Annotated in this window: 48 protein-coding genes (2 of these 48 only partly in view); 20 read left to right on the forward strand and 28 right to left on the reverse strand. The window is 53.2% G+C overall.

Going from position 1 to position 57,671, the window contains the following annotated elements; all coding sequences use genetic code 11:
- On the forward strand, positions 1 to 907 hold the 3' portion of the coding sequence (locus tag CCY01nite_RS03060; RefSeq protein ID WP_146857825.1) for a TIGR01777 family oxidoreductase. The gene continues 38 nt to the left of window position 1, outside the view; 907 of the gene's 945 nt are visible here — the last part of the coding sequence; the start codon falls outside the window, past its left edge; the stop codon is at positions 905 to 907.
- Here CCY01nite_RS03060 and CCY01nite_RS03065 read toward each other — a convergent pair.
- Positions 895 to 1,818, reverse strand: a complete 924-nt coding sequence (locus CCY01nite_RS03065) for a glycoside hydrolase family 43 protein (protein ID WP_146857826.1) — start codon at positions 1,816 to 1,818, stop codon at positions 895 to 897. The genes CCY01nite_RS03060 and CCY01nite_RS03065 overlap by 13 nt on opposite strands.
- Before the next feature lie 28 nt (positions 1,819 to 1,846).
- On the opposite strand from CCY01nite_RS03065, the gene CCY01nite_RS03070 reads away from it, so the two are divergent.
- Positions 1,847 to 2,215: a CoA-binding protein gene (locus tag CCY01nite_RS03070; protein WP_146857827.1), complete on the forward strand. Its 369-nt coding sequence runs from the start codon at positions 1,847 to 1,849 to the stop codon at positions 2,213 to 2,215.
- Positions 2,216 to 2,430: 215 nt separating this feature from the next.
- The gene (locus CCY01nite_RS03075) at positions 2,431 to 2,904 is read left to right on the forward strand and encodes a ribonuclease H-like YkuK family protein (protein ID WP_146857828.1); all 474 of its coding nucleotides are present in this window, start codon (positions 2,431 to 2,433) and stop codon (positions 2,902 to 2,904) included.
- A 149-nt stretch (positions 2,905 to 3,053) separates the two neighbouring features.
- On the opposite strand, the gene yihA is transcribed toward CCY01nite_RS03075, so the two are convergent.
- Positions 3,054 to 3,662 carry a ribosome biogenesis GTP-binding protein YihA/YsxC gene (gene yihA / locus CCY01nite_RS03080; protein WP_146857829.1) on the reverse strand — a complete coding sequence of 203 codons (609 nt, stop codon included), beginning with the start codon at positions 3,660 to 3,662 and terminating at the stop codon, positions 3,054 to 3,056.
- Positions 3,663 to 3,712: 50 nt separating this feature from the next.
- Between yihA and ubiE the strand changes: the two genes are divergently transcribed.
- The 5 genes from ubiE (at position 3,713) to CCY01nite_RS03105 (ending at position 9,426) form a co-directional block, all read left to right on the forward strand.
- Positions 3,713 to 4,453, forward strand: a complete 741-nt coding sequence (gene ubiE, locus CCY01nite_RS03085) for a bifunctional demethylmenaquinone methyltransferase/2-methoxy-6-polyprenyl-1,4-benzoquinol methylase UbiE (RefSeq protein ID WP_146857830.1) — start codon at positions 3,713 to 3,715, stop codon at positions 4,451 to 4,453.
- Positions 4,426 to 5,124: a type IX secretion/gliding motility protein PorT/SprT gene (gene porT / locus CCY01nite_RS03090; protein ID WP_246129838.1), complete on the forward strand. Its 699-nt coding sequence runs from the start codon at positions 4,426 to 4,428 to the stop codon at positions 5,122 to 5,124. Before ubiE ends, porT begins: the two co-directional genes overlap by 28 nt.
- A gap of 24 nt (positions 5,125 to 5,148) precedes the next feature.
- The gene (locus CCY01nite_RS03095; RefSeq protein ID WP_146857831.1) at positions 5,149 to 6,486 is read left to right on the forward strand and encodes a dihydroorotase; all 1,338 of its coding nucleotides are present in this window, start codon (positions 5,149 to 5,151) and stop codon (positions 6,484 to 6,486) included.
- 75 nt (positions 6,487 to 6,561) lie between these two features.
- Complete coding sequence (locus CCY01nite_RS03100) at positions 6,562 to 7,890, forward strand: MutS-related protein (RefSeq protein ID WP_146857832.1); 1,329 nt, start codon at positions 6,562 to 6,564, stop codon at positions 7,888 to 7,890.
- Between the two features lie 42 nt (positions 7,891 to 7,932).
- Positions 7,933 to 9,426 carry a YifB family Mg chelatase-like AAA ATPase gene (locus CCY01nite_RS03105; RefSeq protein WP_146857833.1) on the forward strand — a complete coding sequence of 498 codons (1,494 nt, stop codon included), beginning with the start codon at positions 7,933 to 7,935 and terminating at the stop codon, positions 9,424 to 9,426.
- Here the strand turns inward: CCY01nite_RS03105 and CCY01nite_RS03110 are convergent.
- A complete protein-coding gene (locus CCY01nite_RS03110; RefSeq protein WP_146857834.1) occupies positions 9,417 to 11,543 on the reverse strand; it encodes an elongation factor G in 2,127 nt (708 codons plus the stop codon). The two genes, CCY01nite_RS03105 and CCY01nite_RS03110, sit on opposite strands and share 10 nt — an antisense overlap.
- A 242-nt stretch (positions 11,544 to 11,785) precedes the next feature.
- Between CCY01nite_RS03110 and CCY01nite_RS03115 the strand changes: the two genes are divergently transcribed.
- From CCY01nite_RS03115 to CCY01nite_RS03125, 3 genes are all read left to right on the forward strand, one after another.
- Complete coding sequence (locus tag CCY01nite_RS03115; RefSeq protein ID WP_146857835.1) at positions 11,786 to 13,582, forward strand: ABC transporter ATP-binding protein; 1,797 nt, start codon at positions 11,786 to 11,788, stop codon at positions 13,580 to 13,582.
- Positions 13,583 to 13,769: 187 nt separating this feature from the next.
- The gene (locus tag CCY01nite_RS03120) at positions 13,770 to 14,114 is read left to right on the forward strand and encodes a DUF983 domain-containing protein (protein ID WP_246129839.1); all 345 of its coding nucleotides are present in this window, start codon (positions 13,770 to 13,772) and stop codon (positions 14,112 to 14,114) included.
- 340 nt (positions 14,115 to 14,454) lie between these two features.
- Complete coding sequence (locus CCY01nite_RS03125; RefSeq protein ID WP_146857836.1) at positions 14,455 to 15,660, forward strand: hypothetical protein; 1,206 nt, start codon at positions 14,455 to 14,457, stop codon at positions 15,658 to 15,660.
- 196 nt (positions 15,661 to 15,856) lie between these two features.
- On the opposite strand, the gene CCY01nite_RS03130 is transcribed toward CCY01nite_RS03125, so the two are convergent.
- From CCY01nite_RS03130 to CCY01nite_RS03220, 19 genes are all read right to left on the reverse strand, one after another.
- Positions 15,857 to 16,345, reverse strand: coding sequence for a hypothetical protein (locus CCY01nite_RS03130; protein WP_146857837.1), 489 nt, complete (start codon positions 16,343 to 16,345; stop codon positions 15,857 to 15,859).
- 3 nt (positions 16,346 to 16,348) lie between these two features.
- Positions 16,349 to 17,050, reverse strand: a complete 702-nt coding sequence (locus CCY01nite_RS03135; protein WP_146857838.1) for a DUF3800 domain-containing protein — start codon at positions 17,048 to 17,050, stop codon at positions 16,349 to 16,351.
- A 126-nt stretch (positions 17,051 to 17,176) separates the two neighbouring features.
- On the reverse strand, positions 17,177 to 17,752 hold the full coding sequence (locus CCY01nite_RS03140) for a hypothetical protein (RefSeq protein ID WP_146857839.1): 576 nt from the start codon (positions 17,750 to 17,752) through the stop codon (positions 17,177 to 17,179).
- A gap of 21 nt (positions 17,753 to 17,773) precedes the next feature.
- A complete protein-coding gene (locus CCY01nite_RS03145) occupies positions 17,774 to 20,128 on the reverse strand; it encodes a TonB-dependent receptor (protein WP_146857840.1) in 2,355 nt (784 codons plus the stop codon).
- A 41-nt stretch (positions 20,129 to 20,169) separates the two neighbouring features.
- A complete protein-coding gene (locus tag CCY01nite_RS03150) occupies positions 20,170 to 20,508 on the reverse strand; it encodes a hypothetical protein (RefSeq protein ID WP_146857841.1) in 339 nt (112 codons plus the stop codon).
- An 83-nt stretch (positions 20,509 to 20,591) separates the two neighbouring features.
- Positions 20,592 to 22,172 carry a DUF1501 domain-containing protein gene (locus tag CCY01nite_RS03155; RefSeq protein WP_146857842.1) on the reverse strand — a complete coding sequence of 527 codons (1,581 nt, stop codon included), beginning with the start codon at positions 22,170 to 22,172 and terminating at the stop codon, positions 20,592 to 20,594.
- 19 nt (positions 22,173 to 22,191) lie between these two features.
- Complete coding sequence (locus CCY01nite_RS03160) at positions 22,192 to 23,847, reverse strand: DUF1800 domain-containing protein (RefSeq protein WP_146857843.1); 1,656 nt, start codon at positions 23,845 to 23,847, stop codon at positions 22,192 to 22,194.
- A 246-nt stretch (positions 23,848 to 24,093) separates the two neighbouring features.
- A complete protein-coding gene (locus CCY01nite_RS03165) occupies positions 24,094 to 25,674 on the reverse strand; it encodes a calcineurin-like phosphoesterase C-terminal domain-containing protein (protein ID WP_146857844.1) in 1,581 nt (526 codons plus the stop codon).
- Positions 25,675 to 25,685: 11 nt separating this feature from the next.
- Positions 25,686 to 26,348, reverse strand: coding sequence for a DUF4998 domain-containing protein (locus tag CCY01nite_RS03170; protein ID WP_146857845.1), 663 nt, complete (start codon positions 26,346 to 26,348; stop codon positions 25,686 to 25,688).
- Between the two features lie 11 nt (positions 26,349 to 26,359).
- Positions 26,360 to 27,538, reverse strand: coding sequence for a DUF5000 domain-containing lipoprotein (locus CCY01nite_RS03175; protein WP_146857846.1), 1,179 nt, complete (start codon positions 27,536 to 27,538; stop codon positions 26,360 to 26,362).
- Between the two features lie 21 nt (positions 27,539 to 27,559).
- A complete protein-coding gene (locus tag CCY01nite_RS03180; protein ID WP_146857847.1) occupies positions 27,560 to 29,482 on the reverse strand; it encodes a RagB/SusD family nutrient uptake outer membrane protein in 1,923 nt (640 codons plus the stop codon).
- A 25-nt stretch (positions 29,483 to 29,507) separates the two neighbouring features.
- The gene (locus CCY01nite_RS03185) at positions 29,508 to 32,888 is read right to left on the reverse strand and encodes a TonB-dependent receptor (protein WP_186830876.1); all 3,381 of its coding nucleotides are present in this window, start codon (positions 32,886 to 32,888) and stop codon (positions 29,508 to 29,510) included.
- Positions 32,889 to 32,956: 68 nt separating this feature from the next.
- Positions 32,957 to 34,051 carry a FecR family protein gene (locus CCY01nite_RS03190; RefSeq protein ID WP_146857849.1) on the reverse strand — a complete coding sequence of 365 codons (1,095 nt, stop codon included), beginning with the start codon at positions 34,049 to 34,051 and terminating at the stop codon, positions 32,957 to 32,959.
- A gap of 82 nt (positions 34,052 to 34,133) precedes the next feature.
- Positions 34,134 to 34,685: an RNA polymerase sigma factor gene (locus CCY01nite_RS03195; RefSeq protein ID WP_146857850.1), complete on the reverse strand. Its 552-nt coding sequence runs from the start codon at positions 34,683 to 34,685 to the stop codon at positions 34,134 to 34,136.
- Between the two features lie 176 nt (positions 34,686 to 34,861).
- Positions 34,862 to 36,040 carry a thiolase family protein gene (locus tag CCY01nite_RS03200; RefSeq protein ID WP_146857851.1) on the reverse strand — a complete coding sequence of 393 codons (1,179 nt, stop codon included), beginning with the start codon at positions 36,038 to 36,040 and terminating at the stop codon, positions 34,862 to 34,864.
- A gap of 42 nt (positions 36,041 to 36,082) precedes the next feature.
- Entirely contained in the window at positions 36,083 to 36,916 is an 834-nt protein-coding gene (locus CCY01nite_RS03205; RefSeq protein WP_146857852.1) for a DUF4249 domain-containing protein, read from the reverse strand.
- A 4-nt stretch (positions 36,917 to 36,920) separates the two neighbouring features.
- Positions 36,921 to 39,554 (reverse strand): carboxypeptidase-like regulatory domain-containing protein, encoded by a 2,634-nt coding sequence (locus CCY01nite_RS03210; protein WP_146857853.1) that lies wholly within the window; start codon positions 39,552 to 39,554, stop codon positions 36,921 to 36,923.
- 23 nt (positions 39,555 to 39,577) lie between these two features.
- On the reverse strand, positions 39,578 to 40,681 hold the full coding sequence (locus CCY01nite_RS03215) for a FecR family protein (protein ID WP_186830877.1): 1,104 nt from the start codon (positions 40,679 to 40,681) through the stop codon (positions 39,578 to 39,580).
- Between the two features lie 73 nt (positions 40,682 to 40,754).
- Entirely contained in the window at positions 40,755 to 41,264 is a 510-nt protein-coding gene (locus CCY01nite_RS03220; RefSeq protein ID WP_146857855.1) for an RNA polymerase sigma-70 factor, read from the reverse strand.
- Positions 41,265 to 41,339: 75 nt separating this feature from the next.
- On the opposite strand from CCY01nite_RS03220, the gene CCY01nite_RS03225 reads away from it, so the two are divergent.
- Positions 41,340 to 42,371: a quinone-dependent dihydroorotate dehydrogenase gene (locus CCY01nite_RS03225; protein ID WP_146857856.1), complete on the forward strand. Its 1,032-nt coding sequence runs from the start codon at positions 41,340 to 41,342 to the stop codon at positions 42,369 to 42,371.
- Between the two features lie 8 nt (positions 42,372 to 42,379).
- Complete coding sequence (locus CCY01nite_RS03230) at positions 42,380 to 43,144, forward strand: TerC family protein (RefSeq protein WP_146857857.1); 765 nt, start codon at positions 42,380 to 42,382, stop codon at positions 43,142 to 43,144.
- A 119-nt stretch (positions 43,145 to 43,263) separates the two neighbouring features.
- On the opposite strand, the gene CCY01nite_RS03235 is transcribed toward CCY01nite_RS03230, so the two are convergent.
- From CCY01nite_RS03235 to dnaB, 3 genes are all read right to left on the reverse strand, one after another.
- Entirely contained in the window at positions 43,264 to 43,977 is a 714-nt protein-coding gene (locus CCY01nite_RS03235) for an RsmE family RNA methyltransferase (RefSeq protein ID WP_146857858.1), read from the reverse strand.
- A 9-nt stretch (positions 43,978 to 43,986) separates the two neighbouring features.
- The gene (locus CCY01nite_RS03240) at positions 43,987 to 45,348 is read right to left on the reverse strand and encodes an MATE family efflux transporter (protein WP_146857859.1); all 1,362 of its coding nucleotides are present in this window, start codon (positions 45,346 to 45,348) and stop codon (positions 43,987 to 43,989) included.
- Positions 45,349 to 45,416: 68 nt separating this feature from the next.
- The gene (gene dnaB, locus CCY01nite_RS03245; protein WP_146857860.1) at positions 45,417 to 46,994 is read right to left on the reverse strand and encodes a replicative DNA helicase; all 1,578 of its coding nucleotides are present in this window, start codon (positions 46,992 to 46,994) and stop codon (positions 45,417 to 45,419) included.
- 434 nt (positions 46,995 to 47,428) lie between these two features.
- Between dnaB and pheT the strand changes: the two genes are divergently transcribed.
- Together pheT and CCY01nite_RS03255 are read left to right on the forward strand one after the other, a co-directional pair.
- A complete protein-coding gene (gene pheT / locus CCY01nite_RS03250; protein WP_146857861.1) occupies positions 47,429 to 49,861 on the forward strand; it encodes a phenylalanine--tRNA ligase subunit beta in 2,433 nt (810 codons plus the stop codon).
- Positions 49,861 to 50,166: a hypothetical protein gene (locus CCY01nite_RS03255; protein ID WP_146857862.1), complete on the forward strand. Its 306-nt coding sequence runs from the start codon at positions 49,861 to 49,863 to the stop codon at positions 50,164 to 50,166. The genes pheT and CCY01nite_RS03255 overlap by 1 nt, the downstream gene beginning before the upstream one ends.
- 6 nt (positions 50,167 to 50,172) lie before the next feature.
- Here CCY01nite_RS03255 and CCY01nite_RS03260 read toward each other — a convergent pair whose 3' ends face one another.
- Together CCY01nite_RS03260 and CCY01nite_RS03265 are read right to left on the reverse strand one after the other, a co-directional pair.
- Entirely contained in the window at positions 50,173 to 50,613 is a 441-nt protein-coding gene (locus CCY01nite_RS03260; RefSeq protein WP_146857863.1) for an RES family NAD+ phosphorylase, read from the reverse strand.
- A 13-nt stretch (positions 50,614 to 50,626) separates the two neighbouring features.
- A complete protein-coding gene (locus CCY01nite_RS03265; protein ID WP_146857864.1) occupies positions 50,627 to 51,103 on the reverse strand; it encodes an Xre family toxin-antitoxin system antitoxin in 477 nt (158 codons plus the stop codon).
- Between the two features lie 250 nt (positions 51,104 to 51,353).
- Between CCY01nite_RS03265 and CCY01nite_RS03270 the strand changes: the two genes are divergently transcribed.
- The 4 genes from CCY01nite_RS03270 to CCY01nite_RS03285 all read left to right on the forward strand — a co-directional run bounded on the left by CCY01nite_RS03270 (position 51,354) and on the right by CCY01nite_RS03285 (position 54,933).
- A complete protein-coding gene (locus CCY01nite_RS03270; RefSeq protein WP_146857865.1) occupies positions 51,354 to 51,647 on the forward strand; it encodes a cell division protein ZapA in 294 nt (97 codons plus the stop codon).
- 149 nt (positions 51,648 to 51,796) lie between these two features.
- Complete coding sequence (gene rny / locus CCY01nite_RS03275; RefSeq protein ID WP_146857866.1) at positions 51,797 to 53,353, forward strand: ribonuclease Y; 1,557 nt, start codon at positions 51,797 to 51,799, stop codon at positions 53,351 to 53,353.
- Between the two features lie 98 nt (positions 53,354 to 53,451).
- A complete protein-coding gene (locus CCY01nite_RS03280; protein ID WP_146857867.1) occupies positions 53,452 to 54,054 on the forward strand; it encodes a 3-keto-disaccharide hydrolase in 603 nt (200 codons plus the stop codon).
- Between the two features lie 54 nt (positions 54,055 to 54,108).
- Entirely contained in the window at positions 54,109 to 54,933 is an 825-nt protein-coding gene (locus tag CCY01nite_RS03285; RefSeq protein ID WP_146857868.1) for a purine-nucleoside phosphorylase, read from the forward strand.
- Positions 54,934 to 55,001: 68 nt separating this feature from the next.
- Here the strand turns inward: CCY01nite_RS03285 and CCY01nite_RS03290 are convergent, their stop codons facing one another.
- Entirely contained in the window at positions 55,002 to 56,015 is a 1,014-nt protein-coding gene (locus tag CCY01nite_RS03290; protein WP_146857869.1) for a LacI family DNA-binding transcriptional regulator, read from the reverse strand.
- A gap of 264 nt (positions 56,016 to 56,279) precedes the next feature.
- Here CCY01nite_RS03290 and CCY01nite_RS03295 point away from each other — a divergent pair, with 264 nt between their 5' ends.
- Positions 56,280 to 57,671 carry the beginning of a SusC/RagA family TonB-linked outer membrane protein gene (locus tag CCY01nite_RS03295; RefSeq protein WP_222614299.1) on the forward strand. 1,749 nt of this gene lie beyond the right edge of the window, so only the first 1,392 of its 3,141 coding nucleotides appear in the window; the start codon lies at positions 56,280 to 56,282; its stop codon lies beyond the right edge, outside the window.

Genomic DNA, 57,671 nt, shown 5'->3' on the forward strand with positions numbered 1-57,671 from the left:
ATTTATAGGTGAAGGACTGATCGATTATTTCAGCGAAAACAACCAGCTGATCATCCTCTCCCGCCAGCCTCAAACAGACCGCCCGAATGTAACTTACCGATACTGGGACGGCCGCAGCCTGGGCGAATGGGCGGCATCCCTCGAAGGGGCGGACCTGCTCATCAACCTCGCCGGCAAAAGCGTGAACTGCCGCTATACCGAAGCCAACAAGGCCGCGATCTTCGCCAGCCGCACAAACAGTACTGCCATCCTCGGTGAAGCCGTGCGGCAAGCTAAAAACCCGCCCGCCCTGTGGATCAATTCCGCCTCCGCCACCATCTACCGCCATGCGGAAGACCGCCCGATGGACGAAGCTAACGGCGAAATGGAAAATGACTTCTCCGTACAGGTCTGCAAAAAATGGGAAAAGACATTCAACGATATCACCCTGCCGCATACACGAAAAATTGTGCTGCGCATCGCGGTGACGCTCGGCAAACAGGGCGGCGTGATGACGCCTTATCTGAACCTCGTGAAATTCGGGCTGGGCGGCCACCAGGGCAGCGGCCGCCAGATGTTCAGCTGGGTGCACATCGAAGACGTGGCCCGCATGATGGAATGGTTGTACGAACACCCCGAATGCAGCGGCACCTACAATTGCAGCGCCCCGAACCCTGTCACCAACAAAATCTTCATGCAAACGCTGCGGAAAGCCGCAGGCCACGCTTTCGGGCTTCCCGCATTTGAATGGATGTTACAGATAGGCGCCGCATTGATCGGCACGGAAACGGAACTGCTGCTGAAAAGCCGCTGGGTATTGCCCGCGCGTATTACGCAGGCCGGGTTTACGTTCAGATACCCGCATTTGCAGGGCGCTTTTGAAAATATCATCGGTGCATTGCCGAGGCGGCGGTATCATTTGTTCTGATCCACCGAAAGCCATTTGAACGTGCCGGGCAGCACTTCAGGCAATGTTCCCTTCCAGTTCATTTCCATGATCACCGTCTTCCGCGGCCCTACTTTCTGCGCATTGAAATGCGTATGGAAAACATAATACCATTTGCCTTTAACAGCGAGCACATCCCCGTGCCCGGAGCCGTTCGCGCCGGTGTTATGCCGGCTGATCACCGGGTTGTTAGGGATACGGGTGAAGGGGCCAAGCGGGGAATCGGCCACAGCCACGCCTACCGCATAATCGATATTCCTGAAATCGTTGCAGGAAAAGAACAGATAATAGCGGCCGTTCTTTTTGATCATCGTAGGCCCTTCGGCAACAGGCCACGGCGCATGCTGCGTGTTCTCCCAACCGGTATCCGCATGAATGCATTCCCGCAAAGTGCCGGGTATGACGGCGGACAGGTCATCTTTCATCTCTCCCACGAAAATGCGGTTGCCTTTGTCCAGCCGCACATGATAGAGGTAGATCTTTCCGCCATCAAAAAAGACGAACGGATCGATCTGCTTGCCGGATGCGGGCAGCGGTTCGCGGAGCTGCTGGCGGAAAGGCCCCTCCGGCCGGTCGCTCACCGCTATGGCGATGGATTCATTGGCCGTATAAGCCATGTAGAATTTTTTTCCGTAGCGGAACACCTGCGGCGCCCAGAAGCCGTGGTCGCCGAAAGCATCGCCCTTTTTCAGGGCAAACCCTCTGTCCGTCCAGTTTACGAGGTCGCCAGACGTATATACCGGAATGCCAAGGTTCGCGTTGGCACCATTTGTGCCGTAAGCATAATACTTCCCTTTGTAAGTAAAGACCGTAGGGTCCGCCAGCAACAGCGGCGTACTGTCTTTTACCGGCAGCAGCGAAGGAAGCAGCAGGAGCAATGTGATCAGATTCATACCATAAAAATATCCTTATTTTTACATTATGAGTACACCAAAACTTACCGTAGTCATCGGCGCGTCGCCTAACCCGCAGCGATACAGCTTCCTGGCCGTGAACCGCCTCCGCGCCAACGGGCACCCCGTAGTGGCGATCGGCAAAAGGGCCGGTGTAATTGGCGATACGCCTGTGCTCGCGGAACACCCCGCGCTGGAAAACGTAGATACGGTAACGTTATACCTCAACCCCACGCGCCAGCAGGAGTATTACGACTACATCTTCAGCCTGCACCCCAAACGCATCATCTTCAACCCCGGCACGGAAAACACCGAACTGATCAGCATGGCGAAGGAAAAAGGCATTGAAACCCTCGAAGCCTGTACGCTGGTAATGCTGAGCACGGGGCAATATTGATAAGGCGGCAGCTTCCGATACCCGCCACGAGCTCCTGTGACGGTTCATCCGTCACCTGCTTTACAAAAACTTCATTTCAACCCCACCCCTACTGCCGTTATTTTTCGTATATTCGGATAATATATCATGCATTTTGTTACCCCTTTTCGGCCAAAGACCCATCAGACCGGCATATAGTTATAACCGTTAGTACTCATCTTTAAAACTGCTGATCCATGAAATGGAGAAGATTCAATGGCGATCCCATCAATCTGCCCGTCAAGGAGGAGGTGCGTCAGGCCATCGTCCGCGAGACCGCGGCCGGCCACCGTTTAAAGGTTTGCATCGGCACCGACTCCCAGGTGAAAGGGCCGGATACGGAATTTGCCACCGTTATTGTGTTCCTGCGTGAAGGCCACGGCGGGTTCATGTTCATTCACAACGAAAGAACGAAAGACGTTTATTCGATCAAGGAAAGGATGTTGGTGGAAGTCGCCAAAAGCATCGAGATCGCTTATGAGCTGTGCGACCTGTTCACGGAATATGACGTGGATATGGAAGTACATGCGGACATCAACACCAATCCCCAGTTCAAAAGCAACCTGGCGCTGCGCGAGGCCATGGGTTACATCCTGGGTATGGGCTTTGCATTCAAGGCCAAGCCCGAAGCCTTTGCCAGCAGCAGCTGCGCGAACAAGATCGTGAACTAGCCCCGCGGCATTCTCTGAAAAGTCAAATGCCGCTCTCCCGGCATAATGTTATCACTATCCATAAAAGTGCCGCCTGCCCGGCATAACGCCATTATCATCCTCTTTAATACCAAAGTGCTCCGTCTGCATAACGCTATCATCACCCCCTCTTACGCGATTCCGCGGAAGCGCATGTTCATCTCATCTATAAATTCCAGTATTTTATCCCGCCCCATTTTCTTCACGGTAGACGTAACATAATTCGCCGGCAGGAACTCCCAGTTCTCCCGCAGCTTGTTGAGGAAAGCCTTTACATTCCGGCTCGTATCCAGCTGGCTGTTTTTATCCGCCTTCGTAAACACCAGCTGGAAAGGCACCTGCCATTCACCCAGCTGGTTGATGAACTCGATATCGATCTTCTGCGGCGTTAACCGGCTGTCTATCAGCACAAAAACATTCACCAGGTTGGGGCGCTTGCGCAGGTAGTTTTCGATCATCTGCTCCCAGGAACGGCGCTGGCTCTGGGATACCTTCGCAAAGCCGTAGCCCGGCAAATCCACGATATACCACTCATTATTGATGAGGAAATGGTTGATCAGCTGCGTTTTACCCGGCGTGCCGGAAGTTTTGGCCAGCTTCTCGCGGCCCGTCAGCATATTGATCAGCGACGACTTCCCCACATTGGAGCGGCCGATGAAAGCGTACTCCGGCTTGTCGGGATTCGGGCATTTCTGCCAGTCCACATTACTGATCAGGTATTCAGCGGTTTTGATCACCATATATTTTCCATTTGCGGCCCCTCGCTTAATTCCATTAACTTTGCGCCACTATGGCGAAAGATGTACAGAAAGTGGTTCCTTTTGAAGGGTCAAAATTAAGCAAGAAGGAGCAGATAGCCCACATGTTCGATGATATTGCGGGGAGATACGACTTCCTGAACCGTTTCATGAGCCTGGGGATAGACGTGGGATGGCGCAAAAAGGCCCTGAAACTGCTGGAACCGCTGCAACCCAAGGTCATGCTGGACGTGGCCACCGGCACCGGCGACGTGGCCATTATGGCGGCGTACCGGCTGCGGCCCGAAAAGATCATCGGGATAGACATCTCCGAAGGCATGCTGGCGCTGGGCCGGGAAAAGGTGGCGAAGGCCGGCCTGAGCGATAAAATTACCCTTCAGGCGGGCGACAGCGAAACAATAAGTTTCCCGGATGAGACGTTTGATGCCATAACGGTCGCCTTTGGCGTAAGGAACTTCGAGCATCTGGAAAAGGGATTATCAGAGATGAGGCGGGTGCTCAAACCCGGTGGAAAAGCCGTGATCCTGGAATTTTCCAATCCCGTCAAAACGCCCGTTAAGCAATTGTATAATTTTTATTTTCGCTACATTACGCCCTGGATCGGAAAATGGATCGCCAAAAACAAAGCAGCCTATTCCTATCTGCCGGATTCCGTGAAAGCGTTCCCGCAGGGTCAGGCCATGTGCGATATTTTACACAAAACCGGGTTCCAGGCAGTTACATGCAAAACTTTAAGCTTCGGTATATGTTCCATCTACTCCGCTACCCGTTAATAGCGGCTATCCTTCTGCTGACCGGCAGCATGACCGCCAGTGCGCAGATGAACATGGAAGAACATGACCGCAAACCCTATTATTTCGGCATCACCCTCGCCGTCAATCAATCCAACTTCAAACTTTCCCATTCAGACCTTTTCCTGAAAGGGGATTCCATCATGGTGGCGGAACCGTTGAAAACCATCGGCTTCAACCTGGGCCTGCTCGCCAACCTGCGGCTGAACCACCGCTTCGACCTGCGCGTGAACCCGCAGCTGGTATTCGCCAACAAAAACCTCTTCTACAAGGAAAATTATCCCGAACGCGATACGGAAAAGAAGATCGAGTCCATCCTCCTCACCTTTCCTTTCCAGTTCAAATTCAAATCAGACCGCATCAACAATATGCGCGTATACACCATCGCCGGGCTGAAATTCGATTACGACCTTTCTTCCAATGCCCGCGCCCGCCGCGCGGAAGACCTCGTGAAGATCGGCAAGATGGATTACGGTTATGAAATCGGAGCGGGATTTGAATTTTATATGCCGAGCTTCATCTTCACACCTGAATTCAAGATCAGCAACGGCATCGGCAATGTACACGTGAAAGACCCCAACCTCCGCTATTCCAACGTGATCGACCAGCTTAAATCCCGCACGATCGTATTTTCCATTCACCTGCAGGGTTAAAACGGAAAACGGTAACTTTGCGGCATGCAAAATACCATCATCAAAAATATATCGGTCGTAAATGAAGGCGCCACCAGGGTGCAGGACGTGCTTTTCCGTAACGGGCGCATTGAAAAGATCGCCGCGCAGATCAGCGAAACCGGCACAGAGATCAACGGGGAAGGCAAATACCTGCTGCCGGGGGTGATCGACGACCAGGTGCACTTCCGCGAGCCCGGCCTGACGCACAAGGCCAACATCCATTCAGAAGCCCGCGCGGCCGTTGCCGGCGGCACCACCAGCTTCATGGAAATGCCCAACACCAATCCCCCCGCCGTGACACAGGAAAAGCTGGAAGAGAAATACGCCATCGCCGCGCAAGGCTCCCTCGCCAACTATTCCTTTTTCATGGGCGTGGCGAACGACAATGCCGAAGAAGTGCTGAAGGCCAATGCCAAAAAAGACCGCATATGCGGGGTGAAGATATTCATGGGCTCTTCCACCGGCAACATGCTGGTAGACAACTATCTTACGCTGGAAAAGATCTTCTCCGAAACCGAGCTGCTGATCGCCACCCACTGCGAAGATGAGAAGATCATCCGCGCCAATATGGAAAAGTACAAACAGGAAAAAGGCGATGCCCTCACCGCCGCCGATCATCCGCTGATCCGCAACGAAGAAGCCTGTTTTGAATCTTCCCTCGTAGCCATCCAGTTCGCCAAGAAACATAACTCCCGCCTGCATATCCTGCATATTTCCACCGAAAAGGAATTGCAGCTCTTCGGCAACCTGCTGCCGCTGACCGAAAAAAGGATCACCGCGGAAGTTTGCGTACACCACCTCTGGTTTACCGCTGACGACTACACGCAATATGGCAACCTCATCAAATGCAATCCCGCCATCAAAGCGCCGCACCACCGTGAAGCGCTCTGGAACGGGCTGCTGGACGACCGGCTGGACATCATCGCCACCGACCACGCGCCGCACACCTGGGACGAAAAGCAGCAAGCCTATCTGCAGGCGCCCTCCGGCGTGCCACTGGTGCAGCACAGCCTGCTCATGATGCTGGAATCCGTGAAAGCCGGCCGCTTCTCCATCGAAAAAATGGTGGAAAAGATGAGCCACGCCCCGGCACAGTGCTTCCGGATCAAAGAAAGAGGCTACCTGCGCGAAGGGTATCATGCGGACGCGGTGATCGTGGACATGGAGCAATCCACCACCGTATCGAAAGACAATATTCACTACCATTGCGGATGGAGCCCCTTCCAGGGATATACCTTCCCCGCGGCAGTGACGCATACCTTCGTCAACGGCCACCTCGCATACGAGAACGGCACCTTCAATGAGAACCAGCGAGGACAACGGTTGCTGTTCAATGTGTAATTTTTATGGAAATTTCCAGGTCTGGCATCTACCTCCGTAACACGATACACTGTAAATTCACTAAAAAGTCTGCGAATGGAGCTGGATAAAACAACCTACCTTGATCTCTCTATTTTTAACCGGGAAGATGAATATTCCCTGTTCCACAAACTCGATTTCACCACCACCAGCGGCGGCCGGGAATACCTGCGCAAGCTGTTCAGCTCGCCACTGCAGGACCTTCCCTCCATTCACAACCGCCAGCAGATGCTCAAATACCTGCTGGAAAAGGAAGCCGAATGGCCGCCGATGATCTCCAACGGCTCCATCGTGGTGGTGGAGAACTACCTGAATGCCGAAATAGAGCCGATATCCAGCTCCGATGGCATTTCGCTGTATCTCAATGCGGTCGTGACCAAAACGATCTACGCGCCGGATTACGGCTTCATCAAGTTTTCGTTCGACCAGTTGCTGAACCTGATCAACGGGTTCCGATACCTTGAAACGCATTTCAACTCCGACGCGGCGCCCTCCACTCTTAAAATATTGCTGGACAGGGCGCGCACGCTCATTGCACAGCCGGAATTCGACGATATCGTGCGGCTGCATGAAAGCGGCCGCTTCAACTTTGTGCAGATATTGCGGTACGACCGCCTCATCCGCCGCAAGCATAAAAAAGTACTCTGGGAACTGACAGAGCTGTACACCCGCCTGGACGCCTATCACAGCATGGCCATGGCCATCCGCCACTTCGGACTGAAATTCCCCGAGTTCACGGAAGACAACAAGCCGCACATCGCCATTCAGCAATTGTATCACATGATACTGCCGCAGCCGGTAGCATATGATATATCGATGGAACCGCACAAACATTTCATCTTCCTGACCGGCGCCAACATGGCGGGCAAGACCACCTTCATCAAGGCGGTAGGCATCGCCGTGTTCCTCGCGCACCTCGGCATGGGCGTGCCCGCGCAGGCGATGCGGCTCACGTTCTTCCACGGCATCCTCAGCAACATCGATGTAAAAGACAACATCTTCAAAGGCGAAAGCTACTTCTACAGCGAAGTGCAGCGCATCAAAAACACTATCATCAAGATCAGCGACGGCAAAAACTGGCTCATCCTCATCGATGAAATGTTCAAAGGCACCAACGTGGAAGACGCCAAGAACTGCTCCCTGGCGGTGATCAACGGCCTGCTGCATAATCATAACTGCCTGTACATCCTGTCCACACACCTTTACGAGATCGCGGACGAACTGCGCGGCGAAAACCAGATCATCTTCAAATATTTCCAGTCGCAGGTGATCGACGACAACCTTCAGTTCACCTATGAATTGAAAGACGGCATTGCAAAAGAAAAGATCGGATTTCTGATCCTGAAAAAAGAAAAAGTAATTGAGCTGCTAGAAAAGATGAAATAGAAATTCCCTTATCTTCGGAGGAAATAAACCATTGTTTGACCCATGCTCGTAAAAATTTTCGGAAGCGCCGTTCATGGCGTAGAAGCCATCACCATTACCATTGAAGTGAATGTTGGGCAAGGCACCAAATTCTATATTGTGGGCCTGCCGGACAATGCCGTAAAGGAAAGCGGGTACCGCATTGAAACGGTCATCAAAAACGCCGGTTACAAAATGCCGCGCCTCCGCACGATCGTGAACATGGCCCCCGCCGACATCCGCAAAGCCGGCGCCGCATACGACCTGCCCATCGCCGTAGGTATCCTTGCCGCATCAAAACAACTCGTTTTCTCCATACCACCGGAACAATTCGTGATCATGGGCGAGCTGTCGCTGGACGGTACCCTGCGCCCGATACGCGGCGCTTTGCCCATGGCCCTGCAGGCAAAGAAAGAAGGGTTCCGGGGAATGATACTTCCCTTGCAGAATGCCCGCGAAGCCGCGATGGTGGAAGGGATTGAGGTGTATGGGGTGGAGCATGTTGGGGAGGTGCTGGGGTTTCTGCGGGGGGAGATCGCGCTGCAAAAGATGCTTTTTGAAAAGTATAACGAGCGGTTTTGTTTTGATGTTGACTTTGCAGACGTAAAGGGACAAAACATTGGCAAACGCGCGATGGAAATAGCAGCTGCGGGAGGGCACAATCTCATTCTGATCGGACCGCCCGGTGCGGGAAAAACGATGCTCGCCAAACGGCTGCCCACCATATTACCACCGCTTTCACTGGAAGAAGCGCTGGAAACCACCAGGGTCTATTCTGCCGCGGGGAAATTCAATGGCATTCTTTCCGGCCGCCCCTTTCGCGCACCACATCACACTATCAGCGACATTGCATTGGCAGGCGGCGGAAATCCACCGGTGCCCGGAGAACTTTCTCTCGCGCATAATGGCGTGCTCTTCCTGGATGAGCTGCCGGAATATAAACGCGGCGCGCTGGAAGTTTTACGGCAGCCGATGGAAGACAGGAAAGTAACGGTTTCCCGCGCACGCAACACCTTCGATTTTCCTACGAGCTTCATGCTGGTGGCCGCCATGAACCCCTGCCCCTGCGGCTACTTCAATCATCCTGAAAAAAACTGCACCTGCATGCCCGGCATGGTGCAAAAATATCTTAACAAAATATCCGGCCCGCTGCTGGACAGGATAGATCTGCATGTGGAAGTAACGCCCGTATCGCCGGGAACTGCGGAAACGGGGGAACGCAGTGATGTGATCAGGGAAAGAGTGATCGCCGCCCGGAACAAACAATGGGAACGGAACGGGCACTACAATGCACAAATGAACATCAGCAATTGTATGCCGGAACCCGCCGCCCTGCAACTCCTCGAATCCGCCATGAAACGCCTTCAGCTCTCCGCCCGCGCGTACGACCGTATCCTGAAAGTAAGCCGCACGATCGCGGACCTCGCGGGCAGCGAACATATCACCACCTCCCACCTCGCCGAGGCGATCCGCTTCAGAACGCTGGACAGAGGGCAGTGGGGAGCCTATCAATGCTGACCATTCTCATGCTCCGCCTTCCGGTATTCCTCGCTCAATTTCTTCTGCACGTCCGCCGGCACCGGCGCATACTCCGCGAACACCGCCCTTACCTTCGCCTTCCCCTGCGTTACATTGCGCAGGGAGGCGTACAGCCTGTCCAGCTCCGCCTGCGGCGTGCGCGCCTTGATCACATGCGTGTCCATACCCGTGATAATGCTGCGGTGGCTTTGCAATTCGCTCATGATATCGCCCATCATCACATCCGGCGCTGAAGCTTCCAGGTCGTACACCGGTTCCAGCAGCTGGGGCGCCGCCTGGTGAAAGGCGTCCCTGAAAGCCATCATCCCCGCGATCTTGAAAGAGATGTCGTTGCTGTCCACCGGGTGCATCTTGCCGTCGTATACGCTTACCCGAACATCCCGTACATACGATCCCGTTAGCGGGCCTTCCTGCATTTTTTCCATCACGCCCTTCAATATGGAAGGCAGGAATCGTGTATCGATCGCACCGCCGACGATGCAGTTGTTGAACACCAGCTTGCCGCCCCAGTTCAGCGCGATCTCTTCCGTATCGCGCACGGTATATTCTTTATACGGTGGCATGCCTTCGTAATACGGCTCTATCTTCATGAACACTTCCCCGAATTGTCCCGCTCCGCCCGATTGTTTCTTGTGACGGTAAGAGGCTTCCGCCGGCTTCTGGATGGTTTCGCGATAGGGGATGCGCGCCGGCAGGTATTCCACCTGCATGTTGTAAATATGTTCCAGCCGCCACCTGGTAACGGCAAGATGAAGGTCACCCTGTCCGTGCAGGATCACCTGCTTCAATTCGCGGTTGTATTCCACTTCCAGCGTAGGGTCTTCCATATGGATCTCGCTCAGCACTTCGCCGAGCTTTTCATCATCTGTTTTGTTTTTCGCTTCGATGGCCACGCGCACTTTCGGCGGTGGGAAATGAATGGGGTCGATCTGCGCGGAGAAACCTTTTTCATTGAGGATATGATTGGTGAAGGTATTTTTCAGTTTCAATGTGCAGCCGATGTCGCCGGAGCGCAGTTTGTCCACCGGCTGCCGGTTCCGGCCGTCCGCGATGAACAGCTGGTTGAGGCGTTCGGTCGTATTTCCCTTTTCATTTTGCAGCTCCTGCCCCGTACGCAGTTCCCCGCTCATGACCTTGAAGAACGACAGCTTTCCGATATGCGGTTCCAGCAAGGTCTTGAATACGAACAGGCAGGTGGGGCCGGCGGGATCGCAGGGCACTTCCCTGCCGTCTTCCGTCTGCTCCGGCGGCATTTCCACGGCGGAGGGCGCCACGTTGTCGATATACCCCATCAGGCGCCCGCTGCCCATGTTATTGCGGGCGGAAAGGCAGAATACGGGGAATACCTGGTGCTTCATCATCCCGATCTTCAGGCCCTGCCGCATTTCATCCTCATCCAGGCTGCCCTTTTCAAAGAAAAGTTCCATCAGCGCATCATCATTTTCCGCCGCTTTCTCCACCAGTTCGTTATGCAGGCGGTCCGCCTGCTCCTGCTCCTCCGGCGGGATGGGCAGCTTTTCCGGCTTGCCGCCCCCGGCGGGAAAGCGGTACATGGTCATTTTCAGCAGGTCGATGATGGCGTTGAATCCCGGCCCCTGGTTCACCGGGTATTGCATGACGGTCACCGCGTGACCGAAAAACTGTTTCGCCTGTTCCAGCACCAGGCTGTAGTTGGCGTTCTCATGGTCCAGGTGATTGATAGCCAGTATGGTAGGCTTGTTATAACGATCGACGTAATCCCATATCAGTTCCGTTCCCACTTCCACCCCGTTATACGCATGCAGCAGCAGCACCGCCGTGTCGCATACCCGGATGGAAGAGGCGACCTCCCCCGAGAAGTCCTCCAGCCCCGGGGTGTCCATGATATTGATCTTGTAATCTCTCCATTCCGTGTGCATGGTGGTGGCGTAGACGGAGTTGCCGCGCTCATGCTCCACTTCGTGGTAATCCGAGACCGTGTTGCGCTCTTCCACGGTACCGCGTTTACTGATGATGCCGGCCTCGAACAGCATGTCCTCGGCCAGCGTCGTTTTGCCGCTCTTGGCTGCGCCAATGAGCACCACATTCTTGATGTGTTTTTCATCATACATTTTCATCTGTTTGCTTTTTGGATCGGCAGTCAGATGGAACGCCGGGGGCGTTTCATGCGGAAAGCGTCAGGGTGATGATGATACGCCGGGTTGTGCGTAAGGCCATTCGTGGAACAAGATCAGTTTTCAGACTATGGTACAAGCGGACAGGTTTACCTCCGGCTACTCCATTAAATTACGGAAAAATACCGTGATAAGTACAGCAGAAACCGATGTTTCAACATCTTTTATTCCCCTACCTTTGCTCCATGAAATTGTTGCTTTCGTACCTCAGGAACTATAAGTGGCTGATAGCACTGGCTTTACTGCTCGCCACCATTAACCAGGTATTCTCGCTGATGGACCCGTGGATCTTCGGTAAGATCGTTGACCAGTTCGCCTCACATCCGCAATCATTCAATAAACAGGGAGAACCCGTTATTCCCCGGTCGCAGGACCAGTACCTCTACGGCGTGATGCTGCTGTTGCTCGCCGCCATTGGCGTAGCCATGGTGTCGCGCATTGCAAAGGCTTTCCAGGATTATTTTGTGAACGTGGTGATCCAGAAGTTCGGCGCGCAGGTGTATACGGACGGGCTGCGGCATTCCATGCGGCTGCCTTTCCAGGAGTTTGAAGACCAGCGCTCCGGCGAAACCCTGGCGGTGTTGCAGAAGGTGCGGCTGGACAGCGAGAAGTTCATTTCGCAATTCGTCAATATTCTTTTCACCACCCTGATAGGTGTGGTATTCGTGATGATCTTTGCGTATAGTGTGCACTGGTCGCTTGTGTTCGTATATTTCGGTGGATGTATCCTGCTCGGATGGCTGATGAACGTGCTGAGTAAAAAGATCAAGTTCATCCAGAAGAACATCGTGAAAGAAACCACCATGCTGGCCGGCGCCACCACGGAATCGCTGCGCAACATCGAGCTGGTGAAGAGCCTCGGGCTCACCAACCAGGAGGTGCGCCGCCTTAACGCCAACACCATGAAGATCCTGCTGCTGGAACTGAAAAAGGTACGCAGCGTGCGTACCATCGCTTTCGTGCAGGGTACGTTCGTGAACCTGCTGCGGTCCAGCATCCTGTTCCTGCTGCTGTACCTCGTGTATAAGGATACGGCTACACTCGGGCAGATATTCACCCTGCAGCTGTACTCCTTCTTCCTCTTCGGCCCGTTGCAGGAACTTGGCAATATCATCCTCGCTTACCGCGAAGTACAGGTATCGCTCGCCAATTTTAAAAGGATACTGGACACGCCTGTTGAGCCCACCCCGCTGAACCCGCCGCAACTGTCCGACGTACGCGAGCTGACGTTCAGGGATGTGGGATTCAGGCATCTTACCGCGTTGAACAAAGCGCTTGAAGAAATCAATTTTTCTGTAAAGACCGGCGAAACTGTAGCCTTTGTGGGACCTTCCGGCAGCGGAAAGACCACGCTGGTGAAGCTGCTGGTAGGATTGTACAAACCCGGCGAAGGGCACATCCTGTATAACGGGCTGGACGCATCGGAGATAGACATCGAAGAACTGCGCATGCAGATCGGTTTCGTAACGCAGGATACCCAGCTGTTCTCCGGCACCATCCGGGAGAACCTGCTTTTCGTGAACCCGCGCGCCACGGACGAAGAGCTGATGCGCGCCCTGGAACGCGCCGCCTGCTACAACCTGCTGGCCCGCGCGGAAAACGGCATAGACACCGTGATCGGGGAAGGCGGCATCAAGATCTCCGGCGGGGAAAAACAACGCCTCTCCATCGCCCGCGCATTGCTGCGGCAGCCGCGCCTGCTGGTGTTCGATGAAGCCACCTCCGCGCTCGATTCCATTACGGAAGAAGCCATCACCCAGACCGTACGGGAGGTGACATCCACCAAAGAACACATCACCGTGATGATCGCGCACCGCCTTTCCACTATTATGCATGCTGACCGCATCTACGTGCTGGAAAAAGGACGCATCGTGGAAACAGGTACGCACCGCGCACTGCTGGAAGAGAAAGGGTTATATTACGCCATGTGGCGGCAGCAGATCGGGGAAAGAAAAACAATGGAGCCCGCCACCGCAGGCTGACAGGCGAGGCTGCAAGATTGATTTATATCAACGTTTCGGCCGCAAGGTTTCTGTATTTTCGCCGATCATGAAGAAAAAACCGAATTACTTTCTCAGCGTACTTGGCATGAAATGCCCCAAGTGCAGGAGAGGCAATATGTTCCGTACCAAAAATCCCTTTTACTGGCGGCTTTCCAAAATACTTGACATGCCTGAGAAATGTCCTGTATGCGGACAACATTACGAGCTGGAAACCGGTTTCTGGTTCGGCACCGGTTATGTCAGTTACGCGCTCGGCGTAGCCTTGTCCGTCTTCAACCTGATCTGGTACTGGTTATTGTTCGGTCTTTCGTGGAAAGATGACAGCCTATTATACTGGCTGGCGGTGAACGGGGTTATACTCGTGCTCGTGCAACCCTGGATGATGCGCATTTCACGCGCTATCTACCTGTATTTCTTTGTTTATTACGATGAAGAAACGGCGCACCTGCCGGATACGGTTCATAAGCATGGTGAACACTCCCATCCGCATCCGGCAGGGCATTCACATTAAAATTACCTAAAGTTGTTCCCTCGTTCATTAAGGGCCGTGAAAACGGCCCTTTTTTGCTTTTCATCCAAAATCTGAGCAGTTGTCAGATCATCTTTAGTGCATTTCAATATGTTCTAAAACGGTCGCCCGTTATCGTCAACGTAATTAACTTATAACTAACAAATATACCGCATCCCCCGCATAGTTTAATGACATTTTTATGTGACCGGCAAAGCCCTCTTCCCGATACCCGTCTTTTGAAATCCCCGCCCACAAAAGAAAATAAACCATCTATACAATTGCATCTATGTTGCATTTTATTATATTTGCAACCTTGTTGCACACTATAAACTTGTATAAAATGAAGAAACTACTGATGCCCGTCCTCCTGCTCGGGCTGTTCATCGCAGGTTGTAAAAAGGATGATGCGCCGGCGCCGGAACCCCAGCAGCCACAGGAAGCCGAATATCTCCGCCTCGTGATCACCGACGTGGAAAAAGCGCAGATCACCGTGCTGGAACCACTCACCAAAAAGACAACGGTGTACCCCGTAAAAGCCGCCCAGCCTACATTGTACGCCACCAGCAGCGGCCAGTTCGCCACCATCATTAGCCGGGCGGACAATACCGTGCAGTTCTTCAACACCGGCATTGAAGCGCACGGCGGCCACCTGCATGTGCATGACCCCGAAATGGCTACACAGACATTTACCGAAGCGGGTCCCACCCACTATTTCTCGCATGAAGGGCTTAGCGCCATCTTCAACGACGGCGCCGGCAGCCTGAGCCTCTTCAAAGACGCGGAGCTGGAAAGCGGCGAGGGACGGGTATTACCGGTGGCCGCGCCCCATCATGGCGCCATGGTCATCTTTGATGACCATACCATCGCCGTTACACAAAAAGACGGCTCCGTCAGCGGAACACTGCCGGAAAAAGTCAGGATAATTGACCGTTTCGGCACTGTACTGCATGAAGGCACCATCGCCACACAAGGGATGCACGGCGATGCCGGCAACGGCAAACTCGCGGCCTTTGGCGCACCGGACGGCGTGCTCATCGTGCAACAAAACGGCGAACAATACCTGGTGAATTATCCCGCTGATTTCGGTACCGCCTGGCTGAGCACCATTCTCGGCAACAAGGCGCTGCCCCACTTCTTCGGATATGCCGCCGCGCTCGGCCTGTACAAGATCGATCCCGTTGCGAAGCAGATCACCCTGGTGCAGAAAAATGAAAGCAACATCCATCAGTACATGCTGGACACACAAGGCAAAAACCTTTACGTGCTGCTAAACGACGGTACGCTGAAGATCTTCGACGCCAATACCGCACAACTGAAAAAAGAAGGAAAGATCAGCGCCGCTATCCCGGCGGGAGCCGCCGCGGATGAAAAGCCTTACTTCGGGGTATCTAAAAAATGTGTGTACATCACAGAACCTGCAGCAGGCGTTGTGAAGATGTATAGTCTGGAAACATTGCAGCTGGTCAGCAGCATACCGGTTGAAGGCAAACCGCTGAAAGTGCTGGTAGTGGGGGATCAGGAGGGATTGGAAGTGGACAATCATTAAGTAGGTACTGGCCGGGAAACCGGGTTCACATCAGGATTTCCGGCCACCCCTTTCGCTTGTTTAAAGGCATTTTAACTTTCCTTTTCCGAAAAAAGATAGTATCTTTGTACCTCATTACTCAAAGAGTAAAGGAACTGGTTGCCCACAATACCGTAATTGTGGAATGCACTCATCGAAGTGCATTTTTTATTTTATATCATCTTCTGAAGGCATTGTATCTTTTTCTATATCTCTGTTTTTCAAATTCGTCGATACAAAAAGCAGTTACTACCAGCAAATCAGGTTGCACTGGTTTCAAAATTACTATAAAGCTCCCTTCTTCATACCAGAAATGGTACTTCAATACCCCTTTCTCATCGGCATATTCGAAATATTTAACTTTTGGAGAAGTATGATTAACCAGAATTTGCTTCACCCAATGTATCCTGTTTGCCCTTTCATGATCGAATTCACGCCTTCCTGTATACTTGCTCTCTCTTGTAATAAGGTGCACAAAAGTTTCTGGCATGCCCCGAAAATTCTTATGCCATGATTGCTCCATAATCACCTTTACATTGCAGTCTTTAATTTTAAAAGGACTATGCACAAAGTCATCCATAAAACAGCCCAGCATCTCCTGTAGCTGTTCTTCGGTAGGCATCAATCCCAGATCATCAAATAATACTTCCAGATTATCCAATGCCATGGGTTATGAGGATTGTTTGGGCTGATGATCAAAAATGTTAAACTTGGTTTCCCAGGGCTCTGTCCCCTCATTTAGTGAATAACCTGATTTAGCTTCCAAATATTCCACTAGTTGCACCTTTGCTTTGTTTGCACCTTCTTTACTATGCAGTCCCCTGTTTTTAAATGTAACTGCGCCGATAAACAAATCTGTCAATTGCAACAAAACATTCTCATCGGAATGAATATGCTGGAAAGAAACAAAAGGAGAATTCCCTTTATATTTGTTGGCCAAAACTTCTTCGATCTTTTTTAGCTTCTCCTTTCCTCTTGTGTCTTTTATATCCAAATAAACCTTGTATTGGCTATCCGGATGATTTGTAGCAGAGTGTAACAGAAAATAAATAAGCTTATAATAAAAGTTATCGTGACTTCCCTGGTTGAATTCATCATGCCGGAGTCTTTTCTTGTATTTGACAAGAATACACCTGAAGTCGATCTCCCCCGCAAAGAAATAGTCAATTAATGCTTTATACAGCGGCATGCGGGAGAAAGAAACACTATTCCACTTGATCTCAGTCGGGTTTTTGAAATCCAGCTTTATTTGTTTGATTCTTTCCTTCATCGCATGATAATGCTCCGCGTTTATTTTGACATAACCGATGCACATTACAGGCATTCCATCATGCTCCAGGTGGCAGCTTTCGTCTATGTAAAGATTGTACATTGTGTTCCTGATATCGGTGCTAACAATACGTTCAAATGTAATTACTTCTATTCAAATTTCAATATGCCCCAAAAAACAGAAAAGCTACCATAATGGCAGCTTTTCCAGATATGCTTAACTATCCTCCTACTTTATCTCCAACGGAAACTCCGTCAACACATCCGTACTGCCCGGCGCATAAGTACCGTCCTTGTTACCCGGTTGATGCCTTACCACTACCCGCAGAAAACCCGTGAATGCGGTTTTGGTAGCCATCGTAATGTCCAGACCCACCGGCAGGTTATTCTCATCCTTATCCTGCGGCGTCACCGTTGCTACGTTCGTCAGGGAATCCGCTACAGAAGCACCGGGATTGGTGAAAAAGAGATGGAAGACGCGATGTTCCGCACCTTCTTCTTCAATCTCGTTGGTAACAGTGTCCGCCGGGTTCTTGCGTTCGTCGAACAGCTCGGTGGTAACGTTGTAGGTGGTATTTGCTTTCAGGCTGACGGGATCGATCACGGGATTGGTACCGCCGGCGCCGTCCATGTCTTTCCAGTTGGCCACCACTTTGTCTGCCGCATTGGCGGCGTTGGTGAAGGTGAGCTTCAGCGTGGTGATCTCCTCATTGGCGTTTTCTGTAGGCGTTTCGTTCTTCTCTTTTTTGCAGGCGGCAAACAACAGCGTCATACCAGCGGCAAATACAAAAAATTTAGTTGTCATGTTAGTTCGATTGTTGAGTGTTTAAGATTTGGTTTTCCCGAATTGCAGCGGCAGCTTCAATTTCAGGTACACATTGGTTCCCGGCTCGTCCGCGAAGTAGCGGAAGAAATTCATGTAATCGCGGTAACGTGTGTTCAGGAGGTTACCGGCGCCGATGATCACAGACAGCGGCTGTTGGCCGATCTGCAAGGTGGAGCCGGCTTCCAGGTTCAGCAGGTTGTAGCCCGCGGGCGGCGCCATGAGATCCTGGCCGCGGGGGTCCGACTTATCCGTCAGGTTCGCGGGCGTGCGCGTTTGTTTCAGTACATTACTAACGCTAACGGATATATAATTTTCCTTCAGCCGTTTTGTATTCCCCGGGAAAAATGTCAGCTCGTGCTCAAAGCGGTCAGACGGCATAGCGATGAGCCAGTCGTTGTCCGATTCGTTCCAGGCGCGCAGGATCGAAGCTTTTGTGCTGAGCTGCCATTTGGGAAGAAAGTGCCAGCGCAACTGTGCATCCATTCCCTTCATGCTTACGTCCGATTGCCGGTAGTACGTGTAAGGGAAAGCGCCGCGGATCGTGGTCACGATGCTGTCCGTCGGCTGCTGGAAGATGAAGTTGCGGATGTAGTTGTAATACAGGTTCACGTCTGCTTCCAGGCGGTCGCTGATATCGTAGTGCAGGGAGGCGTTGAATTTGGAAGCGACCTCCGGATCAAGGTACGGATCGCCGTCCACATACACCGCCGCGCCATGGTGCAGGCCGGAAGCGTACAGCTCATTCACCGCGGCGGCGCGCCATGCGCGCGCTGCGTTCAGGGATACATGAAAATGATCGAGGATGCGGTATTGCGCGCCGATGGAACCCGAGAAACTGGAAAAATCCTGCTCCGGATAGTGCACTTCGCCAAGGTTGTCACCAAGATTGTAATAATCCTTGTGATCATACCGGATGCCGCCTTCCACCAGCCATTTATTATCCGCGCTTTCCCATTTCTCCGTCCAGAAAGCGCCCCATTGCAGGCTTTCATAGTTGGGGATGAAAAGACGGCGTTTGTAGCTGTTCTCCTGGTACATGCCCGTAACGCCCACCGTTCCGCGGAAACCTTTCCAGGTATGATGGTCCCACACCAGCTCACCATTGTACGTGGTGAGGTTCAGGTTCATCTGGTTAACGGAGAGCGCGGAGCTGCGGTCCAGCTCATCGCGGTAGTTAAACTGCCGGGCCAGCACGAGGTTGAGCCGGCCGGCTTTGCCGGTGTTCAGAAAACTTTTGATCTTGAACAGCTCGTGCTCGATGTGCTGGTAGGGCCGGTCGATCTTGTAGCTGAACCCTTCGGTATATTCCGGTAACGGTCTTTGCTGTTTGATGACCTCTTCGAGGTCGCCGCGGTTGCCGATATGCGAGCCTTCAAATACGCCGAGGCTGGTATTGAACTGGCTGTAGAACAGCTCCACACCGTAGTTGGGCCGTTTCCATCCGACGGCTGCGGAGAAATTGAATTCTTCCACGCCGGTATTGTCCAGCCAGTAATCCGGCGTACGGGTGTTGCCGCCCTTGCGCAACGTTCCCTGCAGGCGCCAGCTCAGGCCGGGCACCTTCGGCACTTGCTGTTCGAGGATGGCGGACAGCGCGCCGAGGCGGTTATTGGAAAAGCCGGCGATGTTCACCTCCCCGCCGAGGCCCGGTTCTACGGGCAGCGGCTTCGGCTCCGCCAGCACTACGCCGCCGATGGCATCACCGCCGTAGCGGAGCGAGCCCGCGCCTTTTATCACCACCAGCTTATTGGCAAGAAAAGGATCTACTTCGGGCGCATGCTCACTGCCCCACTGCTGGCCTTCCTGGCGGATGCCGTTGTTGAGGATGAGCACGCGGTTGCTGTGGAGGCCGTTGATCACGGGTTTGGAAACATTCGGCCCGGTGGTCATGGTGGTAACGCCGTTCACCCGCTTGAGCGATTCGCCGAGGGTGAGGCCGCGCGTTTTGTCCAGCTCCCGGCCACTCAGCGTTTCCACGGGCGCGGTGGTCACTTCCTTGGCGGCGTGCCCCGTCACTGCTACTTCCTGCAATTGCGTGATGCTATGCGGCAGGGCAATATTGCGGCGCTCGTCCGCGCTTACCTGCCAGGCGATCTCTACGGGCACGCAGCCCACGTGGCTGATGCGGACCGTATATGCACCGGGACAAAGCCCTTCCAGCGAATAAGCGCCTTTCGCATCGCTTTCCACGGCCAGCCCGGTTTCCTTTACCGTAATGCTGGCGCCGGAGAGCGGCTGCTTCGTGTCTGTATCTGTAATGGTACCACTTAAACGAATGGTACATTGTGCACTGGCGGATGCTACCAGCAATAGCTGCAGCAACGCCCCTGTCAGCGCAATTTTCCTGATCATCATGATGTATGCGAATGAATAAGATAAATGTATCCTGTAGAAAGTCAGACGGATACGTGCGGGGGAGCGCGGAGGGAAAAGTAATACGGCGGGTATTGATAAGTGTGCGCCGGCAGTTCCTGCATCAGCGTTTCGTAAACATACGGTGCGGAGGGAAGACCGGTCACAGGTGCATCTACATAAGCCTCAACGGCCCAGTGCAGCCATTCACAGTGCTGGTGTTGGGTGGAAAGGGTGAGCCCGCTGGTGGCTGCGGTCCGGCAGGTTTCATCCTGCGTGTCCTCATGCCCCACGAAATGGTGCAGGTAATCCCTGGGCGTAATGTAGATACAGAACACGCCCAGCAGGATGACAGCCCCTATTTTCTGAAAAAGCTTCTTCACCAGCGAGAGTTGTAGCGGCAAAGATACGCAAAATACGCGAATGCAACGGAGTTGCACTGTTTTTAAGGCGCTTTTAAGGCGTTTTAGCGCACTTTCAGCATCGTCCGCACCTGTTGCGTAACGCCGTTCTGGAAACGGCAGTAATACACCCCGTTCGGCAGTATTTCCGCGTCGAAGGGAACGGTGTAAGTGCCGGCGGCATGATCGCTGTCCGCCAGCGTACGCATGAGGCGGCCCATGGTGTCGAATACCTGTATCAGGGTGTGACCGCCGCGGGTGGTGTAGGATACCACCGTTTTGGTAGTGAATGGATTGGGGTAGTTGGTGATGAGGTTGACGCCTTCGTCTACCCCGGGAACATTGGTCACCACCCCGCAGGCCAGCCCGTTCACCAGCGGCAGGCTCTGGTAATTGTTGAGCAGGATGGAGTTCAGGTCCGCCGAGGGCACGCAGAACCACTGCTCTAACAGTGAGGCATATACGGAGCGGAAGTCGTATTGCATGGGAATGTTGTCATTCACGGAAGCGGCGTCCGGCATGGTGGGCGTAGCGCCGAGCACCTGCTGGTTCACATAGTCGCCGAACACGATCATCGGGGCGGAAGCGCCATGGTCCGTGCCCATACTGCCGTTGGATTTGATACGGCGGCCAAATTCGGAGAAGGTCATCCCTACCACGCGCTGCGATTTCTTCAATCCTTTCAGATCGTCCATGAACGCTTTTACGGCGGAAGACACACGGCCCAGCAGGTTCGCGTGATCGCCGGTGGTGGTATCGCCGCTATTGGTCTGGTTCGCATGCGTATCGAAACCGCCGATGCTCACCATGTACAGGCGTGTTTTCAGTCCACCTGCCACCAGGCGTGCTACGATCTTCAGCTGTTCGGCAAGACTGTTGTTCGCGGGATAAGGTCCCTGGTTGGTCACGCGCGCTGCGGCTACTTTGATGGCGTCCGCGAATTTATTGGTCTGTTGCTGGATGAGGCGGATGTATTTCAGCTCCTTGCCCGCGCGGGTGTTGGGCACGGGATCTTCCACGCCGTTGAGCAGGTTGTAAAAATCCGTGGCGCTGGTCACGGCCATACCCATGTTGGTTGCGGGGCCCTGGAAAGCCGGTGAAACGATGGAGCCGATCTGGATGGCGAGCGGATCGGGCATGTCCGCATTCGGATAATTGACCGGGTAGTTGGGATATTCGTAATTCAGGTAACGCCCGCCCCAGCCCGTAGGCAGCACCTGGTTGGCGTCGGAGCCGGTGAGCCAGATATCCGTGGCGCGGAAATGCGAATAGTTGGGAGAAGGATAACCGACGCTGTGCAGGACGGTCACATGGCCTTCGTCGTACATCTGCTGGATGCCGGTCATAGAAGGATGCAGGCCGGTCTTTGTCTGACCCGCGAGACGCAGCACCCGTCCTTCCGGAATGGCGATATTGCTGCGGGCGGCCTGGTAGTTAGCGTACTGGTCCAGCGGAATGACCATGTTCAGGCCGTCATTGCCACCGTTCAACTGGATCATCACCAGCACATGATCATTGTCCGTCGCCGCGCCTTCCAATGCGGCGAGCAGCGGGGACGCACCGAATGCCTTCACCGAGAAGCCGTTGATGAAAGACGGCAGGATGGCGGCCGGAGCAGTATATTTGAGGAAATCTCTACGTTTCATAAATAGGTTTTCAATATGATCAGGCTAAATGATATTCAGAGAGGTTCATGATGTATTTGTACATTTCCCGCAGATGCGTCAGCACAATGTTCCTGTTCATCATGTTCGACGTATCCGCCTTGTAGGCGTTCCAGGCATTGGTCCAGTAATAATCCTGCTCCTGCCCCTGCAGCAATATCTTGTCTTTCAGGAAAGTCTTTGTAGTATCTGAAACATCCATCCGGTAGAGTATGTCCAGCGAATCGCTCACGAGCGCCACGGGGTCCTGGGGCGCGGGCAGCTGATCGGCGAACAGGATCGGATCGATGAGCAGCGTTTGCCCGTTGCGGGTGTAGCCGGTGGTGATCATCTGGTCTACCAGCATGTTGCGTTTGGGCAGCGTGTCCGTATTGATCCACAGCTCATGGAACTGCGGCGCGAGATAGTAAGCGTCCCATCCGGAAACGCCGGGAGGATCGCCGATGTTCTGTTGCTGTGTGCTGGCGGCTGCCTGCAGCGCGCTCCACTGGCCGTATGCGGCGGGATAGTCCACCGCCTGCGCCATCGGTACGCCAAACTCACGGCAAAGGCCCACGGTGAAGTCAACCGGACTTTTGATCAGGCAGGACATGTTCAGCGGATCGTAGAAGTGCTCGCTTTTGAACAGGGCTTCCAGCAAAGGTTTGATCTCGTAGTTATTGCTTCTGAAAATTTCCGCCAGCGGCGTGATCACATTGGCTTCGGCGGCGGCGTCTATTTCATAGTAGATGAAGAACTGGTAAAATTTACGGCAGATGAATTTCGCCACTTCTTCCTGCAGGAAGATGATGCCGAGCATGTCGTCCAGCTCCGTAGTGCCCATTGTGCCGGTCTTTCCCGTGATCACTTTGTTGGAGAACCAGCTGGAAAATTGCTTGTTCTCGATGTCGTGCATCGTGGGATCGAAGTAAGAGCTGATGTTGACCTTATCGATGCGGTAACCTGTCAGCACCCTTGCGCCCGCGCGCACATCTTCTTCCGTGTATTGGGAATCAGGCCCTTTGCCGCAGGTGAACAGCTCCATCAGCTCGCGGGAATAGTTTTCGTCCGCGGCGGACTTTTCATTGAGATAACCGTTGAGATACACCAGCATGGCGGGGTCGAGCGTTACGGCTTTCGCCAGCGCCTTGAAATTGCCGTAGGCGTGTTCGCGCAGCATGGCGTTATGCTTGTACATAAAACGCGCATCCTTGATGGTCTGCGTTTCGGTAGCGAAGTGGTTGTGCCAGAAGAGCACCAGCTTTTCGTGCATAGTCCGTTCCTGGTTGATCATCAGTCCGGTCCACCAGGCTTTGTAGGAAGCGCGGCGTTTGTCGTTCAGCTCTTCATCGCCTTCCGGCGCGAGCACCCAGGGCGCTCCGGCGGCTACGCCGGTAGGGTCCATATAGCCGCCTACGTTATAATTGTTCACGGGAGGCGCGGGCACCACTGCATTGGGTTGCAGCAAGGCATCCACCGCGGCGTCCATCGTCATGGCTTCAAAATGTTTGATATCCGCCGGCTTCGCACCGAACATGGCGCGCTTGAGCAAATGCACGACCTGTGCTTTACCCCAGTCGCCCGTATAGGCGCTGATGCCTGTATCGGTACGGCCATAGGTCACTTTCACCGTCTTTTTACGGGAAGGGGCTAGTGTTAAGAAGTCTCTACGATCCATCTGTGATACGGTTATGACTTTAAAGTTTTTTTAAGCTCTTACCTGGTTGATATCAAACATAGCGATAGCGTTTACAGGGCATAAGTCAGGCAATAGCCGGTTTTCCGGAAGCAAATTAACAAAAAGTTTAATTCATTCATATTATTTTATATGAAATATCGTTAGCCGGGGAGGTATAAGGGGTTATGTCATGAAAAAGGCGCCTCTGTTTTTGAGACGCCTTTCTTTGCTTTTTGCCGGCAACTGTCAGAACTTCGCTTCTTCTATCCGGTAGGAGCTTTTCTGCGTGAATGTTCTTCCGAACGGATCTGTAGCCTGTACTTCTATCTGGTGGGTGCCAATGCCGATGTTCTCCGGCAACTTTGCCTTCCATAAGTGCGTACAGTTGGCAGGTTCCGTAGGGCGGCGGCCGCGGAACATTTCTTCCGTATCATCCCATTTATACAATTCGGCTACAAATGCCGGATCGGGCTCCAACGTGTATCTCATCGGTTTCCATTTACCATTGTCTATCCGGTACTGCACTTTGCTGCCTTTGTAACCCATGTAAAAATTGGCGTACACAAAGCCACGGCCATCCCACCAGATGGTAGACATCACTTTACGGTGCCACAGGCCGATCTGGTAATCCGCAGGCTTGTTGGCTACCTTGTAATCTGCCGTGTAAGTGTTACCGGTGATGTTCAGGTAAGCATATCCGCGTGGCGTACCATCGCTCATGACAGATTCCAGCACACCCTGTTCGTTCATCCTGCCGGAATACCAGTTCCCGCAGGTAGCGCCTACGTTAAATTCATGAAAAGGTTTCGCACCTGTCCATCCCCACTCTTTGTCGTAAAACTTCTGCCACTGATTGTGGGTGTGCGCGGACAGTGCGAGCACATGCGGGTATTTAGCTAAAAGAGAGAATAAACGTACGCGGTCTTCTGTGCGGAAAGCGCCTTCCGCCTGGTACAAGGGGATGTGAAAGGCCAGCACTACCAGTTTGCCCGTATCCACATATTTCAGATCGTTCTCCACGAAAGTGAGCTGATCCGGCAGAAAGCCGCCCCAGAGCCCCTTTCCATCGCGCGGATCGGGGTACAGGTTGTTGTTCAGTACAATGTAGTGTGCCTGACCGTAGTTGTAGGAGTAGGTAGACGGGCCGAAGCTGGCTTCAAAGCTCTCGTCATTTTTCTCGATGGACGTTGCTTCATGGTTGGTATCGTGGTTGCCGATCACATTGTACCAGGGCACATTGGCTTTAGCCACTACGTCGATGTAATCTTTGTGCATGGTGAGCACCTTGCCCACCAGGTCGCCCAGCGTGAGGCCGAACGCTACGTTCTTTACATCTACCAGTTCAGACATGATCCCTTTGTCGAAAAACCCCACATCCTGCGGCTCCAGCATCTGCGGGTCGCCGAGTACCAGCGCGCGGTAATTATCGGGTTCGTTGTACTTCATCACGGCAAAGTCAACAGAAGCAGGCAGCGGGCCGGTAGGCGCCACGCCTTTGTATTCATATTCAGCAGGTGATCCGGCAGGTTTATGGATATAGTAATATTGCGGCTGATTCTTCGCGTTCAAAGGCACTTTGTAGCCTGCGGGCTTGATCACAAAAATGATGTTGTCATCTCCTACCGGCAGCGTGTATTTGCCTTTCGCATCGGTTAGTACAACTTCCTTTCCGTTGCTCACGGCTACGTTGGCAACGCCTTTTTCTTTTGCTTCTTTTTTGCCGTTGCCATTGTCGTCGTTATAAACATAACCGGTAGCGGCTTTCTGCGCCAGTACCGCTGCGGGGCTCATGGCCAGCAGGCTCAGTGCGTAAAAAATTCGTTTCATGATCTGATGTGTTATAATGCTTTAAAGTCGGTATAAAAAGTATCCACGGCCTGTTTCTCCGGGATGAACAGCGTACGGTATGTTATAGGCTTGTCCAGGTCGCAGGAAGAGATCAGCGTGGTATCGCCCTGCACGGAGAAATAACGTTTCGGTTGCTGGTCTTCACCCGTGTAGCGCCATTCGGTGCCCAGGCATTTATCATCCATGCCTACCCAGGTGATGTTGATGCTATTGGTAGCCGTCACTTTTGTGGAAGTGCGGATGGGCCTGTTAGACAATGTGGACTGGAAATTCGCGCCATAGCTATTGCCGATGGCTTCAGTTCCTATGGAAGTATGTCCTTCTTTATCGAAAGTGAACACTTCAAAGTTGTAGGAACCTTCAGGCAGGTTATCGACAGATACCTGGATGGTATCCGGTTGGGGGCTTTTCTTCACCGCCATCACCAAAGAGTCCGCTCCGAAATTCCAGAATATCTTACACCCCGTGATGTTCTGGTCGCTGGTCAGTATCCAGTTAAGCATCACTCTTTCCTTTCCGCTAAAAGCTTTCAAGGAATCTGCTTTGCCGGTGTATACGATCGCACCATTTTTGATGAAATCGTAATAGGATCTGTCCTGTTTACTGCAGGAAGCCAGTGCAATGATGGCTCCCAGGTATATCAATCGTTTCATAAATAGTTGAATTAGAAAGCTCCCCAGAAGGTCAGCTCGGCGAACGTAATATTGGTGGCGTTACCATATGTTTTGGTCACATTGAAGCGCAGGTAGCGGTATCCTTCCGCGCTCAGCGGGAAGTTGAAATCTTCGCCGGCGAGCGCATAACTGATATCATCGCTGGAAGCCTGGCCCAGCGGCAGACCGGAAGGTTTGTGGGAAGTGCAGTGCATCAGCAGCGTCCAGCTGTCATAGTTGCCATCCGGAGCAGGACTGTTGGAACCGTATACGTCCCACTCCAGTGGCGTACCGGAGTTGAAGTAGAATGCGGTGCTCTGGCGCTGGAAGTACTTCATGCGGCTCAGCTTGGCTTTTACACCGAGGTCAACGGAAAAGCTGACGGGCACACCGTACGCCTGTGCGGTTACAAAGATGGTGTTGCCTTTACCGTCCCACAGATTCTTCATGGGATAAGCAGCGGAGTAGATGTTACCGTTCACATCGCCCGGGTAGGGATTCAGTTCCCGGAACTGCTTTTTATCCAGTTCTTTTTCGAAGAAAGGCGTTTCTTCCGTCAGCAGGGTATCGGATATATTTCCCCATCTGTCTTTTACAAACACACCGAATAAAGTAGGTTCGGGATCGAGGCCACGGGTGGTGAAGTCGCCTTTGGGCAGGCCGGTGTAGAAAGCATCTACCGGCGTCATTTTACCTTCAGCATCTTCCGCGAGTACGGTGATCACCAGGTCGCCCCGTGTTTCGTTCACAAATTCAACATTCACGCCGCCGAAGTCCGGCTTCACTTTCAGGCTGGCGTACACCTCGTGTACAGGAGGAGTCAGCGGTTTCACGGTTACGTCCACAGGCTCGGACCGTTTCTCTACCCTGTTCACCGCGTACACGCTCACCTTGTACTCATTGGTATCACCAAAGCCCTGCAGCACCAGCGTATCGCCATAGTAAGATGATTTAGTATTACGCCGGATGCCCTTATATTCCCATTCCGCCTGCACATACAGCAGGTTTGGATCGGCAGGCACTACATAAGCGATCTTTGCGCCGCCGGGCGTATTCACTACTTTCAGATCGGTGATCTTTGCGGGAAGGGCATCTGATGCCGGCAAAGGCCCTACACGTTCTTCCTTGCATCCTGCCATAAACAGACCTACGGCGATGGCGGCCAGAAGCAGTGTTGATTTATGTAACATAGTATAGCAATTTAAGGGTGATTACCATCCGGGATTTTGTACAAGATTTTTGTTTTCGATCAGGTCATCCTCTGCAATGGGCCAGAAGTAATCCCGCTGACGGAACGTCCGGTTAAAGAGCGTAGAGAACTGGTAGTAGCCCACAACGTCCTGCTGACCGATGGTCCAGCCCTGAACGGGGCCCTGCCATGCTTTCTCCGCTTCTTTCCATCTTCGCTGGTCCCAGAAGCGCTGGCCTTCAAATGCCAGTTCGATGAGGCGTTCGCGGTGAATGATCTGGCGCATGCCTTCTTTGGAATCTATCTGCGCGGGATTGGTAGAGAAGTTCGTCCATGCTTCTCTTACCGTGGGAATACCTGCTCTCAGGCGCACAGAATCTATCCAGCGTTCTGTTTCAGCGCCCGGGCCGCTCACTTCGTTCAATGCTTCCGCGTACATCAGGTAGAGGTTGGCCATGCGCATTACCGGCCAGGCATATTGGGAAATGATGTAAGTGGTATTGTTTGGCCCGAATACGTTCAGGTAGTTCACCACTTTCACGGGGAAGTAACCGGTAACATTGAAGCGGGTCACCTGGCCCGAGAAGCCGGAATACTGGCCCTGTCTGGCTTCCAGGTGGTTCAATGAGCCTACGGTAGTATTGCCGTTCCCATAAAGTACGGAACCGTCAAAACCCAGGTTAGCATAAAAACGCGGCTCACGGTCGAAATTGATCGCCGCTGTAGTATATCCCTGAAAGATGAGGTTCTTCTCGGTGGCGACGGCTTTGCGCGTCTGGTTGCCGCGCGTTACAAAATCCAGCGTTCTGTCTTCCGTAACCGGCACGCCGTTCTTCGTATAGAACTGGTTCACGATGCTCATGGGAACGGAAGAAAGGCACCAGAAAGAAGTGTTGTTCGCCTGGGCGGCGGTAGCCCTTGGCTGCGCCATTTCCTGGATCAGGGCGGCCTGGCTGTTGGTGTTGGACCATACCGCTTCGGCATTGAAGTTATCGGTAAGGCTTGTTCTGATGTCCATCACTATTTGCAGGTCTGCCGGCAGGTTGGCGGATACGGAAGGATTGAAGCGGTTGAGGCGGTATCCCTGTGCGATGCAGATATCGATGGCTTCCTTTATCGCATCTTTCGCTTTTACCCATTTCTCCGGATCGTACGACTGGTTGAAATAAATTTCGCCGGTTTTACTTTTGAAGTTGGCGTAGGTGGTATTACCGTTGAACAGCGGACTGGCGGCAGTGATCAGCACTTCGGCTTTTACCGCCATGGCAATGGCTTTGGTAATTCTGCCGGCCTCGCTTGCCATGTTGTTGATACGTTCGGGCAGGTTGACGATGGCGTTGTTCAGCGTTGCCACTACGTAGTTGAAGCAGGAGTCTACCGGCTGGCGGGGCACCTGTACATCTTCCGGAGAAACGTTAACGGGAAGGTTCTTGTCCACAACAGGGATCGGCCCGTACATGCGGAGCAGCCACCAGTGGTAATAGGCTTTAAGGAAGGTAGCTTCGGCAACCCATTGATCTTTTTCATACTGTTCCATATTAGGCACCTGGTTCACATTCTCTATGAGGATGTTGCAATCCCTGATAGCCCTGAACAGGTTGCTGGCGCCATTGGTGCCTCGCCAGTAGCTTACCAGCGGGGCCGCGACGCTCTGTGTACCTCTGGCGATCTCCCAGGAGCTGAGGTTCACGGTAAAGCCCGGCAGGTTGTAAGGATACTGGAACCACAGTTCTCCGGCCGCCATGAAAGCCGGGTTGGCGGAAATATCTCCGTGTTTGGGCATGTAGGAATAGCAGGTGTATAAATACTGTTCCGCCGTTGATCTTTGCCTGAACACATAATCGAATGTGGCTACACCGTCCGGCACAACATCGAGGTATTTCCTGCAGGAGCTGAAAGCCAGGCAGAACAATAATCCGGCTACCACTGATCTTTTTAAGCGCATATAAATGTTTTAAATAAGTCTGATTTTAAAAGTTTGCCTGCAAGCCCATGTTGATCACCCTTTGCACAGGATATCCCAGTCCGTTGCCGGCCATTTCAATGTCCCAGAGTTTGAAAGTGGTCAGGGAGAAAAGATTGCTGCCGTTTGCATAGATGCGGAAGCTCTTTAATTTGAGGCGGCTGAGGGTGGTTTTGGGCAGGGAGTAACCGATCTCCAGCTGTTTCAGGCGCAGGAATTTACCGTTCCGTATCCACCAGGTGCTGGGCTGTGCGTTGTTCTGGCTCACATCCGGACTGAGGCGCGGCCAGAGTGCGTAGATGTTCCGGTTGTCTTCCGACCAGTGATCATCCGCATAGGCTTTCAGCAATGCGTTGTTATCCGCAAAGGGCGCTGTGGTGGTGGAGTTCAGGATGAAGGAAGAATTACCGGCGCCCTGGAAGAAACAGGAAATGTCGAAAGACCGGTAGCCGGCGGACAAACCGAAGCCATATACGATCTCCGGATCTGTAGGATAGCCGATAGGCACTCTGTCCAGCGTAGTGATGTTGCCATCGCCGTTCATATCCCGGTATTTGATATCGCCGGCGCCATATTCCCCGAAGGCGATCTGTGAGGGAGCGTTCATCACATCTTTATCATCGATGAACAACCTCTCCGCTATATATCCCCAACGCTGGGACAATGAATAGCCGACTTTAGACAGCCAGGGGGCGTCTTCATAGGCGGGCTCTTCTATTTTCCTGTATTCGCTCATGGCCAGCGTAAAGTTGGCACGGCCCTGTATCCACCAGTCCTTGCCCAGCCGCTGGTTGTAATCGATAGAGCCGTCTATGCCTTTGGAAGTGGCTGCGCCGATGTTGGCGTAAGGCGTTGAGGCGAAACCTGCGGTAGAGGGGATGTAGGCCCTTTCCTGCAGGATGTTGGAACGATAGGTCTTGTAAAAATCCATCGTTACATTCATCTTGTTCCAGAGGCTCATATCAAGTCCAAGATTGGTCTGGTACGCCACCTCCCACTGAATGTTCGGGTTGGCATAACGTTGCACGCTGATGCCGTTCTTTCTGATGATGCCTCCCGGTATATTACCGAATTGCGCAGCTTTTGAAGGATCGTTCATCAGTACCTGGGACAAATAAAAGTACCTGGTATCCGCATCACCGATCGCATCATTGCCCACCAGGCCGTAAGTGGCTCTCAGCTTCAGGTTGCTGATGGTGCTGATCAGCTTTTTGCGCCAGAAATCTTCATTAGACACGTTCCAGGCAATACCTGCAGAAGGGAAGAAACCGAAGCGGTGATTTTTGTCGAAGCGCTCGGAACCATTGTAACCGAAGTTGATCTCTGCAAAATAGCGTTGGTCATAGCTATAGGTGCCTCTGCCGGAAATACCCAGGTTCCTGGCCGGCAGTGAAGCCTGCAATGATGACAGATCACCGGACACCGCATTTTGCGCCTGGTATACAAGGCTGCCGCTTACACCATGCCTGCCGAAAACTTTCGCGTAGTTCATGATCGCCTGGAAATAAACAGAAGTGGTCACCGTTCTGTCGCCGCCATTCGTGGGGAAGTCCAGGTACTCGGTGCCATCATTGGGATTTATTTCGTTCAGTATATATTCACCTGTGCGGCGGTTATACCCTGAAATGTTGTAGTAGAACGGCTTATAAGCACGGCTGATGGCGTAGTAAGCATAACGGCTGGTATTGGCCATTACGTTGACAGACAGGCCCGGGGTAATAAAATCAAGCTGCTGGCGTATTTCCGCCTGCGCATTGATCTTCGAAGTATTATAATCTTTATACCCTCTTACCATGTTCGCATAAGGATTGGTAACAAGGCCATCGGGGGAGTTACCGAACAGGATGTGTTTTGTCATGGCAAACGCCGCATCCGGCTCATAATAAGCCGGGAACAATACGGGATTGGCGTGCATGACATCGTTATACACAGCGGCGCCGCCATTGATCGGCCCGTTATAGTCCTGGAACGTACCGGACAAGCGGGTAATGAGCAGCGTGGTCTTTGTGAGATTTACATCCACGTTGGAGCGGATGGAATATGTTTTCAGGTTGATGTTGTTGTTGAAATTGCTGACAACGGGCACGTTCAGCACGCCATTATCCTGCGAGAAGCCGCCTGATACATAATAACGCGCAACAGAAGCGCCGCCGCTCACGTTCACGTCTGCACGCTGGTTCATGGTATGGTCCTTGAACAGCATTTTACGCCAGTCGGTAGCCGGGTACAGGTAATGATTCTTACTAACGCCCGTGCTGTCTATTTTCTCCTGGCTGTATAGCGGACGGCCCAGCGGATCACGTGTGAGCACGGCTTCGTTGGCAAGTTTCATATAGGTTACGGGGTCTGCCAGCTCTACGTTTTTAGTGGGAGATGACATGGTGTTTTCCAGCCTTATAAAATATTCCGGGCGGCCTTCTTTACCCTGTTTGGTAGCAATGAGGATAACGCCGTTCGCACCGCGTGCACCGTACAATGCGGTAGCGGTAGCATCTTTCAGGATAGAAAAATTGGCGATGTCGTCTACACGCAGGTTAGCCAGATCGGTAGTCGTTACTTCCACTCCATCGATGAGGATGAGCGGATCTCTTTTGTAACCGAAAGTGGTGACGCCACGGATGAAGAAGCTTGCGTTGTCCGCCCCCGGCTCACCGGACCGCTGATAAGCAATAAGCCCGGCCACGCGGCCGGCCAGCGCGGTGGTAAGGTTGCTGGACGGGACTTTCAGGTCTTTCGGATCGATGGAAGTAACGGAACCTACCACATCCGTTTTCTTTTGTTTACCGAAAGCCACTACCACCGCCTCGCCCAGCGCACGCGGCGCTACGGACAACCGTACGTTCAGCGAGGTCTGATCTGTGAGCGTGATCTCGCGGGTGTTAAACCCCATCATGGTAAATACCAGTACGGCCTCCGTTGTGGCCGGCAGCTCCAGGAAAAAGCCGCCGTTCAGGTCTGTGGTAGTGCCTACGCCGGATTTGTTTTTCAGCGCCACGGTCACACCCGGCAGCGGTATGCCGCTACTGTCCCGCACCAGGCCGCTGATCTTGCGTTTGCCTTCATTGGTGGTTTTGGAAACAGCGGAGGGCTTCAATACCACAATGCCGTTCTCCTTCAATTCAAAGGTCAGCTCACTGTCCCGCAGCACTACGTCCATCAATTGTTTGAGTGTGCCGTTTTTCAGGTGCAGGGAAATAAGACGTTTATCGTCCAGCAGGCCGTTGTTGTACACAAAGCGGTAATAGCCCTGCTGCTGCACCCTGTGCAGCACGGAAGATACAGATTCATTGTCCGCATCCAGCGTAATGGTGGTTTGCGCCTGCCTGTTCTGTGCATAGCCGTGGAGGCCCAGCAGCAGGAAGACCAGTAAGGACAAAAAGATACTCATACCTGTGCGCATGCTGCGCCCAGGAAGCGGTAAATACCCCTTCATAGATTTTATGCTTTAATAAATGATTAGCTCCGAGAGATTACAATTGCATCCTGTTCTATCCGGTAATTGAATGGATAGGATTGTTTCAGGTACTGTAGTGCCTTGAATATTGTTTCGTCGTTGAAAGTAGCGGTATACCGGTATTGCTTCACCTCTTCGCTGGCAAAGATCACCCTGATGCCGTACCAGTCCTGCAGCTTCAAGGCTATCTGTTCAAACGTTTCATCGCTGATCTCCATTTTCCGCCGTGCCCAGGCCGTTTCAGGGGCGTGCCGCGTAAGGGTGTCCAGCTTTATTTTTGCGACTATTCCTTTTGATACCGCTACCGTTGCGCTGTGCGTGTTGCTGATGGATGGCTGGCGTTCGCGTTCCAGCACAAATTTTTCGTTCGGCCGCAGTATTATTCTGTCTTTTGCATCATCGCCATTGGGCACAATCTCTACTTTACCGGAGATCAGGCCCGTTTCCGTACCATGGCTTCCGGGGTAGGACTTTACATTGAAGGATGTACCCAGCACGCGAATCCTGTATTCACTGGTGTGCACAATGAAAGGATGTTCCTGATCGTGTTTGACATCAAAAAATGCCTCCCCGGTGATGGTCACCTCGCGATGTTCGCTATCGAAATCCTTACTGATGGAAAGATGGCTGTTCTCATTCAGCATGATCACGCTACTGTCCGGCAGCACAATGGTCTTGCGGCTTTTGGCAACCGTATAGTATTCATAGGCCAGCAAACCGGTTGCAGCCCTTTTTTTCCACAGGTAGGTCATTGATCCGCCGGCAACCAGTAATACGACCGCTGCGGCAGCCGCATACCGCATCCATGGCCTTTTTATCCGCACCACCTTTGCCTTCCCGTCATGAGAGAGCATGCGCTGAAATTTTTCTCTCCGGCCAATGGCGTCCTTCATCGCCGCCAGTTGTTCTTTACTGTTACCCTGACCCGCGTTCAGCATGTCGTACAAACGCAGGGCTTTATCTACCACACCGGCATACTCCGGGTTTTCTTTTACCCAGTTATTCCAGAATAATGTATCAGCATATTCGCCCCCGCAGAAACGCAGGAAAGATTCATCGCAAAGAAAGTCTTCAGGCCCGGGCGGTTGAAAATCCATGTTTTACTTTTCGGCTTGTTTCCTATTGACAGTAAAAGCGGGCCGTTTTCCTAAAGAAATAAAAAGTTTTTTTTTTTAAAATCTACATTTTGAGCTTCAGGCGAAGCACTTTAATAGCGTCGTAGATGGTATTGTAGGATGTTTTAACGCTTTGCGAATTGAGATGGGCGATCTCTTTATAGGAAAGGTTCTCGAAGAATTTCATGCGTATCAGCTCTATCTGTTTGGGAGATAAAGCATTCAATGCATTTCTCAGGTCCCTGTTCATTTCTTCATCTCTTTCCCTTGCAATAATGATTTCTTCATAAGAAGCTTCCGTGCCTTCTTCCGCATGTATGTCGAGCATTACGGAAGCGGTACGGCCTTTTGCATTCAGGTGGTCAACGATCGTTCTTCTCAGGAAAGTGAACAGGTAAGACCGTACGTTCTCCACATCGTTCAGGGAAGCATGCCTGTCCCATATCTTTAAAAACAGTTGTCCGATGCAATCCTTTACCAGGTCGCTGTCCGCATATACGGACAGGCCATAACGCACGAGGTGAAAATACATATCGTCATACAGTACAAACAATGCTTCCTTATCTCCTTTTCTTATTTTCTGCCACAAAGAAACCGGCTCATCTGTCTGCTGCATAATATCTGGTGTTTAATAGATCATCCCCCGTCGTAGAAACAGTTCATGCGTTCCGGCAGCAAAGAAAAAAACCGCATGTTATCCCAGGATTAACAATTTGTTACTTTTATGCAATGAAAAAGGCGCCTCTGTTGAGACGCCTTCATGATGAGCTGATCTATCAGAAATTTGACCTGTCAGGCAAGGTTTTCAATCACTCCCGCAATGCCTTGTCCACCGCCCACGCAGGCGGTCACGATGCCATATTTTTTCTTCAGGCGCTGCATGTCGTTGAGCAACTGGATGGTGAGCTTTGCACCGGTGCAGCCGAGGGGATGCCCGAGCGCAATAGCGCCGCCGTTGATATTCACGATGTCCGGATCGAGACCCAGCTCGCGGATCACGGCAACGGACTGGGAAGCAAATGCTTCGTTCAGTTCTATCAGATCGATATCCTTTATCGATTTACCGGCGGTCTTCAACGCCTTTGGCACAGCGGCTACGGGGCCGATGCCCATGATGCGCGGATGCACGCCTGCGGATACGCAGGACACGAGGCGCCCGATGGGTTGAAGGTTCAACTCTTTCATCATCCTTTCACTCATCACTACTACAAAAGCGGCGCCGTCACTGGTCTGCGAGGAATTGCCCGCCGTTACGGAGCCGCCGGCCGCAAATACGGGTTTCAGCTTCGCCAGCGCTTCGGGCGAAGTATCCGGGCGCGGCCCTTCATCTGTATCTACCGTAAAGGTGCGGGAGGCTTTTTTGCCTTTTGCGTCGAGATATACTTCCGGTACTTCTATCGGCAGAATGCCTGGTTTGAAATATCCGTTCTTTATAGCGTTGATGGCGCGTTGATGGGAGCGCAGCGCAAAGGCGTCCTGCTCCTCACGGCTTACGTTAAACTCTTTTGCAACGGCTTCGGCGGTATGGCCCATGCTCAGGTAGTAGTCCGGCGTAACGCTGGTGACCGTGTAGTTGGGCACGGTCTTCCAGCCGGCTACGGGCACCAGGCTCATGCTTTCGGTGCCGCCGGCGATGATGCATTCCGCTTGTCCCGTTTGTATCTTGGCCGTAGCGATGGCGATGGTTTCGAGGCCGGAAGCGCAATACCTGTTCACGGTCACGCCCGGCACACCTTCGCCAAGCGCGCGCACGGAGATCATCCTTCCGATCTGCAAGCCCTGCTCCGCTTCGGGCACGGCATTGCCTACAATGAGGTCATCCACGCGGTGTGGTTCCAGCTGCGGAATGCTTTTCAGCAAGCCGGTGATCACGTCTACCGCCAGGTCATCCGGTCTGTAAAATCGAAAGCCTCCGCGTTTGGATTTTGTCACCGCGGTCCTGTATCCTGCCACTATATATGCGTCCTGCATGGTTCAATCATTTGGTGTTGACCAAATTTAAGGAATTTGGGCCTATTTTATCTCAACCCTAAGGTATGCGCTGTTCACACCGGCCATGATGCCGTAGCCCTGGTGCACATTGCTGTATACCGCTGTGGGGTCCACCAGCGGGTTGCCTCCGTTGCTGACCTGCTGTTCCAGTGTTTTCAGGTATTGCCAGGCGGCGCGGGTGAGGCCGGTCACTTCCAGCAGCAGGTATCCGCCGGCTTTGTTCACTTCCTGCGTTTGCATCACCACGGTGATCTCCTTTCCTTCAAAACGTCCGTCATCGATCAGGGTATATTCCAGGAAGGTATCGGATACGAGGTCTGTAAAGCTGTTGTTGTAAGACGGATCGAAGCGGAAGAGCGCGCGCTTTTGGGGGACGTAATCCCTGTTGGCCTGGAACAAACGGAAACGGTAGTAATCGCCGCCGGGGAGGTCGCGCATATTGAACCGCACGCGGCTGCCGCCGGCCTGTGCAAAGGGCGCTGACAGCAGGGGCGCACGGGGCAGGGTGTCTGTTGCAAACACGGTATCCAGCCCGGCGGCGCTCACTTCGAGGGTATACCGGAAGCCGTAACGCACCGGCACGCCGGATACGAAATATCCTTTTCCACCGATCACCTGCCATTCCACCGGCACTTCCGTACTGCCCGCTTTGAGCGTGACCTTCGCACCAGGTATCTCCGGAAAACTGCTGCCGCCGGGCGGTTGCGAGCGGGTGACACGCAGGTACAGCAGGCTGTCCGGCTGCATGAGCGTATTCACCACGATCCTGTCGCCGTCATAAGGTACCGGAATGTCTGCCGCCTTCTCGCAGGCCATCCAACAAAAACAGATCAGTAAAGCCCATCTTCCGCTCATATCGCTAGAATTTAATCGTGTATGAAATGCTTGGCAGAACAGGCAGGATGCTTAGCATGGTCAGCTGCCGTTCGCGTGTTTGTTCATTGCGGCTGTAATAGTAGAAGAACGGATTCAGCTTGTTGTAGACGTTCATGAAACCGAACGTCAGGATGTAAGCCGTGTTCTTCCGCACTTTCGTGTGCGTGGCGCTGATGTCCAGCCGGTGCGTGTTCTGCATGCGCAGGAAATTCCGGTCGCCCACTACATCTACTTCGCCGGGCGTTTCCGTTGGCGGCGGATAATGCGGCGTCGGCTCCGTCACCTGCTCATAACTGCCGACCGGAAGGGTCAGCGGGAGGCCGGTAGCGAACTGCCAGTTGGCGGACAGCTGCCATTTCTTTCCCAGCTGCTGCGATAATACCACTTCCACATCATGCCGCCGGTCGTATTTATACGGAAATACCCTTCCCTGGTTTACGTTAGGAAACGCCCGTTCCGAACGGGCGAGCGTGTATCCTATCCACCCTTTAAAAGTCCCCACTTTCTTTTGCAGTAACAGTTCCGCGCCATAGCTCCATCCACGGCCCACGATCACATTTTCATCCCAGCGGCTGTCCGCCGCCTGGAAGTTGCTGCCTTCCACATATTCGATCACATTGCGCATGGATTTGTAATAGCCTTCCACCGACACTTCAAACTTTTTATAGGTCTTTGCCAACCCAATGGCTACCTGCTTTGAGTGCATCGGCCGCACTTTGTCCGTCGCCGCCACCCAGAGGTCCGTCGGCAGAAAAGTGGCGTTATTGGAAAGCAGGTGAATGTATTGCGTCATATGGGTGTACGACATCTTCAGCGCCCATTTCCGCGGCAGCAGGTACCGGAACCCGAGGCGGGGCTGTACGGAAATGTATTTGTTCCCCGGCACGAGAAAAGCGGACGAATGCACGCCGAGGTTCATATACACCGAATCCCCGATCTGCCAGTCGTCTTCCATGTAAAGGGACAATTCGGTGCCCCTGTTCCGCCGGTCGTTGTAGGCGGTATCTGTCAATTGCCGGCCATCCGTGGAATTATTGAAGCTGGCGATGCCGGGGCGGAAGCCGTGAAAGGTGAGCTGTGCGCCGAAACGCATGGCATGCGTGGGATTGGGGCGGTAATCAAAATCCATTTTCGCGCCTGTATTCTCCACCATCGAATAATATTTGCCCGCCATGTAGTCCGTTTCCTGGATGTCCAGTGCCTGGTAATCATAGCTGTAGCGCGTATCAAAAAGGAACTGCGAATAATTGAGCGTGACGTTGGAAAAAAGACGGGGTGAGAAAATATGGTTCCAGCGCAGCGCGTATGCCTGGTTGCCCCATCCGAGCGAGAAATCCATCAGCTCCTTATAACGTTTGGGCTCGTTGTTGAGGGAATCGAACTGCATGTTGCGGCCGATATTGGCTTTGTCTTCCCCGCCATAGGCGCTGAGAAAAATGCGGTCGCGGGGCGAAAAGATGTGATTGATCTTGATGTTGGCATCGTAGAAATAAGCGTAGAAGCGGCCTTCCTCGCCGAGGTTCAGGCGGTTGCGGGCGAAGTCTTCCATCAGCAGGTCCACGTAGGTTCTGCGCGCGGTGATGATGAAGGAGGTTTTGCCTTTGATGATCGGCCCTTCGATCATGGCGCGGGACGCGAGCAGGCCGAGGGACACTTCGCCGTGATAGCTGTGCATGTTCCCGTCCTTCATCGAAATATCCACCACTGAAGAAAGGCGGCCGCCGTAACGGGCGGGGAATGCGCCTTTGTAGAGGTCTACATTCTTGATCATATCGGGATTGAAAACGGAAAAGATGCCGAAGAGATGGGAGGAATTGTAAACGGGCGTACCATCCAGCAGGATCAGGTTCTGGTCCGGGCTGCCGCCTCTTACATGAATGCCGCTGGAGCCTTCCATGCCGCCGGCGATACCGGGCATGGCCTGTATGCTGCGCAGCACGTCCGCTTCCCCGAGCATCCGGGGCATGGTCTTCACCTGCGAGAGCGCTACGTTCACCTTGCTCATCTGCGTCTGTTCCTGCAGGCCGGGCAGGTTGTCCGTTACTTCCACTTCTTGCAGGGTGTTGGTGGGCATGAGCCGGATGTTGACCTGCCTGTTTTCCTTGTCTTTCAGCGAGAGGCGCTGCGGCTCGTAGCCCACGTAGCTGATGACCAGCGCCAGTGTATCCTTCTCCGTTGTGAGGCTGTAAAATCCGTACTGGTTGCTGATGGTGCCCACCTGTAACTTGGGCGAGTAGATGGTGGCGCCGATGAGCTTTTCGCCGGTGCGGCTGTCTTCCACAAAACCGTTGATGGTGCGCACGGGCACCTGCTTCACCGTGAGCACGAGCTGTTCGCCGATGCGTTTGAACTGGATGCCTTCATCGGAAAAAAGCATGTCCATCACCCGGCGCAGCGGCTGTTGCTGTACGTTCAGGGTCACGCGGCGGCGCATGTCCACCACGTCGCGGCTGTATGAAAAATGAATTCCGTATTGTTTTTCCAGCAGGTCACAGACCACAGAGAGGGGCTGATCTCTGACAGACAGCGTGACCCTGGTACGCCAGTTCCACGCAAAGAGCTGCAAGGGCAACCAGGTAAAAAGCAACCCCAGCAGCAGTCTCCTGGCCAATGACATTGTTATAGGTTTATGAAGTCAGGTTATCTGATTGAAAAATGTTGCTGTCCGGCTTTTTCAACCTGTGTGTTTGTCATGAAAGCGATGGTTTCCATGATATTGTCGATGGACTCGTTTTCAAAGTTGGTGGTCACGCCCTTTTGCAGCAAAGTGCTGTCTTCCACGCTGACGGTGATGCCGTACACTGCCCTGAGGGTTTGCAGCACTTCTTCCAGCGGAGCGTCGTGGAAGATGAGTGACTTTTGGGCGATGTCCTGCACATGCGCCGCTACTTCAAACGGCTGTGCCGGCTCGTTCCGTTTCAGCAGCATACCTTGCGACAATACCACGCTTTCTCCTTTTTCCGGATCGGACACCCTGATGCGGCCGCTGGTCACATGCACGGTCAGCACCTGTTCTTCCGGCCGGAAATCCACCATAAAACGTGTTCCGAGCACTTTTATTTCCGTTTTCCCGAGCATGACCACAAAAGGCGCCTGTGCATCCTGTTTGATGTCGAACACCGCTTTTCCGGAGAACACCACTCTTCTTTCTTTTTTGCCGAAGCCTTCTGCAAGCTGCATGGCCGCGCCGGGTTCCATGATCACCTGGCTGCCGTCTTCCAGGGCGGCGTGCTGCGCGCCGGAGAAGGTTACCGGCTCCCGGGACTGCATGCTGAACCATATGCCCAGCCCCACGAGCACCGCCAGCACGGCTGCGATCTGCAGCCAGCGGTAGCGGTGCAATAACGGACGCATTGACGCTGCTGCTTGTGCGGCAGCGTTTACTTGCCCGTCTGCGCCGGTAGTGCCGCCTGTTCCCGGCCCGGCGCCGGCAGCCTTGGTATTTGCTCCACGGGTTGTTCCCTGCAAAGGGCCGGCGGCCGTAGCGTTCACCTGCGTCTCTTCGCTTCCCGCCCCTCCCGTTATCGTCCGTTTCAACCGCTCCCAGCTCGATTCCGTATCCAGTCCCGGGTACACCGTTGCCTGCGCCGGAACGTCCAGCATCCTGCGGATGGCGGCCAGCACCTCCTCATTGGCAGTATTTTCCTTCCGCCAGGCTTCCACCCAGCGGCGCTCTACCGCATCCGCCTCGTCCAGCAGATATTTGCAGAGCAGGGAATATAATGCTTCATCAGGTTGCAGCATGCTCATGAACAGTTGTACGTTAAACAGAATTATCAAGAGGACGCGCGCAAAACAGCCGTCCCCCTATCAATTGTTAAAAAAATATTAAAGGCAGGTATTCGCGCAGCTCCTGGTGCAGGATCTTCAGCGCTTTACCCATTTGGTTCTCAACGGTTTTGACGGAAATATTCATAACGGTAGCGATCTCCGCATATTTCAGCTGCTGCTTCCGGCTCAGCAAAAAAACCTCGCGGCAGCGCTCCGGCAACTTCTCCAGCGCGCGGTGCAGCTTTCCTTCGAGCTCCCTGGCCTGGAGGGACATATGTACCTCCACGTCCTGCATCTTCCCGAAAGCGTCTTCCTTCGCGGCACGGACGTTCTGCTTGCGCCACTGGCTGATGGCGGTGTTACGGATTGCGGTGAACAGGTAAGACCTTTCAGAGCCGCTGATGGCAATCCCCGCCCGCTTCTCCCATATCTGGGAAAATACGAGCTGCACAACTTCTTCTGCTTCGTACGGGTCGCCGGTGTAGTGAATAGCGAAGGCCAGGCAGTGAGCGTGATGCTCCTTAAAAATCCTTTCAAAAGACTGGAGGTCCAACATGACGTAACGTGCGCAAAATTAGGCGGCTATGGCTGATAAACCAAATAAGGAACGTTTTTATATCTTTGCCCGTACATGTACGGTTTTATCAGAAAAATACTCTTCGGATTTCCTCCTGAAAGCATTCACTACGGTGTGATGCGGGGATTAAAGATTGTAAATGCGCTGCCTTTCGGCAAAAATGTACTGGATGCATTCTGCCAGCCCAGGGGAAGCGGGCTGGAGCGGCAGTTATGGGGATTAAAATTCAAAAACCCCGTGGGCCTCGCCGCGGGCTTCGACAAAGACGCCCGTTTCATCGATGAACTGGCGCATCTCGGTTTCGGGTTCGTGGAGATCGGCACGGTCACGCCCTTGCCGCAGCCGGGCAACGATCAGCCCCGCCTGTTCCGCCTCCCGGAAGACAAAGCCCTGATCAACCGCATGGGCTTCAACAACGAAGGCGCGAGAGCCGCCGCCAAACGCCTGCAGAAACGCCGCTCCAACATCATCGTCGGCGGCAACATCGGTAAAAACAAACTTACCGCCAACGAAGACGCGATCAGCGATTATGAAAAATGCTTTCATGCATTGTTCGACGTGGTAGATTATTTCGTGGTGAACGTAAGCTCTCCCAATACGCCCAACCTGCGGGCCCTGCAGGAAAAAGAACCGCTGAAGCAATTGCTGCATCACCTGCAGACGCTCAACAACCAGAAAAGCAAACCCAAACCCGTTCTCCTGAAAATCGCCCCCGATCTCACCAACGGGCAGCTCGACGATATCATCGAGATCGTTCAGGAAACCGGCCTGGCGGGTATTGTAGCCACCAACACCACCATCAGCCGCGAGGGACTGCAAACCGGCAATGACGCGCTGGAAAAGATCGGCGCGGGCGGCCTCAGCGGCCTGCCTGTGAAAGAACGCGCCACCGAAGTGATCCGTTACATTCACCAGCACTCCGGCGGCAGGATACCCATCATCGCGGTGGGCGGCATCTTCACCGCGGCGGACGCAAAGGAAAAACTGGATGCCGGCGCTTCGCTCGTACAGGTGTACACCGGTTTCATTTATGAAGGACCCGCCATTGTGAAAAAGATCTGCGAAGGATTAACTCAACAATCATAATCTGTCAAATGCAAGACCTGCTCACCCTTGACTCCCTCATCAGCCTGCTGACCCTTACGGTCATGGAAATAGTGCTGGGGATCGACAACGTTATCTTCGTATCCATCGTCATGAACCGCCTCCCCGAACACAAACGGCTGCAGGCAAGGCGTATCTGGATGTTCACCGGCATCGCCGTGCGTATCATCCTCCTGCTATGTATCGGATATATCGTGAGAGCCACCGCCCCGCTGTTCCACATCTTCGATAAAGGCATCAGCCTGCGCGACCTGATCATGCTGGCGGGCGGGCTTTTCCTGCTGGTGAAAACCACCATGGAAATACACCACAAGCTGGAAGGCGAAGAAGACGCAGGCCCCAAAGCCAAAGGAGCCGGCGGCGCTACTTTGCTGAATGTAGTGGGACAGATCATCCTCATCGACATGGTGTTTTCATTCGACAGCATCATCACCGCCGTGGGTCTTGCCAAACACATCGAGATCATGATGATCGCGGTGGTCATCGCCATGTTCATCATGTTCATGTTCGCACCAAAGATCAGCACGTTCATCCACAAACATCCTACCCTGAAAATGCTGGCGCTGTCTTTCCTCATCATGGTGGGCGGCATCCTGATCATTGAAGGATGGAACGCGGAAGCGGTACATGACCTGCACCTCAAGAACTACGTATACTTCGCCATGGCCTTCTCTTTTGCCGTAGAGCTGCTGAACATGCGCATGCGGAAAAAGACGGAGCCGGTGAAACTGCGGGAGCCGCAGATCAAGGAATAAAAATGCTGACGGGGCTATTGCTGGTGATCAGTGGATGATTATATCAGTAAGCGCGATCCCGTGCTGGAAAAGCTGGTGAGGTACTGAAAGGTTACGCCGCGAACATGCACCAGCGCTGACTACTTCCTGTTCGCCGCCGCTATCAGCGTACAGGCCACTACTCCCGCCGTTTCCGTACGCAGGCGTGTATCTCCCAACGTTACCGGCGCAAATCCGTATTGCAACGCCAGCTCAATTTCCTGCGGCGCAAAATCACCTTCGGGGCCAATCAATATCAGCGTATTCTTTGCGGGTTGTACCGCATCCAGCAAATGCTGCTTTTGTTCCGGCAGGCAGTGCGCGATGAAACGCTGGTCTTTTTCCTCTTTGCCCATCAGCGATTCGAGCGGCGCGGGTTCGCTGAGGACGGGTAAATACCATTGCCTGGACTGCAGCATGGCGGATACGAGGATGTTCTCCAGGCGTTCCGCTTTGAACTTTTCCTTTTCGGTGCGGAGCGTGATCAGCGGGATGATTCCCTGCACGCCGATCTCCACCGCTTTTTCCAAAAACCATTCCATGCGGGAGGCATTCTTTGTAAATGCAATGGCAATGCGCACCCGTGGCGCGGGCGCGGGCATGGTGGTATAGCCCGTTATTTCCGCGACGCATTTCTTGCGGTGATCGTCCGCGATCACCGCCTCGTAGCGGGTGCCCCTGCCGTCCGCCAGCAAAATGGCATCCCCCTTCACTTTGCGCAATACCTGGATGCAGTATTTGGACGTTGGCTCATCCATCATATAAGATCCGGCGGCGGACGGAATGTCCTTTGCATAAAAAACAGGTAGCTCCATCGTGCTAAATTATATCTTTTCCGCCTGTTGTTCCATGCGGCGGGTGATAGATTGAAAGCGGAAGAACAGCAACACTGACGCACCAAGCAATCCCAGCAGCAGTCCCCACCAGATGCCCTCCACGCCATATCCCATCTGCACACCGAGCCAGTAACCCACGGGCAGGCCCAGTACCCAGTACGCCAGCAAAGTGATGATGGTAGGCACCTTCACATCGCCTAACCCGCGCAGCACGCCGAGGCCTACTACCTGCGTGCCATCGAACAGCTGGAAGAAAGCGGCGATCAGCAGCAGGCCGGAGGCGATCTCTATCACCGCCGGATCATTGATATACATGGCCGGCAGCAGGCGGTTGCCCAGCATGAACACCAGCGCCGCAATGCCCATCAGCACCAGCACCATGTGATAGCTGGCGATCGCGGAATGACGCAGTTCCGTAAAGTTGCCGCGGCCAAAATTATTTCCGCTGCGGATGCCCGCTGCCGCGGAGATGCCGCTGGCCATCATATAGGTCATAGCGGCCAGGCTGATCGCGATCTGGTGCGCAGCCAGCTCCGCCGCGCCGATCCATCCCACCATAATGGCCGCTCCGCTGAAAGCGCTCACTTCAAAAATATATTGCAAGGCCACCGGCGTGCCCAGCCCCGCTATTTTCTTCAGGGTGGCGGCTTTCATTTGCCGGAAGCTGAACGATGACAGATATTCCTTAAAACGGGGCGAACGCAGCACGTACCAGCCCATTGTAACGCCCATCAATAAACGGTCCGTAAACGTAGCAATGCCCACGCCGGCCACGCCCATCCTCGGCAAGCCGAACAGTCCGTATACCAGCGTGATGCCCAGGAGGATGTTGAGCCCGTTGCCGATGATGCTGATGTTCATCGCCTGGCGCGTGAAACCCAGCCCCTCCGCGAATTGCTTGAAGGTGAGGAACATCATCAACGGAATAAAGGACAGCGCGAGGTATTGCAGGAAGATCTTTGCCTGCTGCGCCACGTCCGCTTCCTGCTTCATGGCTTCGAGGTTGTGGCCGACGAGCAGGATCAGTCCGAACAATAAAATGCCGGTGAGCAGGTTGATGACAAGACTGTGCGCCAGCAGATGCCCGCAGTGCTGCCGGTTGCCGCGGCCGTTCTCCTGCGCGATGAGCGGCGTAAGGCCGTACGACATGCCAATGCCGGTGACCATGAAAACAGAAAAGATGCTGTTGCCGAGGGACACCGCCGCCAGCGGCACTTTGCCGGTGTGGCCGATGATGATGCTGTCGCTCAGCGCCACGAGGGTATGCCCCAGCTGGGATATTACCACCGGGTAGGCCAGGTGGAAGTTGTCTTTGTAATGTGATCTGTATTTGGTGTATAACCGTTTCATTTCTTCTTCATTAAAAAAGCCGGCATCTTTGGTTTGATGCCGGCTTCAGATATTGTTATGATGCTATCCTAAAATGGAGCATCTCCGAATGCGTCATCGTCAAAATCCATGTCGTTCATCTTCGATCCCTTCTGGATGAAGATCTTGGCTTCATCGTAACCGCCTGCGCCGCCTGGTCCGCCCTTCATGCCTGCGAAAGCGTTTCCGCCGCCGGTCGGGGGCCCGTCCACATACCCGTCATCTTCAAACCGCTGGAACTCGAGGATGGCGCGGAGCTTGACCGTATCGAGCTGGCCGTTCCTGTGCTTGGCGATACGAACGTGGGTTTCGCCTTTGTTGGATTCGCCCATTTCGTTCGTGGTGATCTCGTAGTATTCGGGACGGTAGATGAACATTACCATGTCCGCATCCTGTTCAATGGCGCCGGATTCGCGGAGGTCACTCAGCTGCGGCATCTTGTTGCCGTCCTTTCGTTTTTCCACGTCGCGGCTTAACTGGGACAGGGCGATCACGGGTACGTTCAGTTCTTTTGCCATCCCCTTCAGGTCGCGGGAGATCTTGCTGATCTCCTGCTCGCGGTTCGTATTGCGGCCGTTTTCCGCGCCGCTCATCAGCTGCAGGTAGTCGATGATGATGATGCCCACGCCGTGGTTATGCACCAGCCTGCGGCATTTGGCGCGCAGTTCGAAGATGTTCAGGCCGGGCGTGTCATCGATGAAGATGGGCGCCTTGGCGAGCCTTTCGATACCGTGCGTCATCAGTTTGCGCATTTCATGCTCTTCCAGCTTGCCGCGGGTGATCTTTTCGAGCTTGATCTCGGACTCGGCGGACAGGATACGTTGTACCAGCTGTCCGCTGGACATTTCCAGGGAAAATATCGCGGAGCCTTTCGGGTATTTCGGATGGAGGGCGGCATTCCGGGCCAGGTTGAGCGCGAAGGCGGTCTTACCCACGGCAGGACGCGCGGCCAGGATGATCAGGTCGGACGGCTGCCAGCCGTAGGTGATCTTGTCCAGCGTCGGGAAACCGGAAGGCACGCCGGTGATATCGTCCCCCTTGTTCCGCAGGTCCTCGATACGCTTGATGGTATTCACCAGCACGCGGTCGATGGAATCGTAGTTCTTGCGGAGGTGGTTATTGGTGACTTCAAAAAGTTTGGATTCGGCGGCGTCCAGCAGGTCGAACACGTCCGCCGTGTCTTCGTACGCTTCACTGATGATCTCACCGGAAATGCGGATGAGCTCGCGCTGGATGAACTTCTGCAGCACGATGCGGGCATGCGCTTCGATGTTGGCGGAAGATACCACCATGTTGGTGAGACGGGTCACGTAAAACGGACCGCCTACCATTTCCAGTTCGGCGGAAGACTTCAGCTCCTCCACTACGGTCAGGATGTCTACCGGCATGGATTTGGCGGCCAGGCGCTGCATGGCGGCGAATATCTTCTGGTGGGCATCTACGTAAAAACATTCTGATTTGAGGATCTCGATCACGGTATCAAAAGCGCCTTTTTCCAGCATCAGCGCCCCCAAAACAGCTTCTTCCAGCTCTTTCGCCTGGGGGGGTACCTTGCCATAAACCATCGTGGATATATCGATTGCGGGCTTGCGACGCGTGTTTCGGTCTTTCTTCAGATTGAGATCCATTTATATTCAGCGAATTAAGAAGGTTAGAGAAAATAATGGTTACTGGACGGTTTCATGCTTATCCATTTACAACTTTTTACATCAGTTTTCATGCACGGCAGTTTAACAAATTGTAAATTTTTTTGAACCGGGAAAACTAAGGTAACAGCATTTTTCTGATAAACCGTTTTAAATCCGGAACAATATTTATTCGTGTGCTACGCACAGGTTATTCAATATGAAAACAATGGTTATCCACCGTTTTTAATGGGGTTATCCACCAAAATGGATAAAAATCCCAAGCAAAGATCGGATTATTCACATTTATTGTGCATAAAGATTTTCCACATTTCACTTGCCTAAATTTCCGGCTTAGCGTAGAGCAGATTTGTTAACTTTACGCGCGATCAAACGTCCGGCTCCCGGCGTTTGGCATCAAAATACAAGGATAGAAAATGACGATCTCGTATAATTGGCTATGTGATTATTTGCCGGTAAAACCCGCACCGGAGGAACTTTCAGTGATTTTAACCGCCGTAGGTCTGGAGGTGGAGAGCCTGGAGAAATTTGAAAGCGTAAAAGGCAGCCTGGAAGGGCTGGTGATAGGGGAAGTGCTGCACGTGGAAAAGCATCCCAATGCGGACAAGCTGCGCCTGACCAAAGTGAACATCGGCAACGGCGAGCCGCTCAGCATCGTCTGCGGCGCCCCCAACGTGGCGGTAGGCCAGAAAGTAGTGGTAGCCCCCGTGGGTGCCACGATCTATCCCTCCTCCGGAGAGCCGCTGACCATGAAAAAAGCGAAGATCCGCGGAGAAGAAAGCTACGGGATGATCTGTGCGGAGGATGAGATCGGCCTCGGCGAAAGCCACGAAGGCATTCTTGTGCTGGATGCTTCCCTTCAACCCGGCATGACCGCCCGCGAGCTGTTCCAGCCGGCGCAGGACTGGATATTTGTAATAGGTCTGACTCCTAACCATATAGACGCCATGAGCCATATGGGCGTGGCCCGCGATATCTGCGCCTACCTCAATAACCACGAGCATACGCAGATATACCAGGTACGCAAACCCGGCATCCACGCGGCTTCCCCCGCCGCACAGGCAAAGGAGACCGGCATTGAGGTTAAAAATACGGAGGCTTGTCCACGTTACTGCGGGCAGACCATCACCGGCATCAGGGTAGGGCCTTCCCCCTCCTGGATGCAGCACCGCCTGCAGGCCATCGGCGTACGACCGATCAATAATATTGTAGATATCACCAATTACGTGCTCCATGAAACGGGGCAGCCGCTGCACGCCTTCGACGCCGCCGCGATCAAAGGCGGCAAGGTCATCATCCAGAACCTGCCCGTCGGCACGCCCTTCACTACGCTGGACGGCAAGGAGCGCAAGCTGGACGCCGGCGACCTGATGATCTGTGATGGAGAGAACAATCCCCTTTGCATTGCCGGCGTATTCGGCGGCATGCATTCCGGCGTGAAAGATACCACCACCGAAATTTTCCTGGAAAGCGCCCTCTTCAGCGCCACGGGCATCCGCAAAACCTCCGTGCGCCACGGCCTTCGTACAGACGCGGCAGTGCGTTTCGAGAAAGGGGCGGACATCAGCCAGGCGCCCTTTGCCCTGGAAAGAGCCGTGGCCCTCATGGGAGAACTTGCGCACGGCGCACCCGCATCCGGCGTAACCGACGTGTATCCGTCCCCGGCAGCACCCACCGTTATCGAGATCACCTATCAATATATTAATACCCTGAGCGGCCACCAGTACGCGCCGGATAAAGTGAGAAACATCCTGTGCAGCCTCGGTTTCACCGTGCAGTCCGAAACGGATACCCACCTGCGTGTAGCCGTTCCCCCGCATAAAACGGATATTTCCATCCCCGCCGATATCGTGGAGGAAGTGATGCGCATAGACGGGTTGGACAATATTCCCATCCCGGCCTTCGTGAACATGGTGCCCTCCCGCCAGGCGCAGCCGGACAAGGAAAGGGTAAAGGAAAAGATCGCGGACTACCTCGCCGCCAACGGCTTCTCCGAGATCTTCACCAACTCCATCACCAACAGCCAGTATTACAAGCACCTCCGCCAGGAAGACCTGGTGAAAATGATCAATAACCTGAGCGCGGAGCTGGACGTGATGCGTCCCTCCATGCTGGAAACCGGCCTGGAACGCATCGCCTATAACCTGAACCGCCGGAACGAAGACCTGCTGTTCTTTGAATTCGGGAAGACCTACGCCCGCGAAGGCGCCGGTCAATATACCGAAACAGAACACCTCAGCCTTTACTTGACCGGGCAAAAGCTGCCCGAGAACTGGATGCACAAAGCCCAGCCGGTGGACTTCTACTACCTGAAAGGCTATGTGCAGAACATCCTGCAGCAACTGGCCCTGCCCGCTCCGCAAATGACCGCCGTTTCCGCGCACGGCCTCCAGCCCGCCTTCGAGATCAGCGTGAACGGAACCGTGATAGCCGTACTGGGCGCGGTGGACAGCCAGAAACTCAAGGCATTCGATATCAAACAGGCCGTGTGGTATGCGGACTTTTACTGGGCCGCCATCCTGCAGCAATTGCAAACGAAGGAATCTTTTTACGAAGAAATACCTAAATTTCCGGCTGTGCGCCGCGACCTGGCGCTGGTGCTGGACAAACACGTGACCTTCGCCGCGGTGGAAGCCACCGCCCGTACCGTCAAAACATCATTATTACAACATATCAACCTGTTCGACGTTTTTGAAAGCGAAAAACTCGGCGCCGGCAAAAAGTCATACGCGGTCAGCTTTACCTTCCGGGACAAGCAAAAGACCCTGACCGACCAGGAAACCGACGCATTGATGAACAAGCTGGTAAAAGCATTCGAAACACAGTTACAGGCCGAGATCCGGAAATAATGGAACTAGAGCAATATATTCAGCGCATTGAGGACAAGCTGCATCAGCTGTTAAAGAAATTACAGCAGACGCAGGCGGACAATGCCATGCTCCGGGAGCAGCTCTCCCTCCATCAATCCGAACTGAAAGAGCAGGAAGCAACCATTGCTTCCCTGGACGAGAAACTCAAACTGGCTAAAATTGCCACTGCTACGCAGGGAAATGGTTTGTCGGAAGATGAGCAGGCGTTCCGGCGGGAGGTGAGAGGGAAGATCAATGACTATATCCGGGAGATTGACCGGTGTATAGCGATGTTGAACTCCTGATCATCCCTAATCCGGATAGCTGCTCTCTGCTTTTCCGAGTATCTCCACTTCGGCCATCAATGGATGTCTGGTATTGATGATGTGCAGAAACTCTCCGGGCATTTCGGTAGATGGTAACTTAATCAAGAACCATTCTCTTTTTTTCAGCAATCCATCAACATAGTCCCGTACCTGTTCGTTGTGAGGCTTGTCCCGCCATCCCGGAATGTCTTTAGGTAAAAGCTCCAGTATACTTTTTTCGGGAACGGATATTTCCACGATCTTCAGCGTTTCAGGAACATCTTCCGCCGTTTTATAACCGTGGTTTTCCATCACCGCCAACACCTTGTTCTCATACCCATAAATACAATCAGTTCCTTTACGATGGAAACGGCCGCTCGTCATCCTTCCATGAACTCCTGAAAGATCACTGTCGTACCGCCAGTGGCTCAAAAAATGTAGTATCATAACCTTCGGGGGTTTAAGAAATGCCGAACGCAATGCGCCGTATTTCTTCCTTCACCTCTTCGATCCCTGCAAGGTTTTCCATGATCTCCACGGGACTCAAGCCCATCAGGTAATCATTTTTTCGCTTCATCCAGTTATTGAATTTCTCCCGGTGCTCATACACCATGTAACCGAGACTGTAAACTTCAGCAACTGCAATGATGCGGTCGGAAACACCTTGGTTGAACCATTCGTCGCCTTTTTTAAGGTGAAGGGTACGGCTTGCGATATTCAACAGCTTGCCAATACTTGCCCAATCCAGGTCAATGATCTCCTTGAATTTTGATAATTGCCCCTTAGTGATCCCTGCTTTAGCTATCTCGATCTTACGCCAGAAGTTCAGCTTATCGATCTCCTGAACTGAAATATAAGAATCAAAAAGTCCTTCCGCAGGATGACCGGAAAGGTCTCGTGTTTTTTTGCCGCCAGTTGATTTATCGGCTAAGTTCATCCCAAAAGTAGTTTAAATAAGGATACAAATTCGCACTACTATGTGAATTTTTGCACAACTATCAACCTTTTGAAAAAATACAATCAAATTGATAATCAGTAAATCATTTTGCAAATATGATTCAACAATTCACGTTTCTGTACAAATTTTATCAATATTAGTAAACTTTTCACTTCCGGCCATGAAATTTTTCAGTTATTCTACAGATAGATGCATTCCCTACATTTGCAGGGTATCAACAACCAAAAAAATGGAAACGCTCATCCCCGTCAACATAGTGGTCGCAGACCGCACCTACCGCATCAAGATCCGCACGGAAGAAGAAGAAGCCGTCCGCCGGGTCATGAAAGAAGTAAATGAAAAGATCATCGAATTCAAGGCCGCCTACGCGGGAAAGGACATCCAGGATTACATCGCCATGGCCCTCATTATGTATGCCACCCATCCCGCCACCAGCGGGGGCAAAGCGCAGGCCGGCGTGGCGCCCTTCCTCCGGGAGAAACTGCAACACCTTGACAATCTGTTGGATGAGCATCTGAAATGAAGCCCCATCCCCCTAAATAATTCATTATCACAAGCCTCCCGTGCTTAACTGCCAATATTTTTGTTATTTTCGCGGGTCGGCTTTCGCCCGTATTGCTGAAAAAACGGGCAAAGACGTATTCATAAATACTTTTTTAAACTAATAGGAATATGACAGAAGCTATCATAGTGGGCGCCGTCGCTCTTGCTATAGGTATATTGCTTGGAAAGTTGATTTTCGCTAAAAACACCCAGAGAAAAATACAGGAAGCAGAAGATCAGGCCAAAAGGATCGTTGCAGAGGGCCAGCTTTCTGCCGAAACATTAAAGAAAGATAAACTGTTGGAAGCGAAGGAGAAATATCTCCAGATGAAATCCGAGCACGAGAAAGAGGTGCTGCAACGCAACCAGAAAATTTCTGAATCCGAAAACCGCATCAAGCAAAAAGAGCAAAGCCTCAACCAGAAAAACGAACAGATCCAGAAACAGGTGGCAGAGAACGAGTCGATCAAGGAAAATCTCGGCCGCCAGATAGAACTGGTGAACATCAAACGCTCCGAACTGGAAAAACACCAGGAAGAGCACATCCGCCGCCTTGAAAAAGTGGCCGCGCTGACTGCCGAAGAAGCACGCCAGCAGCTGGTCGAAAGCCTGAAAGAAGAAGCCCGCTCCCAGGCGCTGAGCCACATCCAGGAGATCATCGAGGACGCCAAGACCAAAGCCAACAAGGAAGCCAAAAAGATCATCATACAATCCATCCAGCGTACCGCCGCAGAGCAGACCATCGAGAACGCCATTACAGTGTTCAACCTGGAAAGCGATGAGATCAAAGGCCAGATCATCGGCCGTGAAGGCCGTAACATCCGCGCCATTGAAGCGGCTACGGGTGTGGACCTGATCGTGGACGACACTCCCGAAGCGATCGTGCTCTCTTCTTTCGACCCGCTGCGCCGCGAGATCGCCCGCCTGAGCCTGCAACGCCTGGTGCAGGACGGCCGCATCCACCCTGCCCGCATCGAGGAAGTAGTAGAGAAAACAAAACGCCAGCTGGAAGAACAGGTGATGGAGATCGGGGAAAGAACGGTGATCGAACTCGGTATTCACGGCCTGCATAAAGAACTCGTGCGGATGGTCGGCAAGATGCGCTTCCGCTCTTCTTACGGCCAGAACCTGCTGATGCACTCCAAGGAAACCGCGAACCTTTGCGCCGTGATGGCGGCAGAACTGGGCCTCAACCCCAAACTGGCGAAACGCGCCGGCCTGCTGCACGACATCGGCAAGGTGCCTGACGAAGAATCTGAATTGAGCCACGCCCTGCTTGGCGCCAAGCTCGCAGAAAAATACGGCGAACATCCTGCCATCGTGAACGCCATCGGCGCCCACCACGATGAAATGGAAATGGCTTACGTGATCTCTCCCATCGTTCAGGCCTGCGACGCCATCAGCGGCGCCCGCCCCGGCGCCCGCCGCGAGATCATGCAGAGCTACCTGCAAAGGATCAAAGACCTTGAAAACCTCGCCATGGCATACGACGGCGTGGAAAAAGCCTACGCCATCCAGGCCGGCCGCGAGCTGCGCGTGATCGTGGAAAGCGAGAAGGTAAGCGACAACGATGCAGACCGCCTCAGCTTCGAGATCGCCAACAAGATCCAGAACGAAATGCAATATCCCGGCCAGATCAAAGTAACGGTGATCCGCGAACGCAGAGCCGTGAACGTTGCCCGGTAATCATATTACACACATTACAAAACGCTGCCGCAAATCCATGCGGCAGCGTTTTTTTATACAAGAATCCCTATCTTACCAATTCTTAAAACAAACATTGTATGAAAAGCAAATTTCTGACCCTCGCAGTGATAGGCCTGCTCTCCTTCAGCACTGCATTTGCGCAAAAGCAGCAAAAACTTTTTAACGGCAAGGACCTCAGCGGCTGGAAGGTACACGGCACCGAAAAATGGTACGTGGAAAAAGGTGAGCTGATTTGTGAAAGCGGTCCGGATAAAGAATACGGTTACCTCGCAACGGATAAGACCTTTTCGGATTTTGAGCTGACGGTGGATTTTAAACAGGAAGCGAACGGCAACAGCGGCGTGTTTTTTCACTCTTCGCTCGAAGGCACCAAGATCTCCGGATGGCAGGCGGAAGTAGCGCCTCCCGGCAGCAACACCGGCGGTATTTACGAATCATACGGCCGCGGCTGGCTCATCAAACCGGCAGCGGAAAAAGATCAATACCTGAAAATGGGTGAATGGAACACCATGAAAGTGGTGGTGAAAGGCGATAAGGTGACCACTTACCTGAACGGCCATGAAATGATCACGCTGAATGATGAGAAGATCGGTGCGAAAGACGGACAGATCGCATTGCAGATACACTCCGGCGGCGGCATCAAAGTACGCTGGAAGAATATCAAAATAAAGCAACTGTAAATATTTTCCTGCGCGAACGGGGCCTCATGGCCCCGTTTTCTTTTATATTGCAGCATGACTTCATTACCCGAACAGATCAACGAAACTACGCGCTTCCTGCAGCAGCAGGGCTTTGAAACGCCTACCACCGGCATCGTGCTCGGCACCGGCCTTGGCGAGCTGATAAAAAAGATAGACATCCGCAAAAGCATTTCTTATAAGGACATCCCGCATTTCCCCGTCTCCACCGTGGAATCCCACAAGGGGCACCTGATCTTCGGGCACATTGGCCGCACTTCCGTGATCGCCATGCAGGGGCGCTTCCATTATTATGAAGGATACTCCATGCAGCAGATCACCTTTCCTATTCGCGTGATGAAAGCCCTCGGCATACAGCAGCTCCTGCTCAGCAACGCGGCCGGCGGCATGAACCCCGCCTTCAAAAAAGGCGATCTCGTGCTGCTGGACGATCACATCAACCTGCTGCCGGAAAACCCGCTGCGCGGCGCCCACCACCCTTCCTTCGGCCCCCGTTTCCCCGACATGAGCCGCCCCTACGACCCGCAGCTCTCCCAAAAACTACAGGTAGCCGCCGAAGCCGCGGGAAAACCCCTCCACAAAGGCATCTACGTAGCCGTCACCGGCCCCAACCTGGAAACACGCGCGGAATACCGCTTCCTGCGCCTGATCGGAGCCGATGTAGTAGGTATGAGCACCATACCGGAAGTGATCGTGGCTAACCAGATGGGCCTGCCCTGCGCCGCCGTTTCCGTGGTAACCGATGAATGCGATCCGGACAACCTCGTTCCCGTCGCCATCGAAGAGATCATTGCCGTGGCCGGCAAAGCGGATAAAGTATTAAGCGGGATCTTCGCGGAAGTGATCGCAGAGATGACCTGAAAGCGTTGCCCCGCAGGCCTCGCAACATCCGCGCATTGCCGCAAAACAACTGTCATCTCCGAAAATGATTAACTCGACTTCCGTATAATCAACTCCGTCTTCAACACCCGGATGATCGTTTTCCAGTCCGACACATCCCGGCTGATCTGCTCTATCAGCAACTGCGCCGCCGTCTGCCCGATCTCCTTCACCGGCTGTGAAACCGTCGTCAGCGACGGCTCTATCAAGCCGGACGCATAATCATTACTGAACCCCACCACCGCAATATCCTCCGGCACCCGGAGCCCCCGCTTCTTGATCACCTGTATCGCCTCTATCGCCGTAGGGTCGTTCACCGCGAAAATGGCGTCCGGCGGACGTTCCAGGTTCAGCAGGTGGTTCACGTAAATTTTCACCTTATCCATGCTCAGGTCATAAGAAATGATAAGGTCCTCGTCCAGCTCGATATTATTCCTTTTCAGCGCCGCTTTATAGCCGCTCAAGCGCTTTTCACTGATCTTGAGGGAAGAAGGCCCCGCCAGGTGCGCGATGCGCTTGCGGCCCTTTTCCAGCAGGTAGTTCACCGCCCGGTAAGCCCCGTCGTAATCATCCACGATCACCTTGGGAACGTCCATCTCGTCACAAACACGGTTGAAGAATACAATGGGAATGCCCTTCCGGTGGAATATCTTCAGGTGATCGAAATTCCGCGTTTCCTTGGTGATAGACACCAGGATGCCGTCCACCTGGTTCGCCAGCATCACCTTCGTGTTGGCTACTTCCGTTTCATAGCTTTCATTACACTGGCAGATGACCGTGTTATATCCCGCCTTGCCCGCCACCTCCTGCGCGCCCATGATCACATTGGGAAAAAAGGAACTGTAGAACTCGGGCACAATAATGCCGATCGTATTCGTTTTCTTCGTGATCAGGCTGATAGCCAGCATGTTCCGCTGGTAATCCAGCTTCTCCGCCAGCTCCAGCACTGCCTGCCGTGTAACGGCATTTACGCTGGGATGGCCCGTCAGGGCCCGGGAAACAGTGGATTTCGAAAGATTCAGCTCCTTCGCAATATCAATGATGGTTACCTGGTGTCTTTTCATCGGGTCCGTTTTTAACCGTAGCATAAAGAAACAAATAATTTCGTTATTGGGAACATTCCCGAAAATTGGGAATGTTCCCAACCGGGAAAAACGGGATTTTTTTGCCGTCCAAACAACTGTTAACTATATACTTGGGCTACAATCATAAATTACACGTATGAAAAAGCTGTTGCTGACTGACCATGGGCATTTCTTTGCCGGTTCCACACTACCTATATCACATAGCTTCTCTGCGGATTTCAAACTTCTAAAATCGCTGCTTGTATGACAGTAAGATTTTTATTGCTGCTGCTCGTTCTTTCCGGATCGATGCATGCAATGGCACAGGCGCCAGCCAGCCAGGCCAAAACCATCACGGGGAAAGTTACAGACCCGGACAATGCGCCGATGGAAGGCGTGAACGTCGTCCTGAAAGGAAAAACAACAAAAGCCAACACCAACGCCGCCGGCATCTACTCCATTCGCGTAGACGACCCGGCCAGCGCCGTACTGGTATTTTCCTATGTTGGCTTTCACACGAAAGAAGTCAAACTCAGCGCCACCACCACCGTGTATAATACAAAGCTGGAACCAGCGGTAAAGGGATTGAACGATGTGGTCGTGATCGGTTATGGCACCGTGAAAAGACGCGACCTCACCGGTTCCGTGGGTGAAGTGAAGATGGCGGACATGCAGAAAGCGCCGGTAGCGTCTTTTGAACAGGCGCTGGCGGGACGGGTGGCCGGCCTACAGGTGTCTTCCGTAGACGGCCAGCCGGGCGCGGGACTGAACATCGTGCTCCGGGGCAATAACTCGGTGTCGCAGGACAACTCCCCGCTCTACGTGATCGACGGCTTCCCGATCGAAAATCCCTCCAACGACGTGATCAACCCGGCCGACATCGAATCCATCGAAGTGCTGAAAGATGCCTCCGCCACGGCCATCTACGGCGCCAGAGGCGCCAATGGCGTGATCATGATCACCACAAAAAAAGGTAAAACAGGCGCACCCGCCGTCAGCTACCAGGCCTGGGTAGGCGTTCAGCAAAATATGAAGCAGCAGGAAATGCTCGATCCGTACGAGTTCGTGAAATACCAGCTCGAGCTGAACCCCACGCTTTACACGCCGGTTTATCTGAAAGACGGTAAAACACTGGAAGATTACCGCAACATGAAAGGCATCAACTGGCAGGACATGGTTTTCCGCGATGCCTTCATGCAAAACCACAACATTTCCGTAAGAGGCGGTAACGACAAAACGAAATATTCCATTTCGGGATCACTGACGGGGCAGGACGGCATCATCATCAACAGCGGGTACACCCGCTACCAGGGCAGGATCGTGCTGGACCAGACCATCAGCGACAAGATCAAGGCCGGCATCAACGTCAACTATACGCATGCCAAAAAATACGGCACCATCTCCAACACCACGGATAACGGGCCTACTTCCAGCCTCATGTACAGCGTCTGGGGCTTCCGCCCGGTAACCGGCGATTCCCTCAACGACGTTAATATTATAGACGAGCCCTTTGATCCGGATGTGGACCCGATGAACGAATACCGCATCAACCCGGTGCTCTCCAACAGGAACGAATACAAACCGATCTTCAACAACACGCTCATCTCTAACGCCTACATCGAATACAAACCGGCCCAATACTTTACCCTGCGGGTA

It is taken from the genome of Chitinophaga cymbidii (assembly GCF_007992715.1).
Lineage (GTDB): Bacteria > Bacteroidota > Bacteroidia > Chitinophagales > Chitinophagaceae > Chitinophaga > Chitinophaga cymbidii.

Coding starts and splice junctions, on each gene's coding strand:
- CCY01nite_RS03065 (WP_146857826.1), bottom strand. CDS start 1,818: ATGAATCTGATCACATTGCTCCTGCTGCTTCCTTCGCTGCTGCCGGTA.
- CCY01nite_RS03070 (WP_146857827.1), top strand. CDS start 1,847: ATGAGTACACCAAAACTTACCGTAGTCATCGGCGCGTCGCCTAACCCG.
- CCY01nite_RS03075 (WP_146857828.1), top strand. CDS start 2,431: ATGAAATGGAGAAGATTCAATGGCGATCCCATCAATCTGCCCGTCAAG.
- yihA (WP_146857829.1), bottom strand. CDS start 3,662: ATGGTGATCAAAACCGCTGAATACCTGATCAGTAATGTGGACTGGCAG.
- ubiE (WP_146857830.1), top strand. CDS start 3,713: ATGGCGAAAGATGTACAGAAAGTGGTTCCTTTTGAAGGGTCAAAATTA.
- porT (WP_246129838.1), top strand. CDS start 4,426: ATGTTCCATCTACTCCGCTACCCGTTAATAGCGGCTATCCTTCTGCTG.
- CCY01nite_RS03095 (WP_146857831.1), top strand. CDS start 5,149: ATGCAAAATACCATCATCAAAAATATATCGGTCGTAAATGAAGGCGCC.
- CCY01nite_RS03100 (WP_146857832.1), top strand. CDS start 6,562: ATGGAGCTGGATAAAACAACCTACCTTGATCTCTCTATTTTTAACCGG.
- CCY01nite_RS03105 (WP_146857833.1), top strand. CDS start 7,933: ATGCTCGTAAAAATTTTCGGAAGCGCCGTTCATGGCGTAGAAGCCATC.
- CCY01nite_RS03110 (WP_146857834.1), bottom strand. CDS start 11,543: ATGAAAATGTATGATGAAAAACACATCAAGAATGTGGTGCTCATTGGC.
- CCY01nite_RS03115 (WP_146857835.1), top strand. CDS start 11,786: ATGAAATTGTTGCTTTCGTACCTCAGGAACTATAAGTGGCTGATAGCA.
- CCY01nite_RS03120 (WP_246129839.1), top strand. CDS start 13,770: ATGCCTGAGAAATGTCCTGTATGCGGACAACATTACGAGCTGGAAACC.
- CCY01nite_RS03125 (WP_146857836.1), top strand. CDS start 14,455: ATGAAGAAACTACTGATGCCCGTCCTCCTGCTCGGGCTGTTCATCGCA.
- CCY01nite_RS03130 (WP_146857837.1), bottom strand. CDS start 16,345: ATGGCATTGGATAATCTGGAAGTATTATTTGATGATCTGGGATTGATG.
- CCY01nite_RS03135 (WP_146857838.1), bottom strand. CDS start 17,050: ATGTACAATCTTTACATAGACGAAAGCTGCCACCTGGAGCATGATGGA.
- CCY01nite_RS03140 (WP_146857839.1), bottom strand. CDS start 17,752: ATGACAACTAAATTTTTTGTATTTGCCGCTGGTATGACGCTGTTGTTT.
- CCY01nite_RS03145 (WP_146857840.1), bottom strand. CDS start 20,128: ATGATGATCAGGAAAATTGCGCTGACAGGGGCGTTGCTGCAGCTATTG.
- CCY01nite_RS03155 (WP_146857842.1), bottom strand. CDS start 22,172: ATGAAACGTAGAGATTTCCTCAAATATACTGCTCCGGCCGCCATCCTG.
- CCY01nite_RS03160 (WP_146857843.1), bottom strand. CDS start 23,847: ATGGATCGTAGAGACTTCTTAACACTAGCCCCTTCCCGTAAAAAGACG.
- CCY01nite_RS03165 (WP_146857844.1), bottom strand. CDS start 25,674: ATGAAACGAATTTTTTACGCACTGAGCCTGCTGGCCATGAGCCCCGCA.
- CCY01nite_RS03170 (WP_146857845.1), bottom strand. CDS start 26,348: ATGAAACGATTGATATACCTGGGAGCCATCATTGCACTGGCTTCCTGC.
- CCY01nite_RS03175 (WP_146857846.1), bottom strand. CDS start 27,538: ATGTTACATAAATCAACACTGCTTCTGGCCGCCATCGCCGTAGGTCTG.
- CCY01nite_RS03180 (WP_146857847.1), bottom strand. CDS start 29,482: ATGCGCTTAAAAAGATCAGTGGTAGCCGGATTATTGTTCTGCCTGGCT.
- CCY01nite_RS03185 (WP_186830876.1), bottom strand. CDS start 32,888: ATGAGTATCTTTTTGTCCTTACTGGTCTTCCTGCTGCTGGGCCTCCAC.
- CCY01nite_RS03190 (WP_146857849.1), bottom strand. CDS start 34,051: ATGGATTTTCAACCGCCCGGGCCTGAAGACTTTCTTTGCGATGAATCT.
- CCY01nite_RS03195 (WP_146857850.1), bottom strand. CDS start 34,685: ATGCAGCAGACAGATGAGCCGGTTTCTTTGTGGCAGAAAATAAGAAAA.
- CCY01nite_RS03200 (WP_146857851.1), bottom strand. CDS start 36,040: ATGCAGGACGCATATATAGTGGCAGGATACAGGACCGCGGTGACAAAA.
- CCY01nite_RS03205 (WP_146857852.1), bottom strand. CDS start 36,916: ATGAGCGGAAGATGGGCTTTACTGATCTGTTTTTGTTGGATGGCCTGC.
- CCY01nite_RS03210 (WP_146857853.1), bottom strand. CDS start 39,554: ATGTCATTGGCCAGGAGACTGCTGCTGGGGTTGCTTTTTACCTGGTTG.
- CCY01nite_RS03215 (WP_186830877.1), bottom strand. CDS start 40,681: ATGCTGCAACCTGATGAAGCATTATATTCCCTGCTCTGCAAATATCTG.
- CCY01nite_RS03220 (WP_146857855.1), bottom strand. CDS start 41,264: ATGTTGGACCTCCAGTCTTTTGAAAGGATTTTTAAGGAGCATCACGCT.
- CCY01nite_RS03225 (WP_146857856.1), top strand. CDS start 41,340: ATGTACGGTTTTATCAGAAAAATACTCTTCGGATTTCCTCCTGAAAGC.
- CCY01nite_RS03230 (WP_146857857.1), top strand. CDS start 42,380: ATGCAAGACCTGCTCACCCTTGACTCCCTCATCAGCCTGCTGACCCTT.
- CCY01nite_RS03235 (WP_146857858.1), bottom strand. CDS start 43,977: ATGGAGCTACCTGTTTTTTATGCAAAGGACATTCCGTCCGCCGCCGGA.
- CCY01nite_RS03240 (WP_146857859.1), bottom strand. CDS start 45,348: ATGAAACGGTTATACACCAAATACAGATCACATTACAAAGACAACTTC.
- dnaB (WP_146857860.1), bottom strand. CDS start 46,994: ATGGATCTCAATCTGAAGAAAGACCGAAACACGCGTCGCAAGCCCGCA.
- pheT (WP_146857861.1), top strand. CDS start 47,429: ATGACGATCTCGTATAATTGGCTATGTGATTATTTGCCGGTAAAACCC.
- CCY01nite_RS03255 (WP_146857862.1), top strand. CDS start 49,861: ATGGAACTAGAGCAATATATTCAGCGCATTGAGGACAAGCTGCATCAG.
- CCY01nite_RS03260 (WP_146857863.1), bottom strand. CDS start 50,613: ATGATACTACATTTTTTGAGCCACTGGCGGTACGACAGTGATCTTTCA.
- CCY01nite_RS03265 (WP_146857864.1), bottom strand. CDS start 51,103: ATGAACTTAGCCGATAAATCAACTGGCGGCAAAAAAACACGAGACCTT.
- CCY01nite_RS03270 (WP_146857865.1), top strand. CDS start 51,354: ATGGAAACGCTCATCCCCGTCAACATAGTGGTCGCAGACCGCACCTAC.
- rny (WP_146857866.1), top strand. CDS start 51,797: ATGACAGAAGCTATCATAGTGGGCGCCGTCGCTCTTGCTATAGGTATA.
- CCY01nite_RS03280 (WP_146857867.1), top strand. CDS start 53,452: ATGAAAAGCAAATTTCTGACCCTCGCAGTGATAGGCCTGCTCTCCTTC.
- CCY01nite_RS03285 (WP_146857868.1), top strand. CDS start 54,109: ATGACTTCATTACCCGAACAGATCAACGAAACTACGCGCTTCCTGCAG.
- CCY01nite_RS03290 (WP_146857869.1), bottom strand. CDS start 56,015: ATGAAAAGACACCAGGTAACCATCATTGATATTGCGAAGGAGCTGAAT.